At 45.2% G+C, this 55,680-nt stretch carries 71 protein-coding genes and 1 other annotated feature (2 of these 72 only partly in view); of the genes, 3 read left to right on the forward strand and 68 right to left on the reverse strand.

Annotated elements, in window-relative coordinates; genetic code table 11:
• Positions 1-64: the beginning of a stage II sporulation protein M gene (locus ACYCS5_RS11305; protein WP_039274920.1), read on the reverse strand. It extends 551 nt beyond the left edge of the window; 64 of the gene's 615 nt are visible here — the first part of the coding sequence; its start codon is at positions 62-64; its stop codon lies beyond the left edge, outside the window.
• A 98-nt stretch (positions 65-162) separates the two neighbouring features.
• On the opposite strand from ACYCS5_RS11305, the gene pdaB reads away from it, so the two are divergent.
• The gene (gene pdaB, locus ACYCS5_RS11310; RefSeq protein ID WP_459761071.1) at positions 163-942 is read left to right on the forward strand and encodes a polysaccharide deacetylase family sporulation protein PdaB; all 780 of its coding nucleotides are present in this window, start codon (positions 163-165) and stop codon (positions 940-942) included.
• Between the two features lie 106 nt (positions 943-1,048).
• Positions 1,049-1,795, forward strand: coding sequence for a spore germination lipoprotein GerD (gene gerD, locus ACYCS5_RS11315; protein ID WP_459761072.1), 747 nt, complete (start codon positions 1,049-1,051; stop codon positions 1,793-1,795).
• Between the two features lie 226 nt (positions 1,796-2,021).
• On the opposite strand, the gene ACYCS5_RS11320 is transcribed toward gerD, so the two are convergent.
• The 59 genes from ACYCS5_RS11320 to cysE all read right to left on the reverse strand — a co-directional run bounded on the left by ACYCS5_RS11320 (position 2,022) and on the right by cysE (position 46,876).
• Positions 2,022-3,128 carry an Mrp/NBP35 family ATP-binding protein gene (locus ACYCS5_RS11320; RefSeq protein ID WP_318628397.1) on the reverse strand — a complete coding sequence of 369 codons (1,107 nt, stop codon included), beginning with the start codon at positions 3,126-3,128 and terminating at the stop codon, positions 2,022-2,024.
• Positions 3,129-3,188: 60 nt separating this feature from the next.
• Entirely contained in the window at positions 3,189-3,965 is a 777-nt protein-coding gene (cwlD, locus tag ACYCS5_RS11325; protein WP_039274926.1) for an N-acetylmuramoyl-L-alanine amidase CwlD, read from the reverse strand.
• Positions 3,966-4,033: 68 nt separating this feature from the next.
• Positions 4,034-5,203 carry a sulfate adenylyltransferase gene (sat, locus tag ACYCS5_RS11330; protein ID WP_340887114.1) on the reverse strand — a complete coding sequence of 390 codons (1,170 nt, stop codon included), beginning with the start codon at positions 5,201-5,203 and terminating at the stop codon, positions 4,034-4,036.
• Positions 5,204-5,257: 54 nt separating this feature from the next.
• Positions 5,258-5,950: a phosphoadenylyl-sulfate reductase gene (locus ACYCS5_RS11335; RefSeq protein ID WP_029514483.1), complete on the reverse strand. Its 693-nt coding sequence runs from the start codon at positions 5,948-5,950 to the stop codon at positions 5,258-5,260.
• A 1,713-nt stretch (positions 5,951-7,663) separates the two neighbouring features.
• Complete coding sequence (gene rpsI, locus ACYCS5_RS11340; protein WP_013312140.1) at positions 7,664-8,056, reverse strand: 30S ribosomal protein S9; 393 nt, start codon at positions 8,054-8,056, stop codon at positions 7,664-7,666.
• A gap of 20 nt (positions 8,057-8,076) precedes the next feature.
• Positions 8,077-8,514 (reverse strand): 50S ribosomal protein L13, encoded by a 438-nt coding sequence (rplM, locus tag ACYCS5_RS11345; RefSeq protein ID WP_013312141.1) that lies wholly within the window; start codon positions 8,512-8,514, stop codon positions 8,077-8,079.
• A gap of 183 nt (positions 8,515-8,697) precedes the next feature.
• Positions 8,698-9,483: a tRNA pseudouridine(38-40) synthase TruA gene (gene truA, locus ACYCS5_RS11350; RefSeq protein ID WP_165150811.1), complete on the reverse strand. Its 786-nt coding sequence runs from the start codon at positions 9,481-9,483 to the stop codon at positions 8,698-8,700.
• A 151-nt stretch (positions 9,484-9,634) separates the two neighbouring features.
• Positions 9,635-10,000 (reverse strand): 50S ribosomal protein L17, encoded by a 366-nt coding sequence (rplQ, locus tag ACYCS5_RS11355; protein ID WP_013312143.1) that lies wholly within the window; start codon positions 9,998-10,000, stop codon positions 9,635-9,637.
• Positions 10,001-10,034: 34 nt separating this feature from the next.
• Positions 10,035-10,979 carry a DNA-directed RNA polymerase subunit alpha gene (locus ACYCS5_RS11360; protein ID WP_007432558.1) on the reverse strand — a complete coding sequence of 315 codons (945 nt, stop codon included), beginning with the start codon at positions 10,977-10,979 and terminating at the stop codon, positions 10,035-10,037.
• Positions 10,980-11,114: 135 nt separating this feature from the next.
• Complete coding sequence (gene rpsK, locus ACYCS5_RS11365) at positions 11,115-11,510, reverse strand: 30S ribosomal protein S11 (RefSeq protein WP_013312144.1); 396 nt, start codon at positions 11,508-11,510, stop codon at positions 11,115-11,117.
• Positions 11,511-11,529: 19 nt separating this feature from the next.
• The gene (gene rpsM / locus ACYCS5_RS11370; protein WP_007432560.1) at positions 11,530-11,898 is read right to left on the reverse strand and encodes a 30S ribosomal protein S13; all 369 of its coding nucleotides are present in this window, start codon (positions 11,896-11,898) and stop codon (positions 11,530-11,532) included.
• 21 nt (positions 11,899-11,919) lie between these two features.
• Complete coding sequence (gene rpmJ / locus ACYCS5_RS11375) at positions 11,920-12,033, reverse strand: 50S ribosomal protein L36 (protein ID WP_003333770.1); 114 nt, start codon at positions 12,031-12,033, stop codon at positions 11,920-11,922.
• Between the two features lie 118 nt (positions 12,034-12,151).
• Entirely contained in the window at positions 12,152-12,367 is a 216-nt protein-coding gene (infA, locus tag ACYCS5_RS11380) for a translation initiation factor IF-1 (protein ID WP_006212898.1), read from the reverse strand.
• 2 nt (positions 12,368-12,369) lie between these two features.
• On the reverse strand, positions 12,370-12,678 hold the full coding sequence (locus ACYCS5_RS11385; protein WP_459761073.1) for a hypothetical protein: 309 nt from the start codon (positions 12,676-12,678) through the stop codon (positions 12,370-12,372).
• A 9-nt stretch (positions 12,679-12,687) separates the two neighbouring features.
• On the reverse strand, positions 12,688-13,227 hold the full coding sequence (locus ACYCS5_RS11390) for a M24 family metallopeptidase (RefSeq protein ID WP_459761074.1): 540 nt from the start codon (positions 13,225-13,227) through the stop codon (positions 12,688-12,690).
• A 5-nt stretch (positions 13,228-13,232) separates the two neighbouring features.
• Entirely contained in the window at positions 13,233-13,877 is a 645-nt protein-coding gene (locus ACYCS5_RS11395; RefSeq protein ID WP_029514486.1) for an adenylate kinase, read from the reverse strand.
• A 90-nt stretch (positions 13,878-13,967) separates the two neighbouring features.
• Positions 13,968-15,266: a preprotein translocase subunit SecY gene (gene secY, locus ACYCS5_RS11400; protein WP_459761075.1), complete on the reverse strand. Its 1,299-nt coding sequence runs from the start codon at positions 15,264-15,266 to the stop codon at positions 13,968-13,970.
• A complete protein-coding gene (rplO, locus tag ACYCS5_RS11405) occupies positions 15,266-15,706 on the reverse strand; it encodes a 50S ribosomal protein L15 (RefSeq protein WP_013312149.1) in 441 nt (146 codons plus the stop codon). The genes secY and rplO overlap by 1 nt, the downstream gene beginning before the upstream one ends.
• A 43-nt stretch (positions 15,707-15,749) precedes the next feature.
• Positions 15,750-15,935, reverse strand: coding sequence for a 50S ribosomal protein L30 (rpmD, locus tag ACYCS5_RS11410; protein ID WP_013312150.1), 186 nt, complete (start codon positions 15,933-15,935; stop codon positions 15,750-15,752).
• 12 nt (positions 15,936-15,947) lie between these two features.
• Positions 15,948-16,445, reverse strand: a complete 498-nt coding sequence (gene rpsE, locus ACYCS5_RS11415; protein ID WP_013312151.1) for a 30S ribosomal protein S5 — start codon at positions 16,443-16,445, stop codon at positions 15,948-15,950.
• A 27-nt stretch (positions 16,446-16,472) separates the two neighbouring features.
• Positions 16,473-16,841 (reverse strand): 50S ribosomal protein L18, encoded by a 369-nt coding sequence (gene rplR, locus ACYCS5_RS11420; RefSeq protein WP_007432568.1) that lies wholly within the window; start codon positions 16,839-16,841, stop codon positions 16,473-16,475.
• 115 nt (positions 16,842-16,956) lie between these two features.
• A complete protein-coding gene (gene rplF / locus ACYCS5_RS11425) occupies positions 16,957-17,499 on the reverse strand; it encodes a 50S ribosomal protein L6 (RefSeq protein WP_029514488.1) in 543 nt (180 codons plus the stop codon).
• A gap of 33 nt (positions 17,500-17,532) precedes the next feature.
• Positions 17,533-17,931 carry a 30S ribosomal protein S8 gene (gene rpsH / locus ACYCS5_RS11430; protein ID WP_007432570.1) on the reverse strand — a complete coding sequence of 133 codons (399 nt, stop codon included), beginning with the start codon at positions 17,929-17,931 and terminating at the stop codon, positions 17,533-17,535.
• A 32-nt stretch (positions 17,932-17,963) separates the two neighbouring features.
• On the reverse strand, positions 17,964-18,149 hold the full coding sequence (locus ACYCS5_RS11435) for a type Z 30S ribosomal protein S14 (RefSeq protein WP_010348808.1): 186 nt from the start codon (positions 18,147-18,149) through the stop codon (positions 17,964-17,966).
• Positions 18,150-18,225: 76 nt separating this feature from the next.
• On the reverse strand, positions 18,226-18,771 hold the full coding sequence (gene rplE, locus ACYCS5_RS11440) for a 50S ribosomal protein L5 (RefSeq protein WP_007432571.1): 546 nt from the start codon (positions 18,769-18,771) through the stop codon (positions 18,226-18,228).
• Between the two features lie 31 nt (positions 18,772-18,802).
• The gene (rplX, locus tag ACYCS5_RS11445) at positions 18,803-19,156 is read right to left on the reverse strand and encodes a 50S ribosomal protein L24 (RefSeq protein ID WP_013312155.1); all 354 of its coding nucleotides are present in this window, start codon (positions 19,154-19,156) and stop codon (positions 18,803-18,805) included.
• 36 nt (positions 19,157-19,192) lie between these two features.
• Positions 19,193-19,561 (reverse strand): 50S ribosomal protein L14, encoded by a 369-nt coding sequence (gene rplN, locus ACYCS5_RS11450; protein WP_007432573.1) that lies wholly within the window; start codon positions 19,559-19,561, stop codon positions 19,193-19,195.
• A gap of 34 nt (positions 19,562-19,595) precedes the next feature.
• Positions 19,596-19,859, reverse strand: a complete 264-nt coding sequence (rpsQ, locus tag ACYCS5_RS11455) for a 30S ribosomal protein S17 (protein WP_007432574.1) — start codon at positions 19,857-19,859, stop codon at positions 19,596-19,598.
• Positions 19,860-19,909: 50 nt separating this feature from the next.
• Complete coding sequence (gene rpmC / locus ACYCS5_RS11460) at positions 19,910-20,107, reverse strand: 50S ribosomal protein L29 (protein WP_007432575.1); 198 nt, start codon at positions 20,105-20,107, stop codon at positions 19,910-19,912.
• On the reverse strand, positions 20,097-20,531 hold the full coding sequence (gene rplP, locus ACYCS5_RS11465; RefSeq protein ID WP_007432576.1) for a 50S ribosomal protein L16: 435 nt from the start codon (positions 20,529-20,531) through the stop codon (positions 20,097-20,099). Before rplP ends, rpmC begins: the two co-directional genes overlap by 11 nt.
• A gap of 2 nt (positions 20,532-20,533) precedes the next feature.
• Positions 20,534-21,199: a 30S ribosomal protein S3 gene (gene rpsC / locus ACYCS5_RS11470; RefSeq protein ID WP_013312156.1), complete on the reverse strand. Its 666-nt coding sequence runs from the start codon at positions 21,197-21,199 to the stop codon at positions 20,534-20,536.
• 13 nt (positions 21,200-21,212) lie between these two features.
• The gene (gene rplV, locus ACYCS5_RS11475; protein WP_013312157.1) at positions 21,213-21,545 is read right to left on the reverse strand and encodes a 50S ribosomal protein L22; all 333 of its coding nucleotides are present in this window, start codon (positions 21,543-21,545) and stop codon (positions 21,213-21,215) included.
• Between the two features lie 36 nt (positions 21,546-21,581).
• Positions 21,582-21,860, reverse strand: a complete 279-nt coding sequence (gene rpsS / locus ACYCS5_RS11480; protein ID WP_029514489.1) for a 30S ribosomal protein S19 — start codon at positions 21,858-21,860, stop codon at positions 21,582-21,584.
• A gap of 72 nt (positions 21,861-21,932) precedes the next feature.
• Positions 21,933-22,763, reverse strand: coding sequence for a 50S ribosomal protein L2 (gene rplB / locus ACYCS5_RS11485; protein WP_029514490.1), 831 nt, complete (start codon positions 22,761-22,763; stop codon positions 21,933-21,935).
• Positions 22,764-22,793: 30 nt separating this feature from the next.
• Positions 22,794-23,084: a 50S ribosomal protein L23 gene (gene rplW, locus ACYCS5_RS11490; RefSeq protein ID WP_013312159.1), complete on the reverse strand. Its 291-nt coding sequence runs from the start codon at positions 23,082-23,084 to the stop codon at positions 22,794-22,796.
• Positions 23,084-23,707, reverse strand: a complete 624-nt coding sequence (gene rplD, locus ACYCS5_RS11495) for a 50S ribosomal protein L4 (RefSeq protein WP_013312160.1) — start codon at positions 23,705-23,707, stop codon at positions 23,084-23,086. Before rplD ends, rplW begins: the two co-directional genes overlap by 1 nt.
• Before the next feature lie 26 nt (positions 23,708-23,733).
• Complete coding sequence (rplC, locus tag ACYCS5_RS11500; protein WP_165150809.1) at positions 23,734-24,357, reverse strand: 50S ribosomal protein L3; 624 nt, start codon at positions 24,355-24,357, stop codon at positions 23,734-23,736.
• Between the two features lie 32 nt (positions 24,358-24,389).
• The gene (rpsJ, locus tag ACYCS5_RS11505; RefSeq protein ID WP_005544556.1) at positions 24,390-24,698 is read right to left on the reverse strand and encodes a 30S ribosomal protein S10; all 309 of its coding nucleotides are present in this window, start codon (positions 24,696-24,698) and stop codon (positions 24,390-24,392) included.
• Positions 24,699-25,037: 339 nt separating this feature from the next.
• A complete protein-coding gene (tuf, locus tag ACYCS5_RS11510; RefSeq protein ID WP_023990558.1) occupies positions 25,038-26,228 on the reverse strand; it encodes an elongation factor Tu in 1,191 nt (396 codons plus the stop codon).
• Positions 26,229-26,322: 94 nt separating this feature from the next.
• Positions 26,323-28,401 (reverse strand): elongation factor G, encoded by a 2,079-nt coding sequence (gene fusA / locus ACYCS5_RS11515; RefSeq protein ID WP_029514491.1) that lies wholly within the window; start codon positions 28,399-28,401, stop codon positions 26,323-26,325.
• 47 nt (positions 28,402-28,448) lie between these two features.
• Positions 28,449-28,919: a 30S ribosomal protein S7 gene (gene rpsG / locus ACYCS5_RS11520; protein ID WP_007432586.1), complete on the reverse strand. Its 471-nt coding sequence runs from the start codon at positions 28,917-28,919 to the stop codon at positions 28,449-28,451.
• 50 nt (positions 28,920-28,969) lie between these two features.
• Positions 28,970-29,392 (reverse strand): 30S ribosomal protein S12, encoded by a 423-nt coding sequence (gene rpsL, locus ACYCS5_RS11525; RefSeq protein ID WP_007432587.1) that lies wholly within the window; start codon positions 29,390-29,392, stop codon positions 28,970-28,972.
• 144 nt (positions 29,393-29,536) lie between these two features.
• Positions 29,537-29,788: a ribosomal L7Ae/L30e/S12e/Gadd45 family protein gene (locus tag ACYCS5_RS11530; protein ID WP_007432588.1), complete on the reverse strand. Its 252-nt coding sequence runs from the start codon at positions 29,786-29,788 to the stop codon at positions 29,537-29,539.
• A 218-nt stretch (positions 29,789-30,006) separates the two neighbouring features.
• The gene (rpoC, locus tag ACYCS5_RS11535; protein ID WP_029514492.1) at positions 30,007-33,621 is read right to left on the reverse strand and encodes a DNA-directed RNA polymerase subunit beta'; all 3,615 of its coding nucleotides are present in this window, start codon (positions 33,619-33,621) and stop codon (positions 30,007-30,009) included.
• A 140-nt stretch (positions 33,622-33,761) separates the two neighbouring features.
• Positions 33,762-37,307 carry a DNA-directed RNA polymerase subunit beta gene (rpoB, locus tag ACYCS5_RS11540; protein ID WP_029514493.1) on the reverse strand — a complete coding sequence of 1,182 codons (3,546 nt, stop codon included), beginning with the start codon at positions 37,305-37,307 and terminating at the stop codon, positions 33,762-33,764.
• A 355-nt stretch (positions 37,308-37,662) separates the two neighbouring features.
• Positions 37,663-38,265, reverse strand: coding sequence for a class I SAM-dependent methyltransferase (locus ACYCS5_RS11545; protein WP_029514494.1), 603 nt, complete (start codon positions 38,263-38,265; stop codon positions 37,663-37,665).
• Between the two features lie 148 nt (positions 38,266-38,413).
• Complete coding sequence (gene rplL, locus ACYCS5_RS11550) at positions 38,414-38,779, reverse strand: 50S ribosomal protein L7/L12 (RefSeq protein ID WP_029514495.1); 366 nt, start codon at positions 38,777-38,779, stop codon at positions 38,414-38,416.
• Positions 38,780-38,847: 68 nt separating this feature from the next.
• Positions 38,848-39,351, reverse strand: coding sequence for a 50S ribosomal protein L10 (gene rplJ, locus ACYCS5_RS11555; RefSeq protein ID WP_013312168.1), 504 nt, complete (start codon positions 39,349-39,351; stop codon positions 38,848-38,850).
• A 74-nt stretch (positions 39,352-39,425) separates the two neighbouring features.
• Positions 39,426-39,577 (reverse strand) — a sequence feature (ribosomal protein L10 leader region).
• Positions 39,578-39,645: 68 nt separating this feature from the next.
• Positions 39,646-40,338, reverse strand: a complete 693-nt coding sequence (gene rplA / locus ACYCS5_RS11560; protein ID WP_013312169.1) for a 50S ribosomal protein L1 — start codon at positions 40,336-40,338, stop codon at positions 39,646-39,648.
• Positions 40,339-40,425: 87 nt separating this feature from the next.
• The gene (gene rplK, locus ACYCS5_RS11565) at positions 40,426-40,851 is read right to left on the reverse strand and encodes a 50S ribosomal protein L11 (RefSeq protein WP_007432595.1); all 426 of its coding nucleotides are present in this window, start codon (positions 40,849-40,851) and stop codon (positions 40,426-40,428) included.
• Between the two features lie 73 nt (positions 40,852-40,924).
• Positions 40,925-41,458, reverse strand: coding sequence for a transcription termination/antitermination protein NusG (gene nusG, locus ACYCS5_RS11570; RefSeq protein ID WP_007432596.1), 534 nt, complete (start codon positions 41,456-41,458; stop codon positions 40,925-40,927).
• 22 nt (positions 41,459-41,480) lie between these two features.
• Complete coding sequence (secE, locus tag ACYCS5_RS11575) at positions 41,481-41,672, reverse strand: preprotein translocase subunit SecE (protein ID WP_013312170.1); 192 nt, start codon at positions 41,670-41,672, stop codon at positions 41,481-41,483.
• 20 nt (positions 41,673-41,692) lie between these two features.
• Entirely contained in the window at positions 41,693-41,842 is a 150-nt protein-coding gene (rpmG, locus tag ACYCS5_RS11580; protein ID WP_023990562.1) for a 50S ribosomal protein L33, read from the reverse strand.
• 335 nt (positions 41,843-42,177) lie between these two features.
• Entirely contained in the window at positions 42,178-42,822 is a 645-nt protein-coding gene (gene sigH / locus ACYCS5_RS11585; protein WP_016324748.1) for an RNA polymerase sporulation sigma factor SigH, read from the reverse strand.
• A gap of 162 nt (positions 42,823-42,984) precedes the next feature.
• Entirely contained in the window at positions 42,985-43,506 is a 522-nt protein-coding gene (locus ACYCS5_RS11590; protein WP_007432599.1) for an NYN domain-containing protein, read from the reverse strand.
• A gap of 4 nt (positions 43,507-43,510) precedes the next feature.
• A complete protein-coding gene (gene rlmB, locus ACYCS5_RS11595; RefSeq protein WP_013312173.1) occupies positions 43,511-44,257 on the reverse strand; it encodes a 23S rRNA (guanosine(2251)-2'-O)-methyltransferase RlmB in 747 nt (248 codons plus the stop codon).
• 55 nt (positions 44,258-44,312) lie between these two features.
• A complete protein-coding gene (locus ACYCS5_RS11600; RefSeq protein WP_029514497.1) occupies positions 44,313-44,771 on the reverse strand; it encodes a Mini-ribonuclease 3 in 459 nt (152 codons plus the stop codon).
• Positions 44,768-46,171: a cysteine--tRNA ligase gene (gene cysS, locus ACYCS5_RS11605; protein ID WP_029514498.1), complete on the reverse strand. Its 1,404-nt coding sequence runs from the start codon at positions 46,169-46,171 to the stop codon at positions 44,768-44,770. The genes ACYCS5_RS11600 and cysS overlap by 4 nt, the downstream gene beginning before the upstream one ends.
• Positions 46,172-46,195: 24 nt before the next feature.
• On the reverse strand, positions 46,196-46,876 hold the full coding sequence (gene cysE, locus ACYCS5_RS11610) for a serine O-acetyltransferase (protein WP_340886518.1): 681 nt from the start codon (positions 46,874-46,876) through the stop codon (positions 46,196-46,198).
• 162 nt (positions 46,877-47,038) lie between these two features.
• Here cysE and ACYCS5_RS11615 point away from each other — a divergent pair, with 162 nt between their 5' ends.
• The gene (locus ACYCS5_RS11615) at positions 47,039-47,335 is read left to right on the forward strand and encodes a hypothetical protein (RefSeq protein ID WP_203055994.1); all 297 of its coding nucleotides are present in this window, start codon (positions 47,039-47,041) and stop codon (positions 47,333-47,335) included.
• A 28-nt stretch (positions 47,336-47,363) separates the two neighbouring features.
• On the opposite strand, the gene gltX is transcribed toward ACYCS5_RS11615, so the two are convergent.
• From gltX to clpC, 8 genes are all read right to left on the reverse strand, one after another.
• Positions 47,364-48,824: a glutamate--tRNA ligase gene (gene gltX / locus ACYCS5_RS11620; protein ID WP_029514500.1), complete on the reverse strand. Its 1,461-nt coding sequence runs from the start codon at positions 48,822-48,824 to the stop codon at positions 47,364-47,366.
• Positions 48,825-48,863: 39 nt separating this feature from the next.
• On the reverse strand, positions 48,864-49,340 hold the full coding sequence (gene ispF, locus ACYCS5_RS11625; protein ID WP_025723806.1) for a 2-C-methyl-D-erythritol 2,4-cyclodiphosphate synthase: 477 nt from the start codon (positions 49,338-49,340) through the stop codon (positions 48,864-48,866).
• Positions 49,337-50,035, reverse strand: coding sequence for a 2-C-methyl-D-erythritol 4-phosphate cytidylyltransferase (gene ispD, locus ACYCS5_RS11630; RefSeq protein WP_029514501.1), 699 nt, complete (start codon positions 50,033-50,035; stop codon positions 49,337-49,339). The genes ispF and ispD overlap by 4 nt, the downstream gene beginning before the upstream one ends.
• Positions 50,036-50,105: 70 nt before the next feature.
• The gene (locus tag ACYCS5_RS11635; protein WP_029514502.1) at positions 50,106-51,191 is read right to left on the reverse strand and encodes a PIN/TRAM domain-containing protein; all 1,086 of its coding nucleotides are present in this window, start codon (positions 51,189-51,191) and stop codon (positions 50,106-50,108) included.
• Positions 51,192-51,376: 185 nt separating this feature from the next.
• Positions 51,377-52,123 (reverse strand): CDP-diacylglycerol--serine O-phosphatidyltransferase, encoded by a 747-nt coding sequence (gene pssA / locus ACYCS5_RS11640; protein WP_069011498.1) that lies wholly within the window; start codon positions 52,121-52,123, stop codon positions 51,377-51,379.
• A 54-nt stretch (positions 52,124-52,177) separates the two neighbouring features.
• Entirely contained in the window at positions 52,178-53,254 is a 1,077-nt protein-coding gene (disA, locus tag ACYCS5_RS11645; protein WP_013312183.1) for a DNA integrity scanning diadenylate cyclase DisA, read from the reverse strand.
• A gap of 12 nt (positions 53,255-53,266) precedes the next feature.
• Positions 53,267-54,640 carry a DNA repair protein RadA gene (gene radA, locus ACYCS5_RS11650; protein ID WP_029514504.1) on the reverse strand — a complete coding sequence of 458 codons (1,374 nt, stop codon included), beginning with the start codon at positions 54,638-54,640 and terminating at the stop codon, positions 53,267-53,269.
• 240 nt (positions 54,641-54,880) lie between these two features.
• On the reverse strand, positions 54,881-55,680 hold the final stretch of the coding sequence (gene clpC / locus ACYCS5_RS11655; RefSeq protein ID WP_023990572.1) for an ATP-dependent protease ATP-binding subunit ClpC. It continues 1,645 nt past the right edge of the window; 800 of the gene's 2,445 nt are visible here — the last part of the coding sequence; its start codon lies beyond the right edge, outside the window; the stop codon is at positions 54,881-54,883.

The following is a 55,680-nucleotide window of genomic DNA, read 5'->3' on the forward strand; positions in this document are numbered from 1 at the left end:
GTGCAGAGATTAAAATTAACCGTCTTGTCGTGTGTAAATCGTGAAGAAATGCTTTTAGTCCCATTTGATAATTCCTCCTATTAGTCTAATGGAATAATTGACAACCCCTGGCATAGCTTTAAGTAAACAAGCACTTCTAGGATGAAAGGAGCGTTATTAACCATGAATTCTTTTTTCTATGTATTAAACGGTAAAAAAATCAAACGATTCTTAATCGTAATGGCTGCAGCCGTCTTTACCGTTGGAGTCATTTATGTAGAAACCGATAATGTTACGGTTTTTTCCGAGGAAGCACCAACCGCTATTTATAGTGTACCCACGGACAAAAAGTTGATCGCTCTCACCTTTGATATTAGTTGGGGAGATAAGCGTACTGCCCCCATCTTAAAAGTCCTTGAGGATAAAAAAGTGACCAAGTCCACCTTTTTCCTTTCTGCCCCTTGGAGTAAAACACATCCAGAGCTTGTGAATCAGATTAAAGAAAGTGGTTTTGAAATCGGCAGTCATGGCCATAAACATGAAAATTACAGTAGCTTAAGCGATGAAGATATTCGTAAGCAGATTTCAATTGCTCATACCACATTAACCGAACTGACGGGACATTCCCCGAAGTTGATCCGTATGCCTAATGGCGACTTTGATAAACGAGTCCTTCAGGTTGCCGGCACTTTAGGCTACAAAACCATTCAGTGGGATACAGATTCCCTGGATTGGAAAAACCCTGGTACTCAGGTCATAATCGACCGTGTTGTAAATAAAGCGCATCCTGGCGATATCGTCCTTCTGCATGCCAGTGATTCCTGTAAACAAACGCATGAAGCCTTGCCCGTCATTATCGACAAGTTGCGTGCACAGGGCTATGAATTCGTGACTGTATCTGAACTGCTTCAACAGGGTACAGTAAAAGGCAAAGAAGTACGCGATCAGGCACTGGGTCTTTAAGGAGTTATTTTACATCGTTCTCAGCTAAAAACCAAAAGCAAATCGACATATTTCTCCCCATTCATCCGCATACTATCCACATTCATGATGAAGGAGGAATACGGCCATGAATTGGACTCGTTTGCGATTTGTTAGCACGGTATGCGTACTGGGCGTTGCACTGAGTGGATGCGGCTCGGATCAGGGTTCTGCGCCCCCCCAGAACAGTTATAAAGAGATGAAAACGATGGTTGTCGATATCCTGAAAAGTGATGACGGAAAAAAAGCGGTAGAGGAAGCTTTAACTGGGGAAAACAGTTCATCCAAAGAAGGACAATCCGGTCAAAGCAGTGAAGAGGGTGGATCTGGTGGTGGGGCTGGTGGCAACATGGGAATGAAAATGCTTATGCCCATGCAATCGGCTGAGCAGATGAAGATCGCAGTCAAAGATACTTTGATATCACCTGAATATAAAAAAGAAATCGAAAAGATTATGACTGATCCGCGTTTTGCCGGAGAATTTGCCAAAGCCATCAACAGCCAAAGCAAACAGCTTCATATGCAACTTATAAAAGACCCTTCTTATCAAAAATCAATTGAAGCAATGCTCAAGTCGCCAGAATTAACCAAAATGTATATGGACTTAACTAAAACCCCTGAATATCGCAAACAATCTATGACAGTCATGCATGATGCCATGCAAAATCCGATTTTCCGACTTGAGGTTATGAATTTACTCAAAACCGTCGTACAAGAGGAGCTTCAACCCAAGGTTGAGAAAAAAAGTGGTGAGCAAGGCGGTGCAGGCGGCGATAAGCAAGGTGGGGGGGGCGGCGAAGGTGGGGGCGAAGGAGAACAAGGAGGAAGCCAATAATAAAAAGGCTGGTTTAAAAACCAGCCTTCAGAGTGTCGAGAAAGTCCAACGGACTTTCCGGCACTTTATTTTTTATTTGGGGAAACTCAACTTTTAAAACAAAAATCGATTTAAAACGATCTGAGGACCCATTTTTATTTGATCAAAGTGGCCATTTTAAACCTGATTAAAAAACAGGGGGTTTCTCGACAGCCTGAAGGCTGGTTTAAAAACCAGCCTTTTTTCTTTATTTAGATTTCGTGTGCAAGATCATAATTTGAGCAGCAATATCATTGTAAATGGCTCCTGTCGCCGACTCGGATTTATATACTGATGGAGAAAAGTCGGCTTCTGACGGATGATTATCTGGAATACCCAGCGGAATTTGAGCAAGAAGTTTTGTATGAAGAGTGTCTGCCAGCATAGCCCCTCCTCCTCGCCCAAAAACATAGTCCTTTTCTCCAGTGGAGGACACATAATAAGACATGTTCTCCACAACACCGATGACCTTATGATCCGTTTGAAGCGCCATTGCGCCTGCACGTGCAGCTACAAAAGCCGCCGTCGCATGTGGAGTAGTAACAATGATTTCTTCACTCTGCGGAATCATTTGATGTACGTCAAGCGCTACATCGCCAGTGCCTGGTGGTAAATCGAGAATCATATAGTCCAGCTTTCCCCATTCGACATCACTAAAAAACTGTCTGAGCATTCTCCCTAGCATGGGACCTCTCCAGATCACCGGGTTATTCTCTCTGACAAAGAAGCCCATAGACATGATTTTGATACCAAATCGCTCCACTGGCTGAATGATACCCTCTTCGACAGAAGGTACATCCTCTACTCCAATCATATCTGGCACACTGAATCCATAGATATCCGCATCAATTAAACCCACACGCTTCCCCTGTCTAGCTAAAGCTGCAGCCAAATTTACAGCTACTGTCGATTTTCCGACACCACCTTTTCCGCTTGCAATAGCAATAAACCGGACGCCGGATGCTGGGTTAAGCAGCTCATGTTCTTCCATACCGACAGCATGTCCTTTGGTCAAAACCGGGTCAGCGGCGTCCTCGGTATTCTCCCCAGCTTGAATTGCGGACTTTTCATGCTCAGATGCCTCACGAATACGAATATGGACGTGGCTTAATCCCGCCTCTTCTAAAGTCTGCCGGATTTCCCGCTCCAGTTCTGCAAGCGTCTCTTCCTGGTTATTCAGACTAATAGCGGTCAAGGATACACGATCCTCTTTAACAACCACATCCCGAATAAAATGGAGATCGACTAGACGGCGTCCTGTATAAGGCTCCCGTACTTGTTGAAGTAACTCTATAACTTGCTCTCTTGATTGCATGATTTATCAGCACCTCTGCTTTGATGAATTTACGGAGTGGTAAACACTTACAGTATACCACTATCTGGCCTCAGGTGCTGGTGAGATCCCCTTTTCCCCGGCACAGTAACGCAAAATCCCCTTATATATGGACGCCGCCACCTGTCTTTGATAGTTCACGTCACTTAGTCGTCTGGCCTCCTCTGGATGGGACAAAAATCCGACTTCAACAAGGGCTGATGGCATTTTGAGAGCTTTCAATAAATAAACTGTGTTCACGGTCTTAGCCACTCTGTCCGTATTTTCCAAGTTGCGTTTGATCTCTTCCTGAATTAAAGACGCCAAATTCTCGTTATCTGCATGGTTAGGTACGTAAAAGGTCTGGGCTCCACTCCAACGGCTCGACGGGATACTGTTCATATGAATACTTAGAAAGAGGTCTGCTTTCTGCTCCTCAATTATACGCACACGCTGCTTCAAATCCTCCGTTTTTCTTCTGGAATAACCTTTCGTTTCTTGCTGCGCCAGGTCGCGGTCATCCTCACGTGTCATGACAACAACAGCACCTGCTTGCTGTAAATAATCCCGCAAATAAAAAGCGATTGCCAGATTAATATCCTTTTCAATAATCCCTTCTTTGCTAACCGCCCCTCCATCAGGCCCTCCGTGTCCAGCATCTATGGCAATTACTTTACCTGTAAGGGGTAAACTCCAATGGGTCCAAGCTCTCGAAGCAGGTATCTCATACAATGCCAGTGTAATAAATAGAACGGCGAGACAACAGCCCAACAGCATTTTTTGCAACGTCCGATAGCGAATCCACAGTGTAACCTCGTTTTTACGATTATTTTTTTGCATAACAAAACGCCTCCGTCCTATACAGATACTAATAATCTATATGGGACGAGGCGTGTAGATAGTACAACTCAGGCATGAACAAATTCCTTCATACCTTCAATCAGCACTTGAGCGACTTCCGGTCGTGTAAATTCAGGTGGCGGGCAAACCCCAGAGCGCAACAATTCCCGTACCTTGGTGCCCGAGAGCGTTAAATGATGCTCCTTGGGATGTGGGCATGTTTTACTTGAAGCCATGTTTCCACATCGGGTGCAATAAAAGCTGTGTTCAAAGAACAATGGAGTAATCCCCAGCTCTTCAGGTGTAAAGTGGCTGAAAATTTCCTGTGCCTCGTAGGTACCATAATAGTCTCCTACACCAGCATGATCCCTTCCAACAATAAAATGGGTGCAGCCATAGTTCTTTCGCACAATAGCATGAAAAATGGCCTCTCTAGGGCCCGCGTATCGCATGGCAGCAGGAAATACCCCCAGAAAAGTCCGATCAGCCGGATAATAATTGTCCAGCAGCACCAAATAGCTCTTCATACGCACATCTGCCGGAACGTCATCTGACTTGGTTTCACCAACGAGTGGGTTTAGAAACAATGCATCCACAATCTCCATCGCGCTTTTTTGGATGTACTCATGTGCTCGGTGTACCGGATTTCGTGTTTGAAAACCGACCACTGTTTTCCAACCTTTTTCTGCAAAATAGTCGCGTGTCTGTGATGGTGTATAGTAAAACTCACTAAATTGTGTGGGCTCCGGCCGATTCAGCACTTGCACAGATCCACCAACATACGTAGCAGGTCGATCTAACAGTTTGTTTACGCCAGGATGAGCCGGGTCATCCGTCTTGAATACTCTTCTGGCTTCCTCAGCCTGATCTACCTGATAAATACTTTCAATATTAAGTACAGCATAAATGGTACCGTCTGTTTCCCCCACTAAAGCCACCTGCTGACCTAATTTCAATTCACTGGCTATACTTTCTGCAACTGCAAGAGTAATGGGAATACTCCAGACTGTACCATCGGCAAGACGCATATCTGTTACCACTGACCTATAGTCAGATTCATTCATAAACCCCGTCAAAGGAGAGAAAGCCCCCACTCCAATTAAATCCAGATCAGAAATGGTCCATGAGTTTACACGGATAGGAAACAATTCCCTCGCAGTCTGCAAAAGCGCTTTTTGTTCCGGGCCTGTAATGATTTTATCAACAAGTGTTCCGCCATGCGGAAGAATTGCAGTCATAATGCACTTCCCTTCTTCTTCATAAATATGACTCATAGCTACCTGAATATCATTTTATTGATGGAGCCCGCATTCCGTTTTCTCATTGCCAGACCAACGACCTGCACGAGGATCTTCACCTGGTAGGACCTCACGGGTACATTGCTCACAACCGATACTTGGATAATTGCGGTCATGCAATGGATTATACAGCACTTCATGAGTGCGGATATAGTTCCATACATCCTCGGATGTCCAGCTTGCCAAGGGGTTAAATTTAACGAGTCCAAACTTTTCATCATACTCTATCTTTTTTGAATTCGCACGAGTAGGGGCCTGATCGCGGCGAATACCGGTAATCCATGCATCGTATTGCGACAAAATGCGTGTCAGCGGCTCAACTTTGCGTATACCACAACATGTGTTAGGATCTGTTTTCCACAGTTCCTCTCCATGTTTAGCCGCTTGCTCTTCGGGAGTAATTAAGGGAGAGACTCTAACAAAATCCAAGTTGTACCTGGCCTTCATCTGATCTCGCGTATCGTAAGTTTCTTGAAAATGAAAGTCGGTGTCCAAGTAAAAAATGTCGGTGGAAGGGCTAATTTTTTGAAGCATGTCTACTAGTACTACATCTTCTGCTCCGAAGCTACAAGCAAAGGTAAGATTGGGAAATGTAAGAACAGCATACTGGATAATTTCCTCTGGCGTAGCATCTTCCAGTTCAATTGCCTTGACTCTAATCAACGCTTCTTTCTCCAATAAATTCATTATCAATGCGCCTCCATATGAAGATTCATAAATAGTGTCACTCCAATACCGACTAAACTAATAAGATTAAATACAGTATAAAACTTTCTTAATCATTGTCAATCCAAGGCAAAATGTCCTCATGCAAGCATTTATCCACCCAAACTTGTAGGAATGTTGTTCTGTCAGCATTCTTTAATGCTTTCTTGCGTATCCAACCAAGTTCATTGACTTTATATAAAATATTCTTATACCAAACATTTGAGAATGGTACATAAGCTCTTTGGTTACTAAAGGTAACTATTGTAGCTGAAAGTATGCTTGAATTAGGGATTTTTTCCGTCAAGAAAGATGGCTTGTTCTCCACCCTGTCGAAGACAAAGATGTACTAACAGTACGCTTTTAAAAAAAGGCCTTTCTTATACAACAACATATGGAAGTAGTTTGGTCCTTGAAGGAATATTCCCTATGGTGACTTTGGAAGAGCAAACCGAACGTACGGATAAGCATTTTTTTGACAACCTATCATGCTACGTAAAATCACTTGGTTGAATGATTTGATAGCCAAAATGTTTTTTTGTACTTAACGTCTGCTTGCGGATTTTCTGAGTAAAATGCTTTAGAGTCAACTAGGAGCAGCGTATCCTAATCCTGTGCCCAGTGCGAGGCAGCCATCGGTAATACTGAACAACTTTGGGTTACTTGATCATGCAAAACTATCTATAGAAGATAACAAGCATCATTTCTGAATCTAAGATTATCGAAGGACGCCAACTGAGGGATTTGAAAATACCTTTAGCTTCAGAATTCTTATTCTGCATTCAAAAGATGAAGTCCGTATGTGGATAAGTTCAGAAGAGGGTAAAAGCGAAATAGCATTTACCCGAATTTTTAGCCAGATGAAACCACTATACTATTCTGGAGCTCTGGCGTCAGCGATACCTTCATTGTGGAAATTATAAAAGAAATGACTCCGCACTGAATTCTTATTATGCCTCTATCCAATCCTATAGCGCTTGTAGAGGCAATTACCGAACAATTGATCCACTGGACACAAACAAGGCTCTTATCGCTCTGGAAGTCTTTTTAAAGCCTGTCATCAATGAGGAGCGATTTTATGAGAGTAAACAGTCGGACAATACAATAGTGCTCCTGGTTATAGTTTAGGGCGATTGCTGTGTAGACTATTTCCATTACCAGTAACATGTACATCGCCGTTACAATTGTAGCAGCTTAGGCAGCGGACATTGCTAGGCTAAGGATCGTCCTGCTGCCCAGTGCGCACAAATAAAAAGAGGTATTCCTTGCCCTATCCCTAGCTGCGCCCAAAACAGCTCTACAAGAGGCATAGACAACCCCTCCAGAACATATCAAGGAGATCTTTACATAAACAGGTGATACCAAAGTATCCTCACAAAACAGCACTTAGCAAAGAATATTAAGACCAGGCTAAACTAAATAGCCGGACAATATATTTAGTCACATGTTATAAACATTACAGAATAAACTACGTTGAAATAGCAAACTGTATTTGTATATAACAATATCATCTTCAATTCCTTCGTGGATAACTTCTCGTTTTCCGTGCATTTCCATGCGGTTATTTATGTATTCGCTGAAACATGCTGAAACTCATAGCTTTAGACTAGGTCTACTTATCCACATGTGGATAATGATTAGGAAATTAAAAAAGAACCCTTTCCATAAGGAAAAGGTTCTTCTGTATTCGAAATATTAACGTTTCGAGAACTGTGGTGCACGACGAGCGGCTTTGAGTCCGTACTTTTTACGTTCTTTCATACGTGGGTCACGAGTCAAGAATCCTGCTTTTTTCAAAGCTGGACGGAATTCCGGATCTGCTTTCAACAGAGCACGGGAAATACCGTGGCGAATTGCGCCGGCTTGACCAGAGATACCACCACCATGAGCGATAACGAGTACGTCATAGCTACCAACTGTTTCTGTCAGGTTCAGTGGTTGTTTTACGATCAGTTTGAGAGTTTCCAAACCGAAATATTCATTAATATCACGCTTATTGATGACAATGCGTCCTTCACCCGGTACGAGACGAACACGAGCTACCGAATGTTTACGACGACCTGTCCCATAGTATTGTACTTGTGCCATGAAACTGTCCTCCCTTTTAATTATCCGCGAAGTTCGTAAACTTCAGGTTTTTGTGCTGCATGTGGATGCTCAGTGCCTCTGTAAGCTTTAAGTCTCAGCTTCATTTTCTCGCCTTGACGAGTTTTAGGAAGCATACCGTGAACAGCCAATTCCAACATGCGCTCAGGCTTGTTCTTAACCATTTCTTGTGCAACCGTTACTTTCAGACCACCCGGATGCAGGGAGTGACGGTAGTATTTCTTGTTCTCCATTTTTTTACCGGTCAATACGATTTTTTCCGCATTGATTACAACAACAAAATCACCTGTGTCCACATGTGGTGTAAATTGTGGCTTGTGTTTGCCGCGAATCAACGCAGCCGCTTCGCTTGCCAGACGACCGAGCGTTTTGCCTTCGGCATCAATGATGTGCCAGTTGCGCTCAACTTCATTTGGCTTCGCCATATACGTAGTACGCATGAAAAGTATCCTCCTTAAGTTCGTTAACAGAAATCATCATTTATCTTCGTTCGTTAAGTTGCTGCATTATTGATGGATTAGATGTTACTTTAAAGTGATTATCTTAATTGGGGCTGTGGGAAAGCCATTAAGAAAACACAACTTTTATATTACAGGATAACCATCAATTCCGCAAGGGTAAAATCAATGTTTTTTGATGTTTTCGTCGTACTCTACATTCCAGAGCGTTAAAGCGTGTCCAACAGCCGTAGGTCCAGCCTTTGAACGACTTTTCGCCTCCAAAATGGAAGGAATATCATCCGACGATTTTTTGCCTTCTCCCACTTCCAGCAAAGTCCCCATAATAATCCGAACCATGTGCTGCAAAAATCCGCTACCTGTAATATAAGTATGGATAATTCCCTGATCATCCGAGCCCGGACGTGAAAAGGAATGGTCTACTGTCATATAGGCTTCGTAAATAGTGCGAACATGATTCGTCTTTTGGGAACGTCGAGATGCGAACGAAGTATAGTCAAAGGTGCCAACTAAATGAGCCAACCCTTCCTCCATCGCTCTTACATCCAGACTCGTTGGATGATGGGCCTGTGTACGACGGTGAAAGATGTCCGGAAACCGGTTCGCATTAATACTGTACCGATATGTCTTCCGCTTCGCCATGCGGCGTGCATGAAAGGACATTGGCACCTCTCTCGCATCCGTAACGATGATATCACGAGGCAACCAGGCATTAAGTGCCAGACACCAGCGCTGTATTGGAATCGGCGATTCAGTGTGAAAATTGAATACCTGCCCGTATGCATGTACACCTGCATCTGTACGGCCTGAGCCTGTAATTTTAAGACGCTCGCCCGTCAATGAGTAGATAGCATGTTCAAGGCAGTCCTGAATGGTGTTACCGTTAGGCTGCGTCTGAAAGCCATCATAGTGGGTTCCGTCATAGTTCACCTTCATGCACAAGTTCCGCATGCTTCTCACACCTTTATAGGGGTAGTCTCTGGCCTTACAAGGAATAACCGAACATAACAAAGGAGAAGCCCCTCAAGGACTCCTCCAAGAGAAAAAAAGGGTTGTTCAGAATCAAGCCGATTCTGTCCACCCTTCCCTCATCTTCGCCTGTTTACGCGCGGTCAACCAATTCCAGATATACCATTGGAGCGGCGTCGCCACGACGAGGTCCCAATTTCAAGATACGAGTGTATCCACCTGGACGCTCAGTGTAACGTGTAGCCAATTCGCTAAACAGCTTTTGGATTGCATCCTGCTCACCATCCAAAGTTTCACGGCGAACGAACGCAGCCACTTGGCGACGTGCGTGCAGATCTCCTTTTTTCGCTTTGGTGATCAGTTTTTCAGCAATAGAACGAACTTCTTTTGCTTTAGCCTCAGTAGTTTGGATACGCTCATACAAGAACAGATCGGTTACCAAATCACGAAACAAAGCTTTACGGGCACTGGAGTTACGGCCCAATTTTTGGTATGCCATGTAATTTCCCCTCCTTCACAAAAACGTTGCTGTACTATTCTTCCGTACGAAGTCCTAAACCAAGTTCCTCGAGCTTCTCTTGTACTTCTTCCAAAGATTTGCGACCCAAGTTACGGACCTTCATCATATCTTCTTCAGATTTAGTCGTGAGTTCTTGTACCGTATTGATACCAGCGCGCTTAAGGCAGTTATAGGAACGGACGGAGAGATCCAGCTCTTCGATCGTCATTTCAAGAACTTTTTCTTTCTTGTCTTCTTCTTTTTCAACCATAATTTCAGCATCTTTAGCCTCGTCCGTGAGACCCACGAACAACATCACATGCTCGGTCAAAATTTTGGCTCCAAGGCTCACTGCTTCCTCGGGACGAATACTTCCGTCAGTCCAAACCTCAAGTGTCAGCTTGTCATAATTCGTAACCTGGCCGACACGCGTATTTTCTACGCCGTAGTTCACGCGTGCAATCGGAGTGTAGATGGAGTCGACGGGAATGACGCCGATCGGCTGGTCATCACGTTTGTTCCGATCCTGCTTAACGTAACCGCGACCGCGATTGGCAAAAATACGCATGTGAAGTCTCGAACCCGGTCCGAGCGTAGCAATGTGAAGATCCGGATTAAGAATTTCCACATCACTATCCGCACGGATATCTCCTGCCGTTACAACTCCTTCGCCTTCCGCATCGATTTCGAGTACTTTCTCTTCATCCGAGTGGATTTTAAGCGATAAAGCTTTCAAGTTCAGAATGATCTCCGTTACGTCTTCCTTCACACCGGGAACCGTTGCAAACTCGTGCAGAACCCCATCGATTTGAACCGATGTGACTGCTGCCCCCGGTAACGAGGATAACAGAATACGGCGAAGCGAGTTTCCAAGCGTCGTACCGTATCCGCGTTCCAGCGGTTCTACTACGAATTTTCCATAGGTGCCATCATCATTGACGTCAACCGTCTCAATTTTCGGCTTTTCGATTTCTATCACTGCAATATCCCTCCTTCAAAACGTCGCTCCTATATGAAACATTCACCTTATCCATAGTCTATCATGCAGTATACCTAAACATCCATTCTTGGCAGTTTGTGCCGGATCTATACTACACGCAGAGGAGAAATCTCATTAGACGCGACGACGTTTTGGAGGACGGCATCCGTTATGAGGTACCGGAGTTACGTCTTTGATCAGGTTAACTTCCAAACCAGCAGCTTGCAAAGAGCGGATTGCTGCTTCGCGACCTGCACCAGGTCCTTTAACCATGACTTCGACAGTTTTCATGCCGTGTTCCATAGCAGCTTTAGCAGCAGTTTCTGCGGCCATTTGCGCTGCGAATGGAGTAGATTTACGGGAACCACGGAATCCCATGCCGCCTGAGCTGGCCCAAGAGATTGCGTTACCGTGTGGATCTGTGATCGTAACGATCGTGTTGTTGAACGTGGAACGGATGTGTGCCACGCCAGTCTCGATATTTTTACGGTCACGGCGTTTTGTACGTACAACTTTTTTCGGTTTAGCCATTGAATGTTATCCTCCCTTCTTATTTCTTTTTGTTCGCTACAGTCCGACGAGGACCTTTACGCGTACGAGCATTAGTTTTAGTACGTTGTCCGCGAACAGGCAACCCACGACGGTGACGAACACCACGGTAGCAGCCAATCTCAGTCAGACGTTTAATATTCAAGGAAATTTCACGACGCAGATCGCCTTCTACTTTAACTTCTTTGTCGATCGTTTCACGTAATTTGCTCACTTCATCTTCAGTCAAATCACGAACACGCGTGTTTGCACTGATGCCTGTTTCCTTCAAGATTTTCTGAGAAGTCGTTTTACCGATTCCGAAAATGTAAGTCAAGGCGATCTCAACGCGTTTGTCACGTGGCAAATCCACACCAGCTATACGAGCCATTTTACGCTACACCCCCTTCTATTAACCTTGTTTTTGTTTGTGTTTCGGATTTTCGCAAATAACCATTACATTCCCTTTGCGGCGAATGACTTTGCATTTTTCGCAAATAGGTTTTACAGAAGGTCTTACCTTCATGTTGATTACCTCCTCCAAGCTTTACCCTGGTAAAACTCGCTTCGTGAACATTCACATCGTTTTGCCGAGCAAAACAAGTTTTTTTAAATGATATACGTTTAATAAAAACCTGCATGAATTACTTGCGGTACGTTATACGGCCTTTGGTTAAATCGTAAGGCGATAACTGTACAACCACCTTGTCGCCTGTCAAAATACGGATAAAGTGCATCCGCAGCTTTCCGGAAACATGAGCAAGAATTTGATGACCGTTCTCCAGCTCTACCTTGAACGTAGCGTTCGGCAGTGGCTCGATTACCGTACCTTCAACCTCAATGACATCTTCTTTGGCCAAAGTCAGTCTCCTTTCTCTTCAGCTTGGTATTCGGACGAATCCAGGAAAGTTTTCACTGCATGGCGCAGCTTTCCATTCGTCACCCGACCGCTTTCGTTTAAACTGTTTACAATCTCGCTACTAATCTTTGGCTGAGGCACCAAATGAAGAACATTTTTCTTCTTCGCTTGATCAAACTTTCGTTTATCCCCATCCGCAATATATACAAACCTGCTATCTGCTACTAAAACGACAACCGCAATCTGTCCGGCACCTCTGCCTTTCAGAATCTTCACCAGCTGACCGATTTGCAGGTTTCCTTGCTGAATCATTCCAATCACCTACGCACTCAGTTTCGTGAAAATGTCCATGCCGCCCGTTTCGCACGTCACCGCTTGCTCGTTATGAGCACATGAGGTTACGTTGATCGTAACGACCGTCCAGTTGTCTTCCAGCGTCCCTACATGGTGAGAACCTATTTGAATCATAGATTCAATAGCCAGCACAATGCCGGTTTTCAGCCTCGGCCCCTGCTCAGGAATACCACGGTTTGGATTCTCAATATATTGCCGAATGGCATGCGACATTGTAAACTGGCGAGTTTTCGCGATGATATCGCCTTTGTTTAACTTGCTTTTGCCGGGAAATCCGTGCACCAGTTGTTCGTTGACTGAAGCGCAAATGCTAGCAGGAAAACCGTTATAACCTTTAAAAGACGGCACAGCTCCCTGACTGCGAATATACCGATCAGCTAAATGATCAAGTTCACCGGTCGTAATACCGGGCTCGATGTGTCCTGCCAAGAAATGATCCGTTTCCGTAACTATTCTCTCAGCTTTCCTCATAAAGCTTGATTCCGCCCCCGACTTGCAAATGATCATTACAGCTAACCCCGCAACAAGGACACGATATTTTGGGAAACCACATCAATATCCTGTTCTCCGTCGATATGACGCAGAAGATTCTGGTTCTCATAAAACGTGAGGAGTGGTGCTGTTTTATTACTATATTCGTCAAGTCGTGTTCTTACGCTATCTTCATTATCGTCAGGACGCTGATAGAGTTCCCCACCGTCTTTGTCGCAAATGCCTTCAACCTTAGGAGGATTAAAGACAATATGATAGCTAGTTCCGCAGGTTTTACAAACCCGCCGTCCTGTGATTCGTGCCAACAAGTTGTCACTATCCACTTTCAAGTTAATAACGTCATCTAGCTTCGTATTCAAACGACCCAAAATTTGATCCAAGGCTTCAGCCTGAGCCAAAGTTCTTGGAAAACCGTCCAGCAAGAACCCTTTCTTGCAATCTGGCTGTTGCAGCCGTTCTTCAACGATGCCGATTGTTACGTCATCCGGAACAAGTTCACCCTTGTCGATATATTCTTTAGCTTTAATGCCAATAGGTGTTCCCTGTTTCATCGCTAGGCGAAAAGCATCACCTGTCGAGATATGAGGAATGCCGAATTCCTTCACAATGACATCTGCTTGTGTACCTTTACCAGCCCCCGGAGGGCCCATGATCAAAATATTCACAATCTGTCACTCCTCAAGACGACCCCTACACAAGAAACAGCACAAAAGGTGCCGGTAAGCATGCGAACATCCTAAGCCGGTACCTATTGCCTATTTGTTGATGAAGCCTTTGTAATGGCGTTTGATCAGTTGGCTTTCGATTTGCTTCATTGTATCCAATGCTACACCAATGATGATGAGCAATGAAGTACCGCCAATTTGCACGGAACGAGGCAAGCCCGAAAGCGAACCGAAGAATACCGGCAAAACGGATATGACTGCCAGAAACAAAGCTCCTGTCATTGTCAAACGTGACATTACTCGTGTCAAGTATTTCTCCGTGGCTTTACCCGGACGAATTCCCGGAATATAACCGCCGTTTTTCTTCATATTGTCGGCCATTTGCTGCGGATTCATCTGTACAAAGGTATAGAAGAATGTGAAACCGATAATCATTACGACATACAAAACCATGCCCAGCGGCTTGTCATAATACAAGTAAGTGGTAACCCACTTAGCCCAAACATGATCTGCCCAGAAACTCGCAATAATTGTCGGGAATTGCAGCAATGATACCGCAAAGATTACCGGAATAACGCCTGCCGCATTAATTTTCAACGGAATATGCGTATTCTGGCCACCGTACATTTTGTTGCCAACTACACGTTTCGCGTATTGTACCGGGATTTTCCGAATACCTTGCTGGATGTAGATAACACCAACAATAATCAGAACAATCACCAGAGCAATTATAATTGCCTTCAGAATATTCATAAACAGCTGATCCGCCTGAATAAACTGAGATTCTACAACCGTCCGAATATGTCTTGGAATACCCGCCGCAATCCCTGCGAAGATAACAATAGAGATACCATTGCCGATTCCCTTTTCGGTAATTTGCTCACCGAGCCACATAAGGAACGTAGTTCCTGCTGTAAGCACAATGGCAATGACCAGATAATCTGCAAAAGTGGCTCCTGGAATCATCGCTGCACCGTACAGTCGATTAAAGCCAATCGACGTTCCGAATGCTTGAATCAGGCCAAGTATCACCGTACCATAACGCGTAATTTGAGCCAACTTCTTTTTACCATGCTCTCCTTGTTTAGCCCATTCCGCAAGTTTCGGAATCACGTCCATTGACAGCAACTGTACAATGATGGACGCTGTAATATATGGCATAATCCCGAGGGCAAAGATCGAAAACTGATACAATGCGCCCCCTGAGAAGGTGTTAAGGAGTCCAAACAACTCGCTTCCTGCTTGATCCTGAGAAGTAAAGACTTGCTTGTTCACGCCGGGAACCGGCACGAAGGAGCCAATACGATATACAAAGAGTATAAACAGGGTGAACAGGATTCGGGTTCTAAGATCCTCAACCCGCCATATATTTTTCAGGGTCTTGAACATTAGATCACCTCGGTTTTACCGCCGGCAGCTTCAATTTTCTCTACCGCAGATTGAGAGAACTTGTTCGCTTTAACTGTCAATTTCACAGTGATTTCACCGTTACCCAGAATTTTAATTCCGGATTTGGCGTTTTTCACAATGCCATTGTTCAGCAAAAACTCAGGGCTTACTTCTGTACCCGCTGCAAAACTGTTCAAATCTTCGATATTCAAAACCGCATACTCTTTACGAGTAGGATTTACGAAACCGCGTTTAGGCAAGCGACGATACAGTGGGTTTTGACCACCCTCGAAGCCCGGACGTACACCACCGCCGGAACGAGCGTTTTGACCTTTATGACCACGACCAGAAGTTTTACCCGTACCACTACTAGGACCACGACCCAAACGTTTACGTTCTTTGCGGGAGCCTGGAGCTGGGGAAAGCTCATGTAACTTCATCGTTCGTTGCACCTCCTTGATTATTGTTAAAATACTTTATTTCTTAAGCCTCAATTTCTTTAACAGAAACCAAATGGCTAACTTGATTAATCATCCCGCGAATAGCTGCATTGTCGGGTTGAACTACTTTATGGTTGATTTTACGCAAGCCGAGCGTTTTAACAGTCGTTCTCTGATTACCAGGACGGCCGATCAACGAACGAACGAGGGTAATTTCTAATTTCGCCATGATATTCCCTCCTTAGCCCAGCAGCTCTTCGATGGATTTGCCGCGCAATTTTGCAACTTCTTCAGCGCGTTTCAAACGGGACAAACCTTCCAAAGTCGCATTGACCATATTCATGGAATTCGAAGAACCCAAAGATTTTGTCAAGATATCACCTACACCAGCAAGTTCCAGTACAGCACGAACCGGACCGCCAGCGATAACTCCAGTACCTTCCGATGCCGGTTTCAACAGAACCCGGCCAGCACCGAACTTACCTGTAACAAGGTGAGGAATTGTTGTTCCTACGAGTGGAACGTGAACCAGGTTTTTCTTAGCATCTTCAATACCTTTGCGAATTGCATCAGGTACTTCGCCAGCTTTACCGATTCCAGCGCCTACCCAGCCGTTGCCGTCGCCCACTACTACCAGAGCACTGAAGCTGAAACGGCGTCCGCCTTTGACAACTTTAGCTACACGATTAATATTTACTACTCTTTCAGTCAGTTCCAAAGTATTCGGATCTACACGCAAGTCGTTAACCTCCTTTTGAGAAATGTCTTAGAATTCAAGGCCTGCTTCGCGAGCTGCATCAGCCAAAGCTTGAATCCGTCCATGATACAAGTATCCACCACGGTCAAATACGATGTTAGCATGACCTTTTTCTTTCGCACGTTTAGCAACGAGTTCGCCAACCTTACGAGCTGCTTCTACACTACCGCCGTTTTTGATTTCGCTGCTCAGTTCTTTATCCATAGTGGATGCAGATACCAATGTTACACCAGCTACATCATCAATCAGTTGTGCGTAGATATGCTTGGAAGAGCGGAATACGTTCAAACGAGGACGTACAGCCGTACCTTCGATTTTCTTACGTACACGCAGATGTCTTCTGACACGTGCTTTATTTTTATCTTGTTTTGTAATCATCTCAAGTTTTCACTCCCTTCAGTTTGCCTTTTAAATCTTTATACTAAGACGCACTGGGTAAAAAAGAAGTACGAAGTCTTTCCAGCAGAAAGACCGCACAAAGTCGGTAAGAAACTTATTTCTTCTTACCGGCTTTACCTTCTTTACGGATGATGCGCTCGCCTTCGTATTTAATCCCTTTACCTTTGTACGGTTCAGGTTCACGAACGGAACGAATTTTAGCAGCGTAAGCACCTACACGCTCTTTATCAATTCCGCGAACGATGATTTTAGTGTTCGAAGGAACTTCGAATTCGATGCCCGCTTCCGGTGTGATTTCAACCGGATGAGAATATCCAACGTTCAGAACGATTTTATCTCCGGATTTGCTTGCACGATATCCGACCCCAACCAGCTCCAGAGATTTTGAAAATCCTTCAGTTACACCACTTACCATGTTGCTGACAACGCTGCGGGTTGTTCCATGCAAAGAGCGGTGAAGTTTGTTGTCCGAAGGACGAACTACATTAATTTCATTGTTTTCCACAGTAACGGACATGTCTTTATGAAGCTCACGAGTCAATGTTCCTTTAGGACCTTTAACTGTGATCGCTGTGTTGTTCAAAGTCACGTCAACACCACTTGGTACTGTGATTGGTTTACGACCAATACGGGACATATCTGTTGCACCTCCTATCTTTTAAACGTTATCTTACCAAACGTAGCAAACAACTTCTCCGCCGGCTTTAGACTGACGTGCTTCTTTGTCGGTCATGATACCTTTGGATGTTGAAATGATTGCGATCCCGAGTCCACCCAGTACGCGTGGAATCTCATTGCTCTTCGTGTAAACGCGAAGACCTGGTTTACTGATTCTTTTCAAACCTGTGATAACACGCTCGTTGTTCGCACCGTATTTCAAGAAAATACGGATGATCCCTTGTTTGCTATCTTCAACAAATTCCGCATCACGAATGAATCCTTCACGTTTCAGGATGTCGGCGATTTGTTTTTTCATTGTAGATGCAGGCATTTCTACTGTTTCGTGACGAACTGTGTTCGCGTTACGAATACGAGTAAGCATATCTGCAATTGGATCAGACATAGTCATTGTGTATAAACCTCCTTCCCAAACAGGACTTTTTACCAGCTTGCTTTTTTCACGCCAGGAATCTGGCCTTTATAAGCTAATTCACGGAAGCAAATTCTGCAGATCTTAAACTTTTGCAGTACCGAATGTGGACGACCACAACGCTCGCAACGAGTGTAAGCACGAACTTTAAACTTTGGTGCGCGTTGTTGTTTGACTTTCATCGAAGTTTTTGCCACTTAGCCTGACACCTCCTAAATAGTTTCGGAGAACAGGGTGTCTTTAAAATCAGACGCCCGAAACGTTATGCCAACATTATTTTGCGAAAGGCATGCCCAGCTGAGTCAGAAGCTCACGGGACTCTTCGTCAGTTTTGGCAGTCGTTACGATAACGATGTCCATACCACGAACTTTATCAACTTGATCATACTCGATTTCCGGGAAGATCAACTGTTCTTTCAGACCAAGCGTGTAGTTACCACGTCCGTCGAAAGCTTTTGTTGATACACCATGGAAGTCACGTACGCGAGGAAGAGTAATGTTGAACAATTTGTCCAAGAAATAATACATACGCTCGCCACGAAGTGTTACCTTTACACCGATTGGCATGTTTTCACGCAATTTAAAACCTGCGATAGATTTTTTCGCGCGAGTGATTACTGGCTTTTGACCAGCGATCAGCTGCATGTCGTTGAGAGCTGAATCAAGCACTTTGGAGTTTTGGACTGCGTCGCCAACACCCATGTTGATTACAACTTTCTCGATTTTAGGCACTTGCATCACTGTTGTATAGTTGAACTTCTGCATCAAAGCAGGAGTGATTTCTTTCAAGAAACGTTCTTTCATTCTTGTTGTAGCCATGAATCATATACCTCCTTTCTTTAAAAAATAATTAGTCGATCACTTCGCCAGAACGTTTTGCAATGCGCACTTTTTTTCCGTTGTCCAAAACTTTGTAACCAACACGGGTTACTTTTCCGCTCTTCGGATCAATGTGCATAACGTTGGAAACGTGAATCGGAGCTTCTTTCTCGATGATGCCGCCTTGTGGATTCAGCTGATTAGGCTTTTGGTGTTTTTTAATCATGTTAACACCTTCCACAAGCACACGGTTTTGACGAGGGTAGGCAGCGATAACGCGACCTTTTTTACCTTTATCTTTACCTGTAATCACCAGAACAGTGTCGTCTTTTTTGACGTGCAGCTTGTTGTTATGGGATTCCAGAACTTTTTTCACTTTTGGCATTTCGTACACCTCCTACGGGCACATTTTAAGGTGAGTTTAGATCACTTCCGGAGCCAAGGAAACGATTTTCATGAAGTCCTTGTCACGAAGTTCGCGAGCAACTGGTCCGAAAATACGAGTACCACGTGGGCTCTTGTCTTCTTTAACGACCACTGCTGCGTTCTCGTCAAATCCGATGTAGGAACCGTCTTTACGGCGGATAGAACGTTTAGTACGAACAACAACCGCTCTTACTACATCACCCTTTTTGACAACGCCGCCTGGTGTTGCTTGTTTTACGGAACAAACGATCAGGTCACCAATTTGAGCTGTACGACGTCCCGTACCACCGAGCACACGGATACACATCAGTTCCTTCGCGCCGGAATTGTCAGCTACAGTCAAACGTGTAAATGGTTGAATCATTTATTTATCCTCCTTTCGGAAAAACTACACTACATTAGATTATAACAGCTTTTTCAACGATTTCGACCAGTCTCCAGTTTTTGTCTTTGGACAAAGGGCGAGTTTCCATGATTTTAACAGTATCACCGATTTGTGCAGTGTTGTTTTCATCATGAGCTTTGAATTTCTTAGTTACTTTAATGCGTTTATGGTAGAGATCATGTTTTTTGTAAGTTTCTACAGCAATCACAATCGTTTTATCCATTTTGTCGCTGACTACTTTACCGACTAATACTTTACGGGCATTACGTTCGCTCATTGTTGGCCTCCTTCCTAATTACAGGCGGATTTTCCACCCGGTCTGATATCTTAGCTAATCCCAAGTTCTCTTTCACGGATCACAGTTTTAGCACGAGCAATTTCCTTACGCACAGCGCCGATCCGAGTCGGGTTATCAAGCTGACCGGTAGCGAGTTGAAAACGAAGGTTAAAAAGTTCTTCTTTAAAACCGGAGATCTTTTGTTCGATTTCAGCAGTGGTTAGGTTGCGGAATTCACTAGCCTTCATTTGCTTCACCACCCAATTCTTCACGTTTCACAAACTTAGTTTTGATTGGCAGTTTGTGAGCGGCAAGACGCATTGCTTCACGAGCAATCTCTTCCGGAACACCAGCAAGTTCAAACATAATCTTGCCTGGTTTCACTACTGCAACCCATTTTTCTACGTTACCTTTACCACTACCCATACGAACCTCAAGAGGCTTCTGAGTAATTGGTTTATCAGGGAAAATTTTAATCCAAACCTTACCACCACGTTTGATGTAACGAGTCATCGCAATACGAGCAGCTTCGATTTGACGGTTAGTAATCCATGCAGGTTCAGTAGCTTGCAAACCGTACTCACCAAAGTTCAGTGTAGTACCGCCTTTTGCACGCCCCTTCATATGACCACGTTGTTGTTTACGATGTTTTACGCGTTTTGGTACCAACATGATTAGTTGCCTCCTTCCTGAGGAGCTTGTTTCTTAGCTGGAGGAAGAACCTCTCCACGATAGATCCATACTTTTACGCCAAGACGGCCGTAAGTAGTATGAGCTTCCGCTGTACCATAGTCAATGTCGGCACGAAGCGTATGCAGTGGAACAGTTCCTTCGCTGTACCCTTCGGAACGAGCGATTTCGGCACCGCCAAGACGTCCGCCTACTTGAGTTTTAATTCCTTTTGCTCCGGAACGCATAGTTCTTTGAATCGCTTGTTTCAAAGCACGACGGAAAGAAACACGACGTTCCAATTGTTGTGCAATGCTTTCAGCAACCAAGATTGCGTCCAGTTCAGGATTTTTAATTTCAGAAATATTGATGTGCACCTTTTTACCGCCTGCGATTTTAGTAATTTCATTACGCAGATTTTCAACTTCGGAACCACCCTTACCGATAACCATACCTGGTTTCGCAGTGTGAATCGTTACATTGACACGGTTAGCTGCTCTCTCGATTTCAACACGGGATACAGCGGAGTCTTTCAATCTTTTTTTCAGATGTTCACGAATTCTAACGTCTTCCAGCAAAAGATCACCGAAATCTTTGCCTGCATACCATTTGGATTCCCAATCACGGATAATACCGATTCGGAGTCCGACGGGATTTACCTTTTGGCCCACACGTTTTCCCTCCTTATTTTTCAGATACCACCAGAGTAATATGACTGGTGCGTTTGTTAATACGGCTTGCACGACCCATTGCACGCGGGCGGAATCGTTTCATTGTAGGACCTTGGTTTACAAAAACCTGAGATACTACCAATTTATTTACGTCCAAAGAGTAGTTGTGATCTGCATTTGCAATCGCAGAATTCAACAATTTCTCAACGACTGGAGAAGCGGACTTTGGAGTGTGACGAAGAATTGCAATCGCCTCACCAACCTGCTTACCGCGAATCAAATCGATAACAAGTTTCACTTTGCGAGCAGAAATCCGTACGGATTTAGCATGTGCTTTTGCTTCCATTGAGTTTACCTCCTCTCAAACACTACGCTGTGTTGATTATCTTCTTGTTTTCTTATCGTCATCCGTATGGCCTTTGTACGTACGTGTTGGAGCAAATTCGCCCAATTTGTGTCCGACCATATCTTCCGTTACGTATACTGGCACGTGTTTACGGCCATCGTATACACCAAACGTATGTCCGATAAATTGCGGGAAAATCGTAGAGCGACGGGACCAAGTTTTGATTACCACTTTTTTCTCCGACTCGTTCAAAACCTCTACTTTTTTCAACAGGTAACCATCAATGAATGGTCCTTTTTTGAGACTGCGACCCATTTATGAATCCTCCCTTCGTTAAAACGTAGTCGTTCCTTAATATGTTAACGTGCGACTTAAGCGCACGTTTTATTACTTAGTACGACGACGAACGATGTACTTATCAGATGCTTTACCTTTTTTACGTGTCTTGTAACCAAGGGTTGGTTTACCCCATGGAGACATTGGAGATTTACGTCCGATTGGAGCGCGACCTTCACCACCACCGTGTGGGTGATCGTTAGGGTTCATTACAACACCGCGAACTTCAGGACGTTGTCCCAACCAGCGACTACGACCAGCTTTACCGATTTTCACCAGTTCATGGTCTTCGTTACCTACAGAACCGATTGTCGCGCGGCAAACTTTCAGAATGCGGCGAACTTCACCAGAAGTCAAACGAATTGTAACATACTTTTCTTCTTTACCAAGAAGTTGGGCTTCCGTACCAGCGGCACGAACGAGTTGGCCACCTTTACCCGGTTTCAATTCGATGTTGTGGATAACCGTACCTACTGGAATGTTTTCCAATGGCAAAGAGTTACCGATTTTAATATCGGAACCTGCACCGGATACCACTTCGTCTCCTACTTTCAGACCTTTAGGAGCGATGATGTAACGTTTTTCACCATCCACATAGTGGATAAGTGCGATGTTGGACGTACGGTTTGGATCATATTCGATCGTAGCAACGCGGCCCGGTATTCCATCTTTGTTACGTTTGAAGTCAATAATACGGTACTTACGTTTGTGTCCGCCGCCATGATGACGAACCGTAATTTTACCTTGGTTATTGCGTCCAGCTTGCTTGCTCAGAGGTGCCAGCAACGATTTCTCGGGCTGATTAGTTGTAATCTCCTCGAAAGTAGATACAGACATAGCACGTCTGGCCGGGGACGTTGGTTTATACTTTTTAATTGGCACTGAGTTTCCCTCCTTACTTTACAGTTTCAATTATACCGTTTCAAAAAACTCAAGCGGCTTACTGTCTTTGCTCAGCGTTACGAACGCTTTCTTCCACTCGCTCGTATAGCCGGAATGACGTCCGTAGCGTTTTGGTTTTGCAGGAACACGAAGCGTATTTACGTTACTTACTTTCACGTTAAAAATGGCTTCGATTGCTTTTTTAACTTCGACTTTGTTAGAACGAATGTCAACCTCGAAAACGTATTTCAAGTCATTCATCATACCAGCCGTACGTTCGGTGATAACCGGACGTTTGATAATATCACGAGGATCCTTCATTACGCGAGCACCTCCTCTACCTTCTGAACTGCTTCCTTCGTAATGATCAGTTTGTCGTGTCCGAGCACATCAAGAACATTAATGCCATCTGCGGCTACAAACTTCACACCAGGAATATTACGAGCGGACAGTGCTACATTATCATCATAGCTAGGAGCTACGATCAATGCTTTACGATCAGCTTTAAGGTTATTCAAAATGGCTGCGAATTCTTTCGTTTTAGGTCCGTTCAGTGTAAGAGCGTCCAATACGATAATTTCATTCTCAATCACTTTGGATGACAACGCCGATTTGATCGCCAGACGACGAACTTTCTTAGGCAATTTGTATGCATAGCTGCGTGGAGTCGGACCAAATACAGTACCGCCACCAACCCATTGCGGTGCACGGATCGAACCTTGACGAGCGCGGCCAGTACCTTTTTGTTTCCAAGGTTTACGTCCGCCACCACGTACTTCAGAACGTCCTTTTACTTTGTGAGTACCTTGACGCAGGGAAGCCAATTGCATAACAACAGCGTCATGAAGAACGTGCTTATTCGGCTCGATACCGAACACTGCATCGTTCAATTCAATTTCACCAACTTGGCTGCCGCTAATATTAAATAGTGCTACTTTTGGCATTTCGTGTTCCTCCTTTCTTCAGTTGTTTATTTTTTCACCGTTTCTAATACTTTAACGAAGCTATTTTTAGGTCCTGGAATGGAACCTTTCACGAGCAACACATTACGTTCTGTATCGATCTTAACAACTTCAAGACGTTGGATAGTTACCGTTTCATGCCCCATGTGTCCTGGCAGGTGTTTACCTTTAGGAACGCGGTTAGCTTGAATGGAACCCATAGAACCTGGACCTCTGTGGTAACGCGAGCCGTGTGCCATTGGTCCGCGGCTTTGTCCCCAACGTTTGATAACGCCGGCAAAACCTTTACCTTTAGAAATACCTGTTACGTCAACGAACTCGCCTTCTGAGAAGACATCAGCCTTCAGTTCTTGGCCAACCTCGTACGCAGCAAGGTCGATGCCACGAAGTTCACGAACGTAGCGCTTAGGTGCAGTATTTGCTTTTTTCGCATGTCCTGCTTCAGGTTTGTTGGATCTTTTTTCTTTTTTATCAGAGAAACCGAGTTGGATAGCTTCGTATCCATCGTTTTCCAGATCTTTCTTTTGCAGAACAACACAAGGACCTGCTTCGATAACCGTAACAGCAAGTACGTTACCTTCAGGGGTAAACACTTGAGTCATTCCGAGTTTTTTTCCTAAGATACCTTTCATGTTGACACCTCATTTCTTTTCCTAATTACATATTACAATTTAATTTCGATATCTACACCGGACGGCAGGTCCAAGCGCATCAAGGCATCCACAGTTTGTGGAGTCGGGTTAACAATGTCGATCAAACGCTTGTGTGTGCGCATTTCGAACTGCTCCCGGGAATCCTTGTACTTGTGTACCGCACGGAGAATAGTAATGATTTGTTTTTCAGTTGGCAGCGGAATTGGCCCGGATACACCTGCGCCCGAACGTTTTGCTGTTTCAACAATTTTCTCAGCGGATTGATCAAGAATTCTATGATCGTAAGCTTTCAAACGGATACGAATTTTTTGCTTTGCCATTTTAGTCCCTCCTTCTATCGCCCAATTTGGTATCGGACATACTCCGTGAAAATTTTCCGACAGCCCTCCCATGGCAAAGGGGCCGGGTGTGTCAGTAACCTCTCACATCATCGCACAGTCACAAACAACATTAGTTATTATATCGAATAGTTCTGCCTATTGCAAGCAAAAACGAAAAAACAATGCATCTTATTTTCAAAAGATACAATTGTGCTCGCAGCTCGCGATTTTTTTCAAGAGAAAAGCCCCCGCACCAGGGCAGGGGCTCGTTAAGCTTCGTTCCAATACAACGTTACTCGTTCCAGTACACTGTTGCTCTATTTAAAGGCAAAAACCTTCTTATTTGGAGATTGTTGCTACGGCACCAGCGCCAACTGTACGTCCGCCTTCACGAATAGAGAACTTAGTTCCTTCTTCGATAGCGATCGGGTTGATCAGTTGAACAGTAACCGTGATGTTATCACCAGGCATTACCATTTCGGAACCTTCTGGCAAAGTAATGATTCCAGTTACGTCAGTTGTACGGAAGTAGAACTGTGGACGGTAACCAGTGAAGAAAGGTTTGTGACGTCCGCCTTCTTCTTTAGTCAAAACGTAGATTTGAGCAGAAAATTCTGTATGTGGGTTAACAGAACCTGGTTTAGCCAATACTTGGCCGCGCTCGATTTGTGCACGATCTACACCGCGAAGCAGTGCGCCGATGTTGTCACCAGCTTGAGCGGAATCAAGCAATTTACGGAACATTTCTACGCCTGTTACTACGGATTTACGGGATTCTTCTTGAATACCGATGATTTCGATTTCGTCGCCCACTTTAACTGTACCACGCTCTACACGGCCTGTAGCAACTGTACCACGACCAGTGATGGAGAATACGTCCTCGACAGGCATAAGGAAAGGCTTGTCAGTGTCGCGTTCTGGAGTTGGGATATAAGTGTCGATTGTTTCGAACATTTCAACGATTTTCTTAGCCCAGTCGCCATCTGGGTTTTGCAGTGCTTCACGAGCGGAACCACGAGTGATTGGAGTGTCGTCGCCTGGGAAGTCATACTCGCTCAGCAAGTCGCGAACTTCCATTTCAACCAATTCCAGCAACTCTTCGTCTTCAACCATGTCGCATTTGTTCAAGAATACAACGATGTAAGGAACACCAACTTGGCGGGACAACAGGATGTGCTCGCGAGTTTGCGGCATTGGGCCGTCAGCTGCGGATACAACCAGAATCGCTCCGTCCATTTGTGCAGCGCCAGTGATCATGTTTTTAACATAGTCGGCGTGACCTGGGCAGTCAACGTGTGCATAGTGACGGTTAGGTGTTTCATACTCCACGTGTGCAGTGGAGATTGTGATACCGCGTTCGCGCTCTTCTGGAGCTTTATCGATTTGATCGAATGCTACAGCAGCACCACCGTAAGTTTTGGACAATACAGTTGTGATTGCAGCAGTCAAAGTAGTTTTACCATGATCGACGTGACCAATAGTACCGATATTAACGTGCGGTTTGTTACGCTCAAACTTAGCCTTTGCCATTTGAACAATTCCTCCTCAATAACTTGTTTTATTTTAGGCTGCCGGATGCCCTTTTGGTAAAACCCAGAGCATACCGGTCAGCTGATACATTGTATTACTCGCCGCCTTTGGTTTTGGCAACGATCTCTTCAGCAATACTCTTCGGAACTTCTTCATAATGAGAAAGTTCCATGGAGAACACACCGCGTCCTTGTGTACCGGAGCGAAGTGTAGTCGAGTATCCGAACATTTCGGACAAAGGCACCTTCGCACGAATGATTTGAGCTCCACTGCGGGAATCCATACCTTCAATCCGACCACGACGGGAGTTCAACATACCCATTACGTCACCCATATATTCCTCAGGAACCGTTACTTCAACTTTCATAATCGGCTCGAGCAATACTGGTTTACATTTGTCTTTCGCTGCTTTCAGCGCCATTGATCCGGCAATTTTAAATGCCATTTCATTGGAATCGACATCATGGTATGATCCGTCCACGATTGTAGCTTTAACGTCCACAAGCGGGAAGCCTGCGATAACGCCGTTTTTCATTTGTTCCTCAATACCAGCAAGAGCAGGAGCGATGTACTCTCTAGGAACAGAGCCGCCGACTACCTTACTTTCGAATTGACTACCAGTACCTGGCTCAAGCGGTTCGAACTCAACCCATACGTGACCATATTGACCACGACCACCGGACTGACGAACGAATTTACCTTCGACACGTGCTGGAGCACGGAACGTTTCACGGTAAGCAACCTGTGGTTTACCCACATTTGTTTCTACCTTGAACTCACGACGCATACGGTCAATGATGATGTCCAAGTGAAGCTCACCCATACCCGCCAAGATGGTTTGACCTGTTTCTTCGTTAGTATGAGCGCGAAGAGTTGGATCCTCTTCAGTCAACTTACCGAGAGCTACAGACATTTTATCTTGGTCAGCTTTGGTTTTAGGCTCAACCGCGATTTCGATAACCGGATCAGGGAAGTTCATGGACTCGAGAATAACAGGACTCTTCTCATCACACAGTGTATCACCTGTACCTGTATCTTTCAAACCTACGGCAGCCGCAATATCACCAGAGTAAACTACAGTGATTTCTTGACGACTGTTCGCATGCATTTGAAGAATACGTCCGATACGTTCGCGTTTACCTTTTGTTGCATTCAATACGTAAGAACCGGATTGAAGAACACCGGAGTATACGCGGAAGAATGTCAACTTACCAACGTAAGGATCCGTCATGATTTTGAATGCCAATGCGGAGAATGGCTCTTCATCGGAAGAGTGACGTTCAACTTCCGTACCGTCTTCCAAATGCCCTTGAATACTTGGCACATCAATAGGAGCCGGCAAATAGTCGAGAACAGCATCCAACATCAGCTGAACACCTTTATTGCGGTAAGAAGATCCACAGATAACTGGGAAGATTTTAACTTCTACAACACCTTTACGGAGAGCGGCTTTAATTTCGGCAACCGAAATTTCTTCGCCTTCCAGGTATTTCATTGTCAATTCTTCGTCCAGTTCAGCAACCTTCTCGATCAATTCATTACGAAGTTCTTCAACTTGATCTTTGAATTCCGCAGGAACTTCTACTTCTTCGATATCTTGACCAAGATCATCTTTGTACATATGAGCTTTTTGTTCAACGATATCGATAATACCAGTAAAATCATTTTCTGCGCCGATTGGCAATTGAATCGCAACTGCGTTCGCTTGAAGGCGATCACGCATGTCAGAGACAACATTCAGGAAGTCGGCACCAATGATATCCATTTTGTTTACATATGCGATCCGTGGAACGCCGTAGCGATCAGCCTGTCTCCATACGGTTTCGGACTGAGGCTCAACGCCTTCTTTCGCACTGAAAACACCAACTGCTCCGTCCAATACACGAAGGGAACGTTCAACTTCAACAGTGAAGTCAACGTGCCCCGGGGTGTCGATGATATTGACGCGGTGACCTTTCCAGGCAGCGGTCGTCGCAGCGGAAGTAATCGTGATTCCGCGCTCTTGTTCTTGTTCCATCCAGTCCATTGTCGCAGCGCCTTCGTGAACTTCACCGATTTTGTGCGTACGGCCTGTGTAGAACAAGATCCGCTCTGTTGTTGTGGTTTTACCCGCGTCAATATGAGCCATGATCCCGATATTACGTGTATTTTTCAAGGAGAACTCTCTTGCCATGAAATGGGTCTCCCTTCAAAATTGAAGTTATTTTTTTGAGCTGAATCCTACCAACGATAGTGAGCAAACGCTTTGTTCGCTTCAGCCATTTTGTGCGTGTCTTCACGTTTTTTCACGGAAGCACCTGTGTTGTTGGAAGCATCGATAATTTCAGCCGCCAAACGCTCTTCCATGGTTTTCTCACCGCGGTTGCGGGAGTAGTTTACGAGCCAACGTAATCCCAGGGACGTACGTCTTTCTGGTTTTACCTCGATTGGTACTTGGTAGTTGGCACCGCCGACACGGCGTGCTTTAACTTCCAGGACTGGCATGATATTCTTGATAGCTGCTTCAAAAACTTCCATCGGGTCATTCCCCGTACGTTCTTGGATAAGCTTGAACGCATTGTACAGAATGCTTTGAGCAACGCCTCGTTTTCCGTCGAGCATGATGCGATTGATCAAGCGGGTAACCAACTTGCTGTTGTATACCGGATCTGGCAACACGTCTCTTTTGGTAACTGGACCTTTGCGTGGCATGGATATCCCCCTTTCTTACATGTTAAACCGACATACGCGGTTTATATTCATTAGGATTTTTTAGCTTTAGGGCGTTTTGCGCCGTATTTGGAACGAGCTTGCATGCGGTTGTTTACGCCTGCAGTATCCAAAGCACCGCGAACGATATGGTAACGCACACCCGGAAGGTCTTTTACACGACCGCCGCGAATCAGCACTACGCTGTGTTCTTGAAGGTTATGTCCAATACCTGGAATGTAAGCAGTCACCTCTACACGGTTCGTCAAGCGAACACGAGCATATTTACGAAGTGCGGAGTTTGGTTTTTTCGGAGTCATAGTACCTACACGAGTGCACACTCCGCGTTTTTGCGGGGCACTGATGTCGGTAGCTTCACGTTTCAAGGCATTAAAACCTTTTTGCAAAGCCGGTGATTTCGATTTCTCGATTTTGGCTTGACGTCCTTTACGAACCAGTTGGTTAATAGTTGGCATGTTGGTTGCCACCCCCTTCCTCAATTTTTGCTGTTACTTTACAAACCTTATCTAAGCCCACAGACCCAGGCGGTTCATAAAAGAACAAATGAAAAGTCTTTGCCGCCAAGAATAACGATTCCTTAGACAAAAACGTTCCTTACCCTATTGTTTTACGATAGCAGCCATTGCGGCTCCCACTTCAATCCCACATGCAGCTCCGAGATTTTTCATTGTGTCTACGAGAGTCACTTTGACTCCTTGCTTGTTGCACAAAGCAATGATGTTGGAAGTGAGACGCTGATCTGCGTCTTCTGCCACATATACTTCTGAGGCAAAGCCCAATTCTACCATACGAATGGTTTGTTTGGTACCGATTTTGACATGAGCATCTTGCAGTCCTTGTTCTTTAGACATATCTCATTCCTCCGAAAAGACCCAATAGCATATAGGCTGCTCACGCACCTTTGCTATATTAGCATTGACTATAAGTAATGTCAAGACAATTATAAACTATAATTCATTTAAACAGAATAGTACGATTCTTTTTTGAAAAAAGCACCGGAGCACCGTCTGCTGTAGCTTTTATGCAAAGCTTATGTCTACGGTGTTCCGGCAATCATACTATTTTTATATTACTCGGCCGAAATTGGTTCGAGCTCCTCAGATGGAGACTGCCCCTCTTCCGGTTGGGCAAATTTCACGCTACGGTAACGGTTCATACCTGTTCCCGCAGGAATCAATTTACCAATAATTACGTTCTCTTTCAGTCCAAGCAACTGATCGACCTTGCCTTTAATAGCTGCATCAGTCAGGACACGAGTAGTTTCCTGGAAGGATGCTGCTGACAAGAAGGAGTCAGTTTCCAGAGATGCCTTGGTAATACCGAGCAGTACCGGCTTGGCTACCGCTGGTTCTTGGCCGCTGAGAATCGCTATCTTGTTTGCATTTTCATACTCATGGACATCAACAAAGGAGCCTGGAAGTAAGATCGTGTCGCCCGCATCAATGATACGGATTTTACGCAACATTTGACGAATCATAACTTCTACGTGCTTGTCGTTGATTTCTACGCCCTGGTTCCGGTATACGCGTTGAACTTCCTGAAGGATATAGTTCTGTACCCCGCGAATACCTTTAATACGCAGCATTTCTTTAGGATCAATCGAACCATCCGTCAGTTCGTCCCCAGCTTCAACAGTCATACCTTCGCTTACGCGCAGGCGGGAACCATACGTTACTGAGTATGTTTTCGTTTCGGCTTCACCCTGAATGTCGATCTCACGGCGGTCTTTACCTTCACGAACTTCTTTAACTGTACCGTCAATTTCACTAATCGTTGCCTGACCTTTAGGATTACGTGCTTCAAAAAGCTCCTGGATACGAGGCAAACCTTGTGTAATATCGTCTCCGGCTACGCCGCCTGTGTGGAACGTACGCATAGTAAGCTGTGTTCCTGGCTCACCGATGGATTGTGCAGCGATGATACCAACTGCTTCACCAATCTCAACGTGTTTACCAGTAGCCAGATTGCGACCGTAACATTTCTTGCAGACGCCATGTTTAGCCCGGCAACTTAATACAGAACGTATTTGAACTTTGTGTACGCCAGCTTTAACAATCGCTTCAGCTTTGTCGGAGTCAATCAATTCGTTACGTCTAGCCAAAATCTCGCCAGTCTCAGGATGACGTACCGTTTCAAAGCAATAGCGACCTTCCAGACGGTCATAGAGATCCTCAATTACTTCTTTACCGTCCTGGATACGACTTACTGTGAAGCCTTTATCCGTTCCGCAGTCTTCTTCGCGCACGATAACATCCTGTGCCACATCTACGAGACGACGAGTCAGGTAACCGGAGTCAGCCGTACGAAGAGCTGTATCCGCCAAACCTTTACGCGCTCCGTGAGTGGAGATGAAGTACTCGAGTACTGTCAGGCCTTCACGGAAGTTTGATTTGATTGGGAGTTCGATAATACGTCCGGATGGATTGGCCATCAGACCACGCATACCGCCGAGCTGAGTAATCTGTGATTTGTTACCCCGCGCTTTGGAGTCCACCATCATCATGATGGAGTTGTAGCGATCCATGGACTTCATCAATACTTCGGTAATATCATCTTTCGCTTTAGACCAAATATCGATAATCCGGTCATAGCGTTCTTCATTCGTAATCAGACCACGACGGTACTGATTCGTTACAACTTGCGCTTTGTCTTCGGATCCCTTAAGAATCTCTTGTTTTTCCACCGGCACGATTACGTCCGATACAGCAACGGTTACCCCTGCACGAGTGGAATACGTAAAGCCAAGTTGCTTAATTTTATCCAGAATTACAGCTGTTTCTGTTGTATGGTAAGTCTCAAAACAACGGGCAATGATATTACCAAGGTAATCCTTGCCTACCCCGCTAGCTTGCGGAGCGTTTTGAATGGCTTCTGTAAGATTTACACCCTTCTCGTAAACAAAGAACTCCTCCGCAGTACCATAAAGCAGGTTCGCACGGGTAGCATCATTGATGTACGGGAAGCTTGCCGGGAAAATTTCATTAAAGATAATTTTACCAACCGTTGTGATCAACATCGCTTCCTGTTGTTTTTCCGTAAAGCTCGTTTTATTCAAAGCTTTAACCGGAATAGCTACACGAGCATGAAGTCCAGCTGTACCACGTTGGTAAGCCGATATAGCCTCATTCATGTTGCGAAGGATCATATTACTTCCTTCTTCTTCTTTGTTATCCATAGTCAGATAGAAAGAACCAAGAACCATATCCTGGGAAGGTGTAACAACTGGCTTGCCGTCTTTCGGATTCAAAATGTTGCCGGATGCTAGCATAAGCAAACGAGCTTCAGCTTGGGCTTCCGCAGACAACGGAACGTGAACAGCCATTTGGTCACCGTCAAAGTCGGCATTATATGCAGTACATACGAGCGGATGCAGACGAATCGCACGACCTTCAACCAAAATCGGTTCGAACGCCTGGATACCGAGTCTATGCAACGTAGGGGCACGGTTCAGAAGAACCGGATGCTCCTTGATTACTTCTTCCAGCACATCCCATACTTCTGCACTCACACGCTCTACTTTACGCTTCGCGCTCTTGATATTGTGCGCCAAACCTTTGTTCACCAGTTCTTTCATAACAAAAGGTTTGAACAGTTCCAGTGCCATTTCTTTTGGCAAACCGCATTGATACATTTTCAAGTACGGACCTACAACGATAACGGAACGACCAGAGTAGTCAACACGTTTTCCAAGCAAGTTTTGACGGAAACGTCCTTGTTTACCTTTCAGCATGTGGCTGAGGGATTTCAAAGGACGGTTACCTGGACCTGTAACAGGACGACCACGACGACCATTATCAATCAAGGCGTCAACAGCTTCCTGCAACATCCGTTTTTCATTTTGTACAATAATATCTGGCGCACCTAGATCTAACAGACGTTTCAGACGGTTATTACGGTTAATAACACGACGATACAAGTCGTTAAGGTCAGAGGTAGCGAAACGACCACCATCCAACTGTACCATTGGACGAAGCTCAGGAGGAATAACAGGAAGTACGTCCATGATCATCCAATCCGGTTGGTTGCCTGAGTTACGGAAGGCCTCAATAACTTCAAGGCGTTTGATCGCACGGTTACGACGTTGTCCTTGAGCTGTACGCAACTCTTCTTTCAAAAATTCTAACTCTTTGTCTATATCCAAATCTTGAAGAAGCTTTTTAACCGCTTCAGCACCCATACCTGCCTGGAAGCCATAGCCGTATTTCTCACGGTAGCTACGGTATTCTTTTTCGGACAGGAGTTGTTTTTTCTCCAAAGGCGTATCTCCTGGATCGGTTACAACATAAGATGCGAAGTAAATGATCTCTTCCAGAGATCTTGGAGACATATCAAGAGCAAGACCCATACGACTTGGAATGCCTTTGAAGTACCAAATGTGCGATACAGGAGCAGCCAACTCAATATGGCCCATACGCTCACGGCGAACCTTAGCGCGAGTAACTTCTACTCCACAACGGTCACAGACAACACCTTTATAGCGTACACGTTTGTACTTACCGCAATGACATTCCCAGTCTTTCGTAGGTCCGAAAATTTTCTCGCAAAATAGTCCTTCTTTTTCCGGTTTAAGCGTACGATAGTTAATCGTCTCCGGTTTTTTGACTTCTCCGCGGGACCAAGAACGAATCTTTTCGGGGGAAGCAAGCCCGATTTTCATATATTCGAAATTGTTAACGTCCAACAAGGAGCAACCCTCCTTAACCAAATCCTGAGTTTTTAGGTTTGATACCGCCCAGCAGCACTGGGCGGTATCAAGAAACCTGATCCATCCTAGAATGGATCAAGGTATATAACAAAGCTGATATGAGTCAGTTAGCAGCCAAACTACTCTACGCCAACCTCAGAGCCTTCCAGATTCAAACTCAGCTTATCGCCGCTTGTGTCATCCTCATCATCAAGCTCTCTCATTTCGATCTCTTGTTCGTCTTCAGACAGAATCTTCACGTCCATACCCAAGCTTTGCAGCTCTTTGATCAAGACCTTAAATGATTCTGGAACACCCGGTTCAGGTACATTTTCACCTTTGACAATGGATTCGTAAGTTTTAACACGTCCAACCACATCATCGGATTTCACAGTCAAAATTTCCTGAAGCGTGTACGCCGCGCCGTAGGCTTCCAATGCCCATACTTCCATCTCCCCGAAGCGCTGTCCACCGAATTGAGCTTTACCACCCAATGGTTGCTGCGTAACGAGAGAGTAAGGACCTGTAGAACGAGCATGGATTTTATCATCGACCATGTGCGCCAGTTTAATCATGTGCATGACACCGACAGTAACTTCACGTTCAAAACGATCACCCGTACGTCCGTCATACAACACAGTCTTACCATTACGCTGCATGCCTGCCTCTTCCATTGTATCGAACACGTCATACTCCTTGGCACCATCGAATACTGGAGTTGCCACATGAATACCAAGACGCATTGCAGCCATACCCAGATGGACTTCAAGCACCTGTCCGATGTTCATCCGTGAAGGTACCCCCAGCGGGTTCAGAACGACCTGTACTGGTGTACCATCCGGCAGGAACGGCATATCTTCTTCAGGCAAAATACGGGCAACGACACCCTTGTTACCGTGACGTCCAGCCATTTTATCGCCTTCGGAGATTTTACGTTTTTGAGCAATATATACACGAACCAACTGATTTACACCTGGTGGCAGTTCATCACCATTTTCACGTGTAAACACCTTTACATCTACAACAATCCCATCTGTTCCGTGAGGAACTCTCAAAGAAGTATCGCGAACCTCGCGTGCCTTCTCACCAAAGATTGCGTGTAAGAGACGTTCTTCAGCTGTCAATTCAGTCACACCTTTAGGTGTAACTTTACCAACAAGAATGTCACCTGCACCGATTTCGGCACCAATACGAATGATTCCACGCTCATCCAAGTTGCGAAGCGCCTCTTCACCGACATTTGGAATGTCACGAGTGATTTCTTCAGGTCCAAGTTTCGTGTCACGAGCCTCGGATTCGTATTCCTCAATATGGATCGAGGTGTATACATCCTCCTTGACCAGTTTCTCACTCAGCAGGATCGCATCCTCGTAGTTGTAACCTTCCCAAGTCATGAAGGCAACGACAACGTTACGTCCCAACGCCAACTCACCCATCTCTGTAGATGGACCATCCGCAAGAATATCGCCAACTTTGACAATATCTCCTCTGTTCACAATCGGGCGTTGGTTGATGCAAGTTCCTTGGTTAGATCGCATAAATTTGTGTAATTTATACTTAACAATGTCGCCCTTCACTTCAGCACCATCTACAGTTTCGATACGACGCAACCAAATTTCGTTAGCCGAAGAGCGTTCGATAACTCCGTTGTATTTGGATACAATGCAAACACCAGAATCTTTTGCAGACTTGTGCTCCATTCCTGTTCCGACCAATGGAGACTTCGGAATCAATAGTGGGACAGCCTGACGTTGCATATTGGAACCCATCAATGCGCGGTTAGAGTCATCATTCTCCAGAAACGGAATCAGTGCTGTCGCAACTGATACGACCTGTTTAGGTGATACGTCCATGTAATCGACACGGCTACTAGCCATTGGAATAATGTTATCAGACTGTTTGTTATAACGGACAATGACGACCTCATCCTTAAAGGTGTTTTCCTCCGTCAATTCCGCGTTCGCCTGAGCTACGATGTAGTTATCTTCTTCATCAGCAGTCAGGTAATCAATCTGGTCTGTAACTTTTCCAGTTTTTGGATCTACCCAACGATAAGGAGCTTCGATAAATCCGTACTCGTTGATACGTGCAAATGTGGACAAAGAGTTGATCAAACCAATGTTTGGTCCCTCTGGTGTCTCGATAGGACACATACGGCCGTAGTGACTTGGATGGACGTCACGCACTTCCATGCCTGCGCGTTCACGCGTCAAACCGCCGGGTCCGAGTGCGGACAGACGACGTTTGTGCGTTAATTCAGCAAGCGGGTTTGTCTGATCCATAAACTGAGACAGCTGCGAGCTACCAAAGAACTCTTTAATCGAGGCAATTACCGGACGTATGTTGATCAACGCTTGTGGCGTAATTACATTAGCATCCTGAATCGACATTCTTTCACGCACCACGCGTTCCATACGGGACAAACCGATACGGAACTGGTTTTGGAGCAACTCACCTACAGAACGTAAACGACGATTACCCAAATGGTCAATATCGTCCGTACTTCCGATACCGTGAAGCAAGTTAATAAAATAACTGATGGAGGAAATAATATCGGCAGGCGTAATATTCTTAACCGATTTATCAATATTTCCGTTAGCAATCAGTTTCACTACTTTACCGTCCTCAATTGGCGAGAACACATCAATCGTTTGAAGTGGAATATCATTGCTTTCCAGCACGCCGCTAGCAACATGATACGTGCGGTGTCCTACTGATTCCTCCAGTTGGGCCAGAATCTCGTCCAACAGGCGACGATCCACCATTTGTCCTGCTTCAGCGATAATTTCACCAGTTGTTGTATCAATCAATGTCTCAGCAAGACGTTGATTGAACAGACGGTTTTTGATGTGAAGCTTTTTATTGATTTTGTAACGGCCTACGTTGGCCAGATCATAACGTTTTGGATCAAAGAAGCGTGCAACAAGCAAGCTCTTTGCGTTATCCAGTGTAGGTGGCTCACCCGGGCGAAGACGCTCATAAATTTCAATCAGCGCTTTCTCCGTGGAATCCGTATTGTCTTTATCAAGTGTGTTGCGGATATATTCGTCATTGCCGAGCAAATCCAGAATCTCAGCATCAGTGCCAAAGCCAAGTGCACGCAGCAACACCGTAACCGGAATTTTACGGGTACGGTCAATCCGGACATAGATAATATCCTTCGCATCCATCTCCAGTTCGAGCCAAGCCCCCCGGTTAGGAATTACCGTTGCGGTGTATGTTGTTTTCGCATTCTTGTCGACTTTTGTGCTGAAATAGACGCTGGGAGAGCGAACCAACTGGCTGACAATAACCCGTTCCGCACCGTTAATAATAAACGTACCCGTTTCAGTCATCAGCGGGAAGTCTCCCATGAATACTTCCTGCTCTTTCACTTCCCCGGTCTCTTTATTAATAAGCCGGACTTTTACCCGAAGCGGTGCTGCATACGTAACGTCGCGTTCCTTTGCGTCGTCAACGGTATATTTGGGTTCTCCGAGAGAATAGTCGATAAACTCCAAAATCAGATTTCCAGTGAAATCTTGAATTGGTGAAATATCCCGAAACATTTCCCGTAATCCTTCCTCCAAAAACCAATCATAGGATTTTTGTTGGATCTCAATCAGGTTCGGAACCTCGAGTACCTCATTAATACGTGCATAACTGCGCCGAGTGCGTCGACCATATTGAACAAGATGTCCTGCCAACTTAAACTCACCCCTCATGTCTACTCACTTTAAAAATACATTGCGAACCTCTGTTTGTGACCTTATAATAAGACACATACAGAAGATTCAATCTTACAAATACAGAAAAGCCCTTACTCGAATGCATTCGAAAAAAGAGCAACGTATCTGCAGAATCCTCTTACCGGAAGATCTTCATCACTTGTAGATTTGCCCAAAATGGTTGTATTATACGTAATAGCGATAAATACTATACCTACTACGCATAAATCTATTGACATTTCAACAAACTAAAGCCATGGAGGGCATCCTAATACTGACATTTTATAATGATATCACAGACCAGGATTCAAGTCAATGGTCCTATTGCATTTTCTTAAAAACTTTTTTTGGCCTTCAAAATTCGATAGCCTTTATCCTTTGTAACTTCCTCCACATGACCGAAAAGACTCTCTATCTTAGCACTCGCCGAAGGGGCCCCCTGCTTTTTCTGAATGACTACCCACAAAGTTCCACCCTCATTTAAATGCTCATAAGCAAGTTCAAAAATGGTATGCACTGTTTCTTTTCCTGCACGTATAGGAGGATTCGTCAAAATTACGTCAAAACGTTCATTCTTCACTTCCGCAAACAAATCGCTTTGCTTAACGGTGACATTCTTAACCCCATTACGTTCCGCATTCTCTATCGCTAGTTGAACGGCTCGCTCATTAATATCAACCATTGTGACGTGTCCTTCTGGGACAAGCGCGGCTGCCGCCAAACCAATCGGCCCGTAACCGCATCCTACATCTAATACCGAGGCTTGTGCAGGAAGCTGCATCGCTTCAATCAGCACGCGACTCCCATAATCAATGCCCTGCTTCGAAAAAACGCCTGAATCGCTGACAAAACGGTATGACCGCCCCCGCAGCACTGTTTCCAGGCTCCGTCTTTCATGCGCCGTCTCTGGCCGCTTGGAGTAGTAATGATCAGCCATTCATGCCCACCTCTTTCGGTTGTACTACCATCATAGCCTTTACAATTACCTTTCAGACATGCTGGCACTACCGTTTTACAGCAACAAACCCCTTGAAGATCACCTCAAGGGGTTTGTTTTAGTTCATTGTCTGCTAGAAAGCAGTCAATTATTTCACTTCTACAGAAGCGCCTGCTTCTTCCAATTTTGCTTTAATGGATTCAGCTTCTTCTTTAGCGATTTTTTCTTTCAGTGGTTTTGGAGCGTTGTCAACCAGTTCTTTTGCTTCTTTCAGGCCAAGACCTGTGATTTCGCGAACTGCTTTGATAACGTTGATTTTGGAACCGCCAGCGCTTGTCAAGATTACGTCGAACTCGGATTGCTCAGCTTCAGCTGCGCCACCTGCTGCGCCACCTGCTACAGCTACTGGAGCTGCTGCAGTTACGCCGAATTCTTCTTCGATTGCTTTCACGAGATCGTTCAGTTCCAATACGGACATACCTTTAATTGCTTCCAAGATTTGCTCTTTACTCATGGTTGAACCTCCATTTAAATTCGTATTTTTTTGTTCTCAACTGCTATACAGCAGGTTTAATCCCTAACTTATGCGCTTTGCTCTTCTTTTTCTGCAACAGCTTTAACTGCAAGCGCGAAGTTGCGCACAGGAGCTTGAAGCACGCTGAGGAGCATGGAAAGGAGACCTTCGCGGGATGGCAGTTCTGCCAGTGCTTTGATTTCCTCAACACCGATAACGCGACCTTCTACAACTGCACCTTTCAGTTCCAGTGCATTGTTCTTCTTAGCGAAATCGTTCAAGATTTTAGCTGCAGACACTGCATCATCTTTGCCGAACGCGATTGCAGTAGGACCTGTCAATACTGCGTCCAGTTCAGTCAATTCTGCTGCCGCAGTTGCACGGCGGAGCAGTGTGTTTTTCAGCACTTGAAATTCGATTCCGGCTTCGCGAAGCTGCTTACGCAGCTCAGTTACTTGGGCAACATTCAGACCGCGATAGTCTGCAACCACAGTCGTTACGCTCTCACGTAATTTTGCAGCTACAACTTCAACAGCTTCTTGTTTTGCTTGAATCACCTTTGCATTTGCCAAACTGTACACCTCCTGATCAATTTATCCGCTTTGTTCGAAGCACCCGATCTGGTGATCTCACAAAGCTTGCTTTCATAAGCATGAAAAAAGCCTCCGTAGAGTACGAAGGCTTGATAAATCTACATGGACGGGACAAGCCCGTCACATGAAACGTTCTATCATAACACCTCGGTAGGAAATTAAGCCCTAAGGCACCTACTGTCTACGGTAAGCATATTCAACTTTAATGGTCAGTCACAAGGACTCACAACTTTTATAGAATAACAATTTTGATTGAACATGTCAATCAAAATATTATCTGTAAACAGATGCGTTCACACGTGCACTTGGTCCCATAGTCGAAGAAATAGCGATGTTTTTCAGGTATACACCTTTAGCAGCCGCTGGCTTCGCACGGTTCAAGGCTTCAACCAAGGCTTTAAGGTTCTCGTTCAGCTGTTCAGCACTGAAGGAAGCTTTGCCGATTGGTGCATGAATTTGACCGGCTTTGTCGAGACGGTATTCGATTTTACCGGCTTTAATTTCTTGAACAGCCTTGGCAACGTCGAAAGTAACTGTGCCTGCTTTAGGGTTAGGCATCAAACCTTTACCACCGAGCAAACGACCCAGTTTACCAACCTCACTCATCATATCAGGTGTCGCAACGCAGACGTCGAATTCAAACCAGCCTTGTTGGATTTTGTTGATCATATCTTGATCGCCAACAAAATCAGCGCCAGCAGCTTCCGCTTCTTTCACTTTGTCACCTTTTGCAAATACCAGAACGCGTTGTGTTTTACCCGTACCATGCGGCAGGACAACAACACCACGAACAGCCTGGTCTTGTTTACGGGAATCTACGCCCAGACGAACTGCAGCTTCAACGGTTTCGTCGAATTTAGCAGTCGCAGCCTTTTTCACCAGTTCAACGGCTTCTAAAGGCTCGTAAGTTGCTTCGCTGTCAATCAGCTTAGCAGCTTCCAGGTACTTCTTACCATGTTTAGCCATAATGTTTTCCTCCTTATGTGGTATTAGCGGATATTCCTCCCACACTTGCCGGACAGTCAAACTGCCGGCACACGTAGATTAATAAAATTAATCTACGATGGTGATACCCATGCTGCGAGCAGTACCTTCAACCATACGCATTGCCGATTCTACGGAAGCTGCGTTAAGGTCAGGCATTTTTTGCTCTGCAATTTGACGAACAGCAGCGCGATTTACAGTTGCAACTTTCGTTTTATTCGGTTCACCGGAACCTTTTTCGATTTTAGCAGCAACTTTCAACAGAACAGCAGCCGGTGGAGTTTTGGTGATGAACGTAAAAGAACGATCCTCAAATACCGAAATTTCAACCGGAATAATCAGGCCTGCTTGATCAGCAGTACGAGCATTGAACTCTTTACAGAATGCCATGATGTTGACACCTGCTTGACCCAAAGCTGGACCTACTGGAGGCGCTGGATTAGCTTTCCCTGCAGGAATCTGCAGTTTTACCATTTTAATTACCTTTTTTGCCATGGATGACACCTCCTTGACTCAATAGTGGTAGACGGACCTATCGATCCTCCCACAAGAAACCTGTAAGAAAAATCTATATTTTCTCCACTTGAGTATAATCCAACTCAAGCGGGGTTTCCCGTCCAAACATGTTGACGTGAACTTTAAGCTTGCTCTTCTCAACCAAAATTTCTTCCACGGAGCCCACAAAATTCGCAAAAGGACCAACTTTAATTCGCACGGATTCCTTAACATCGAATTCAATCTTCGGTTTCGGCTCTACCATGCCCATATGCTTCAGAATCTGTTCAACTTCTTCTGGAAGCAATGGCGTCGGTTTGGAACCCGAGCCTGTTGACCCTACAAATCCCGTAACACCTGGTGTGTTGCGTACAACATACCAAGAGTCGTCGGTTTGGACCATTTCGACTAAGACATAACCAGGGTAGACTTTACGCATAACGGTTTTTTTCTTACCGTCCTTGGTTACCAGTTCTTCTTCCATAGGAACAAGAACACGGAATATCTTGTCTTCCATGCCCATGGACTCAACGCGTTTTTCCAAATTGGCTTTGACTTTGTTCTCATACCCTGAATAGGTATGAACGACGTACCATCTTTTTTCCATATCAAGCCACCTGGAACCCTTCCTAGATAATCGCTTCGATCACAGCGGAAATGCCGATGTCGAGAACCCAAAAATAAATCGTGACGAACGCAATTGTCCCTATGACAATCAGCGTATAGTTGGTCAGTTCTTTACGATTGGGCCAGCGAACCTTCTTGAGTTCAGCCCAGCTTTCAGAGAAAAAGGAAAACAGAGACTTGAAACTGCGTTTCACGCCGACTACACCTCCAAAAACTATCTGGTTTCCCGATGAGAAGTCTGTTCGTTACAGGACTTACAGAATTTCTTCATCTCCATGCGGTCGGGGTGATTACGCTTGTTTTTCGTCGTTGTGTAATTTCTTTGTTTGCATGTTGTACAAGCCAAAGTAATAATTACCCGCATGATGTGCACCTCCCGAAGACATCCAACACCGGAAGTCTCATAATTGATCCTAAAAAAAACCGCGAATTTAGGCCTACCTAAAACACTTTATCACACGGGGTTTTCCATGTCAACGAATGTTTGCATACAATTCGCAGTCCCGACTGTGGTGCATTTTAACATCTGTGCATCCTTTTAAACTGTTCTCTGAAAAGCCGCTTCAAAAATCAAGGCGATATCTATTATTCGTCTTTTTTAGTATAAATCATTTGTAACACTTATAAACCTGCATAGCCTACCTATAACGAATAAAAAAAGACTCGGACTCGAGCCTTTTTCCCTGTCAGCCTCTACTTTCAACTATCTCTTACTTCCAGATACTTTTCAAGTTTACGCTTGACCCGTTGCAGCGCGTTATCAATGGATTTCACATGGCGGTCAAGATCCTCTGCAATCTCCTGATACGAACGTCCGTCCAGATACAACATAAGTACCTTGCGTTCCAGTTCGCTCAGAATCTCGGACATCTTGTCCTCAAGGCCCACAAATTCTTCCTGATTGATGATCAGCTCTTCAGGGTCACTTACTTGTGTTCCGCAAATCACATCGAGCAACGTCCGGTCTGACTCTTCATCATAGATGGGCTTGTCCAGAGACACGTAAGAGTTCAGAGGAATGTGCTTTTGTCGTGTAGCCGTCTTAATTGCCGTAATAATCTGTCGTGTAATGCACAACTCGGCGAAAGCCTTGAACGAAGCAAGCTTGTCTCCCTTAAAATCACGAATGGATTTGTAGAGACCAATCATGCCCTCCTGAATAATATCCTCGCGATCAGCACCAATCAGGAAGTAGGATCTGGCCTTGGCCCGCACAAAGTTCCGGTATTTGTTGATCAGAAACTCCAGCGCTTCCCCATCACCTTCATGGACTGCTCCGACAATGTCTTCATCATTTTTGTAATCAAACTTTGACAACATGATATCCTTGAGGTCCACACTCACTAACAATCCCTCCGGCTGCAACGCAAGGTACCCGTTACTCTCTCAAATATACGACAAGTATACGCGATGTAACCTGATACCGTCAACCACAACAACCTAAAAAAGAAGAGCGCTAACAAAATTGTCAATGGTTTCAAAATGGAGTGGCGTCCAATTATTGGTTTATTCTCTTCTCCATCGTTCAAACAACTTTCGAAGCTCCGGGCTCAGTTTGGCATCTAGCGAGTTACGGGACAATTTAGCACTATCCTGCTGGATTCGCTTCTGCACTTCTCTTTCGGATTCCTCAATCTCGATCAGTAGTTCTCGCGCCGACACCCTAAGTGCACCTTGCCCAAATGCGACATGTTGCTCTACCTGATCGCTTGTCGCTACGTAAATACTTCTTCTTTTACTGCTCAGCTCCCGAACCAATCGCTCGATGCACTCATCAGCAGTTTCTTTTTCTCTGGTAAAATAAATCTGGACTTTGCTCTGAGCAAAAGTTTTACCTAATCCTGGCACCCTGTAAGCATCAAATACGACGATGACTCTTCTGCCGGAATACGCCTGATGATCCGCCAGTCGTTCAAGAAGTCTGTCCCTCGCTTCCTGCATACCAGATTGTACCAGTGCGGAAAGTTCGGGCCAGGCTCCAATCATGTTGTAACCGTCCACAAGCAGAACATCCCGCGTGTCAGCCATATCGTTAGCCCCGTGCCTGTCGTCCGCGCAATACTTCGTACATGACAACACCTGCAGCTACAGAAGCATTAAGGGAATTAATTTGCCCCGCCATTGGCAGCTTGACGAGTACATCGCATTTCTCACGAATCAAACGGCCCATACCTTTATTTTCGTTACCAATGACAATGGCTACTGGTCCCGTGAATACTCCATTCCCAAAGACAGGGTCTGTCGCTGTAACATCCGTGCCAACTACCCATACACCTTCTTCTTTAAGACGATCAATGGTTTGTCCCAGATTGTTTACACGCGCCACCGGAACGTACTCCACAGCACCTGCCGATGTTTTGGACACCGTTACAGTTACAGCTGCAGAACGCCTTTTCGGCACAATAACACCATGCGCTCCAGTACAGTCCGCTGTACGAAGGATGGAGCCCAAATTATGAGGGTCTTCAATCTCATCCAGCAAAATCAAAAACGGCTCTTCTCCCTTATCACGAGCAGTTGCGAGCAATTCTTCCACTTCAACATAGGCAAAAGGCGCAGCTTGCGCGACCACTCCCTGATGTTGAATGCCCGGAACCATTTGATCCAGCTTACGCTTGTCCACCTGCAAAACAATAATTCCTGCTTTTTTCGCCTCAGCTGTAATCGGCAGTGTCAAATGTTTTTGCGCATTATCCGCAATCCAAATTTTATTTATTGTTCTGCCTGAACGCAATGCCTCCGTTACCGAATGCTTACCGGCAATCCATTCTTCTTCCATCTCTAGCTTCCTCCCGGGAAACGGCTGATACTTGTTCCATCCAGTCCATTCCCATTTATGATTTTCCTGTATTTTCCATTTGTGCAATTCCGTACGTAATCAACTCTCTTAATCTGTCCAAATGTCCATCACAATAAAGAGATCCAATCAACCCCTCCAGTGCAGTGGCGTGCCGATACTCAAGCACATCAGCATTTTTGGGCAAACTTCCTGATTTAGCATTTCTTCCTTGTCGGACAATATCGCGTTCTTCTTCCGTCAGTACATTTTCCAATAGCCCTAACATGCGACTCTGCGCCTTGGCGGAGACTAGCCCTGTGGCTCGCCGATGCAGATGATTTGGACGCAGGTTAGGCTGTGCCAACAAATATTGCCGGACAGCTACCTCGTACACTGCATCACCAATGTAAGCTAGTGCAATGGGAGGCATCAAACGTGCTGGCTTGGACGCAGGGTACGGGAACCAGTTCCCCGTACCTTCCGATGCTCCTGAGTTCAGTGGCTTATCATTCATTTTCGCCGCCACCGCATCCCCTGCGCCGTATCTTCAAGCACAATGCCTTTTGCAGCCAACAGATCGCGAATTTCGTCAGCTCTACCCCAATTTCTGGTCTTACGAGCTTCGACACGTTCTGCAATTAACTGCTCAATTTCGTCATCCAGCAACTCTTCACTCGGCTCCGAATAAATGCGAAGCACGTTATTCATCGAATGAAAGGTATGCAATACAGCTTGTAATTCTGCCTGATGTACGACATCTCGTTGCAACAAATGGTTTGCTTCGCTAACCCAATCGAATACAGCAGTAATCGCATCAGGTGTGTTGAAATCATCATTCATTTTTTCGCCAAACTGCTGCAAAATTCCGTCGAGCTTCGTTTGCAGTTCCGTCGATACTCCCTCATTACCTTTCAGCGCATTAGCTAAACGATGCTTCACATTGGCAACTGCATTGGCGATCCGTTCGACACTGTTCTCCGCCTGACTCATAGTCTCTTGGTTGTAGTTTAACGGATTTCGGTAATGCGTCGACAACATAAAATAACGTATAGCCTCAGGCTTGTGATGAGCGCGCAAATCTTTAACTAAAATACCATTACCGAGTGATTTCGACATTTTTTCATTATCTATGCGAATATATCCGTTATGCATCCAGTAGCGGGATAATGGCTTACCTGTAATCACTTCGGATTGTGCGCATTCACATTCATGATGCGGAAATTGCAGATCCTGTCCGCCCCCATGAATATCCAGTGTATCCCCCAAATAATGGCGAGCCATAGCAGAGCATTCGATATGCCAGCCTGGTCGTCCATTTCCCCAAGGGCTCGACCAATGAATTTCGCCCGGCTTCGCTGCCTTCCAGAGTACAAAGTCCTCGGCATTTTCCTTGCGTTCATCCACATTGATACGAATTCCGAACTGAAGCTCTTCCAGATTTTGACCTGACAGTTGTCCGTAATCTTTGAACTTTTTGGTCCGATAGAACACGTCGCCATCATTCTCATAGGCATAGTCTTTGTCTACCAATTCCTTAATAAAATCAATAATCAGATCCATGCTCTCTGTTACACGAGGGTTCATACTGGCAGCAGGAACATTCAATCCTGTCAGATCCTCATGGTAGGCAGCAATAAATTTCTCAGCAACTGCCGAAACATTCATGTCAAGTTCCCGAGCTTTGCGGATTAGTTTATCATCGACATCCGTAAAATTCACCACATAGTTTACATCATAGCCCAAGTACTCCAGGTAGCTACGCACCACATCAAATACAATTACAGGTCGTGCATTGCCAATATGAATGTAATCATACACGGTAGGACCGCATACATACATTTTAACCTTTCCAGGCTCCAGTGGCACAAAAGGCTCCCGACTCCTCGTCATTGTATTATAAATTTGAAGCGGCATTGTTATGTTCCTCCCTCATGAAAATCATTTTTCTAATGTATTCTCTTGGGCCACCTGATGTTTCTGAGCGGATGCCCCATCCTTCAAATCAGACATTTCTGCACGCAAACGTTCTATTTCCCGTTGAAGCTCTCGCATAGAATCCACAACCGGATCAGGCAACTGATGACTAAGTCGGTCTGGACGCCTACCATCCTGTCTGACAACTCGCCCCGGGATGCCCACCACCGTACTGTTTGGTGGAACTTCTTTGAGCACAACCGAGTTAGAGCCAATGTTGGATTGTGCCCCAATCGTGAAAGAGCCTAATATCTTCGCACCAGAGCCGATAACAACATTATTCCCAATGGTCGGATGGCGCTTCCCTTTCTCTTTCCCAGTCCCGCCGAGTGTGACCCCCTGATACAATACGACATCGTCGCCAATCTCACAGGTTTCCCCGATGACAACTCCCATGCCATGGTCAATGAACAGCCGATCTCCGATATGAGCGCCAGGATGAATTTCAATGCCTGTCATAAACCTTGATACCTGGGATATAACACGGGCTAGAGTACACCAGTTTCGCAAATAAAACCAATGTGCGATTCGGTGTGCCCAAAGGGCATGAACACCGGAATACGTAAAAATGACCTCCAGCTTACTCCGGGCGGCCGGATCATTATCCAAAACAGTCTGAATGTCGGATTTGAAATGTCTGAACATGTCGCCCTCCTATTCCCTTCATATCCTTGCCGCATCATCACAACACTTCACGTTCCGCCAATTTTCGCATCCACCAGCACTCTTCGACATTTTTCTATCTATAACGAGTCTGAGTCTGATAAAAAAGAAAAAGCGCCTCCGCAGCCTAAGCTGCAGAGACGCATGAACGTGGTCCCACTCTGCTTTCGAACATATCTGCTGCATAAAAAGCAGATAATCCGTCTTTGGCGTCCTGTAACGGGAACGAATCGGCACGCCCTTGTCACATCAGCATTTGATGCTAATGAGGGTTCGGGCGCACGGCTCCCAGGCGCATTTCCTCCGCAGGTCAACTGGACGGCTCTCAGCCTGGGGTTTCCCCTCGACCGTCCTCTCTGGCAGATGCCCTTATGCAGTGTACTTCTCCTGTTCGCAGCCTTTACACGTAAATATCAATCCGTATCAATGGAGTCATTATAGCGAAAAGACAACAAATTGACAAGAAATATCAGCCTTTAATTTGTGCCTTGAGACGATCCAGTACCTTGTCACGTCCAAGCAAAAAGATAGTTTCATTCAGATCCCGTCCATGCGTTTGGCCTGTAAGAGCCACACGAATCGGCATGAATAATTGTTTCCCCTTAAAACCGGTTTCCTTTTGAACTTCTTTGATCAGCTTAGCCATTTGTGGAGCTGTAAATTCCTCACTCGTTTCAACTTTACCTGCAAAAGCTCTAAGTACCTCAGGAACCTGCTCTTCGGCCAATACAGCTGCTGCTTCAGCATCCAGTTCCAGATGTGAACGGAAAAACAACTCAGACAACGTTACAATATCGGACGCAGATGTCATCTGTTCCTGGTATAAGCGAACAAGGGCCTTAGCCCAATCCAGTTGTTCCGCAGACAGCTCAGTAGGCAACAGCCCCGCTGTCTGGAGATGTGGAATCGCCATGCTGGCAATTCGCTCAGGATCAGCCTTTTTAATATAGTGATTGTTCAAATAAGCAAGCTTATTTGTATCAAACACAGCTGGACTTTTGGACAAACGATTAGGATCGAAAATCGAAATCAGTTGTTCCCGATCATAGATCTCTTCTTCGCCTTCTGGGGACCAACCCAGCAGTGCGATGAAGTTGAATATAGCTTCTGGCAAATAGCCCAACTTGTCATACTGCTCCATAAACTGAATAATGGATTCGTTACGTTTACTGAGCTTTTTGTGATCCTCACCTACAATCAGCGTCATATGACCGAAGCGTGGCGGTTCCCACCCGAGAGCTTCAAAGATCATCAACTGCCGCGGTGTATTGGAAACATGGTCTTCGCCCCGTAGTACATGCGATATTTTCATCAAATAATCGTCAACTGCTACAGCGAAGTTATATGTCGGAATACCGTCTTTTTTGACGATAACAAAATCGCCGCTTTCCTTGGAATTGAACGTAATTTGTCCTTTAACGATATCGTCAAACGTATATTCACGATCTTCCGGTACACGGAAACGAATACTTGGTACACGGCCCTCTGCTTCAAATGCCTGGCACTGTTCTTCTGTTAGATCACGATGTTTTCCAGAATAGCGCGGTGTCTCCCCACGTGCCGTCTGCTCTTCACGCTCGCGCTCCAGCTCTTCTTCAGTGCAGTAACAGCGGTAAGCCAAACCACGATCCAGCAAATCCTGCCAGTATGTTTTATATATGTCCAAGCGTTCAGTCTGACGATAAGGTCCAAACTCTCCTCCCACGTCTACGCTCTCATCCCAGTCCATACCCAACCATTTCAAATATTTAAGTTGGCTTTCTTCTCCGCCCTCAATATTGCGCTTCACATCTGTGTCTTCGATACGAATAATAAATTTCCCACCTTGATTGCGGGCAAACAAATAATTAAATAATGCCGTTCTGGCATTTCCAATGTGCAGATGCCCTGTAGGGCTTGGTGCATAACGTACACGAACTTCCGTGCTCATATAATCTCCTCCAAATTGAATTACTCAAGATGATAGCATTTACTTGATAAGACAGACAACCGATTGAGCCGCGATTCCTTCACCCCGGCCGGGAAACCCGAGTTGCTCTGTCGTGGTCGCCTTGACGTTCACCTGGGATAGCTCCTCTGCTTCCAGCGCCCGAGCGATGACTTCATTCATCTGCGGAATATACGATGCCATTTTGGGCTTTTGTGCGATAATCGTAGAATCGATATTCCCCAGGCGATATCCTCGCTCTTTAGCTAGCCCCCACACATGCTCCAGTAGCTTAAGACTGTCAGCATCCTTAAATTCTGGGTCATTATCTGGAAAATGCTTCCCGATGTCTCCCAAGCCAAGCGCGCCCAGGATAGCATCGCTAATGGCATGCAACAGTACGTCTGCATCGGAATGGCCCAATAAACCTTTTTCATACGGAATATTCACACCTCCGATGATGCATGGCCTTCCTTCCACCAGCTGGTGGACGTCAAATCCTTGTCCCACTCTGATCATTTGATATCCTCTCCCTCTGTTTTCACCCATAGCGCCGCCATATCCAAATCCTCCGGTGTAGTAATTTTGATGTTCTTATAGCTGCCTTGAACGACAGTAACCGGAATGCCTAGCCGCTCTATCAGCATAGAATCATCTGTTCCCAAGAATCTCGACTGCTCCGCTTCCTCATAGGCTCGCAGCAGATCGGAAAGACGAAAAGTCTGTGGCGTTTGAATACTCCACAGACTTCGGCGATCCGGCGTTGCTGTAATGATACCATCCCCGTTCACTTGCTTGACCGTATCCTTTACAGGTACTGCCGCTACAGAAGCACCAGTACGCTGGGCTGCCTCAAGGCATGAACGTACAAGCTCAGGTTGAATGAGTGGACGCACACCATCATGCACCATCACCCAATCCGCTTGTAAGTGGCGCAGACCGCGATAGACCGAATGCTGGCGTTCACTGCCACCAGCCACCACCCGTACATTTTTACCGATTTTGTATTGATGAATCCAATCTCGGCAGCGTTCCACATCTGCTGTCCCAGTCACCATCACCATTTCATCCACTTCGGGCATAGCTGCGAATATTTCAAGTGTATGTATGAAGATGGGCTTGTCCCGCAAAAGCAGAAATTGCTTGCTCTCCTGCGTCCCCATACGGGAGCCGCGCCCTGCTGCCACAATGACAACTCCTACCCGATTGTTCATTCAAATAACTCCTGCCCTGATCGCACTTGGACGATCCGTATGATAACACATCTACTTCATCATACCGCGTTTATTGAGCTTTTTCCAATAATTTCGGTTTGGCAAAGATCATACGTCCGGCCGAGGTCTGAAGTACACTCGTGACCAGCACCTCCATAAGAGAGCCAATATAGTCACGTCCGCCTTCCACAACAATCATCGTACCATCATCCAGATAGGCTACACCCTGCCCATGCTCCTTGCCGTCTTTAATAATCTGCACCATAATTTCCTCACCGGGCAGTACGACAGGCTTCACTGCATTCGCCAAATCGTTAATATTCAGCACTGATACACCTTGCAGTTCGCATACTTTATTCAGGTTAAAATCGTTAGTTACAACTTTACCCTGTAACACCTTTGCCAGCTTGACCAACTTACTGTCAACCTCTGAAATTTCCTCAAAATCACCTTCGTAAATGAGCACATTCACATCCAGCTCTTTTTGGATTTTATTCAAAATATCCAGGCCCCGTCGTCCACGATTACGCTTAAGTAAATCTGATGAATCTGCAATATGCTGAAGCTCCTCTAACACAAATTCAGGAATCACAATCGTTCCTTCAATAAAACCTGTCTTGCAGATATCTGCAATACGCCCATCTATAATGACGCTGGTGTCCAAAATTTTATGTTCCTCCAGCTTGCGTTCTTCTGCACCCGTTCCCCGACCAAAAAAGCCAGAACTCCAAAAGGATGACAGCTCGTCCCGCTTTTCTAGTCCAACCATCAATCCCACATATCCACATATCACGGTAACAGCCGTCTGGATAAGTTGACCCGGGGCCCCCAACCATGAAAAAAGCGGATAGACTGCTAAGGAAAGTATCAATCCCACCGCTAAACCAATCACACCTGCCATCATCTCGTTCATCGGAATTCGTACCAAGCCTTCAATGCCCTGTTGCAACCGGTTCGCCACGGATGCTCCTGCGAATGAGCACCCGGCCATAAATAACACTGCTCCCGCCATCATCCAAACAACCATTCCCGGTAAAGACCCATCACTCAACCATTCTGGCATCCACGATACAATGCCCCCTACCCGCTGGTATAACGTATAGCCAAACCATGCTCCGCACAATCCTGTAAAAGTTAAAATAGCCTTTCTCCACATTGAATCTCTATACCTCCTTTATTTTCTTTTCATTAGTCTGCTATTTATTGGATACATAGCATTTCTCTTACCAGTATGATCCATTTCCCACATAACTAACCCTGTGTTTTCACTTTTTATGCATAAAAAAAGCATTTATCTCCTTGAAATAATTCAAGGAAATAAATGCTTATACTTGCTTGATACTACCGCTGTGAATGACGATATTGATCGTCCTGTTCTTCCTGACTGGAACGATCCCGATCACGCCCACGTCTGCGTGATAGTTTACGAATGTTCAGCTTCATACCATACAATGCATACAGCACCAGTGGCACAAAAATCAGCTTCGACAGCTGGTCAGGGAATTTAACAGCCAACACCACCGCTGCAATTACGACCCATGGAGCCACCCAAATTGCTTTTTTCGGGAGGCCAACCTTTTTAAAATTTGGATATTTCATGGAGCTGACCATCAAATAAGAGACCAGCAACATGGCAATCGACATGTATAACAAAGAAATATCGTTATGGAATAAGGACAAAGTGGCTAATACGCCACCTGCTGCCGGAATTGGTAGACCCGTAAAATAACCTGGTACACCAGGACGTACGTTAAATCGAGCCAAACGCAACGCTCCGCACATCGGGAAAATGGCAGTAACCGTCCAAGCGAGAGCCGAATTCGCATCATGAAAAGCAACCATGTACATAATAACTGCGGGAGCAACACCAAAAGATATCATATCTGATAAGGAGTCCAGTTCTTTACCGAATTCGCTTTGGGCATTCAGGACCCGGGCCATTCTTCCATCCAGTCCGTCCAACAACATGGCGACAATAACCATAATAGCGGCAAGACTGTATTTTCCGTCTACAGCCAATAAAATGGCGATCATTCCGAGAAACAAGTTACCTAAGGTACACAAGTTCGGAATTGATTTGGTAATCATCTCTTCACCTCAATGTATGAATTGTTCCATTATAATCCTTTCACTGTATTACATTTACATTTGCCTGTCAATGAAAACTTGTTCCTGCAAACGTTTAAGACCTTCTTTAATCGTACGCGCACGAACCTCTCCAATACCATCCACTTCATCCAGTTCTTCTATCGTTGCTGTGATGACATGTGGAAAACGTCCAAACCGCTCTACCAGATTATGAATAATCACATTCGGTAAACGCGGTATCTTGTTCAGTACCCGATAGCCGCGTGCAGCAATATACTCCTCTGATGTCGCAGCTGAAGAAGGGTAGCCTAGTAAACGTACAATATGATTCACATCCAACAATTCGTCGTCCGTAGAACGTTTGAGTCCCAATATAATTTCACGAATCTTTTCGTCGCTATCGTCTTTGGCATAATCCTTATACAACAACCATGCTTCTTCCTCAATATTGCTGACAAGCTCTTCCATCTGCATACTAATTAGACGGCCCTCATTTCCGAGCTCGTTAATAAATCGTTTGATCTCCATTTTGATGCGCAGCACCATTTCGATCCGTTGGATGACATTAACGACCTCCGGCATGGTAACCAGCTCTTCAAATTCAGATGCTGTCAAATTCGTAGAGGCTTGCCCCAACACAGATCTATATTTTTCTAACGTCTGAATAGCCTGATTGGCTTTCGTTAAAATAACCCCGATTTCCTTGAGCGCATACCGTAATGTCCCCTGATACAAGGTAATAATATTACGCCGCTGGGAAATAGACACAACTAATTTGCCAGTCTGCTTTGCAACTCGTTCTGCTGTCCGGTGCCGAATTCCTGTTTCAATTGAAGAAATGGAGGAGTCCGGAATCAGTTGCGTATTGGCATATAAAATTCGTTTTAAATCCTCGCTTAATATGATTGCGCCGTCCATTTTAGCCAACTCATATAAATAGTTCGGTGAAAAATCACAATTGATGGAGAAACCGCCATCCACGACTTCCATAACTTCTGGGCTATAGCCAACGACCAGAAGAGCACCCGTTTTGGCACGCAAAACGTTTTCCAACCCGTCGCGAAAGGGAGTTCCCGGTGCCACAAGCCGCAGCAAATCGTTCATTTTATCCAGTTGGCTCGCTTCTTTCATTCTCAATGCCCCCTAATCTAATGCGGCTGCTAGTGCATCTGCCACCGTTCCTACTCCTATAATTTGTATCCCTTTCGGATGTGTCCAACCCTTCAAGCTTTTCTCCGGCATGATCACCCGTTTGAAACCTAGTTTCTCCGCTTCTCGTACTCGCTGTTCTGCTCGGGATACCGCGCGCACCTCACCTGTCAGTCCCACCTCGCCAAAAATCACATCATACGGCTTTGTAGGAGCATCCCTAAAGCTGGAAGCAATGCTCACAGCTATAGCCAAATCCACCGCCGGTTCATCCAACTTCACGCCTCCGGCTACGTTGAGATAAGCGTCCTGGTTTTGCAAAAACATGCCCATCCGCTTTTCTAGCACGGCTATGATTAATCCCATTCGATGATGGTCGACTCCTGTGCCCATTCGGCGTGGAGATGGAAAATGTGTAGCTGCAATCAATGCTTGCAGTTCAACCAATACAGGTCGGGTTCCTTCCATACTGGCTACAACAGTAGAACCTGCCACCCCCAGTGGCCGTTCAGACAGGAATAGTTCAGAAGGATTCGAAACCTCACGCAAACCGCTTTCAGCCATTTCAAAAATACCAATTTCATTTGTAGAACCAAAACGATTTTTAACTGCACGCAAAAGCCGATACGTATGGTGACGCTCTCCTTCAAAATAAAGTACACAATCAACCATATGTTCCAACAAACGCGGACCTGCAATGGCCCCTTCCTTGGTCACATGTCCTACCAATACCGTAGCAATACCTAGCCCCTTGGCAATTCGCATAAAGCGTGAAGTACACTCTCGCACCTGAGCCACACTACCTGGTGCACTCGTCACCTCAGGCAAATATACAGTCTGTATCGAGTCGATGACCAAAAACTCCGGCTTCAAGCTGTCCACCGCTTCTTCAATCGTCTCCAAATTCGTCTCACATAATACGTATAGGCTGGGGGACAAGGCACCGAGTCGATCTGCACGTAGTTTCGTTTGACGGACAGATTCCTCACCAGACACGTACAGCACCTTTAAACCAGTTAAAGCCAGCTCATTAGATGTTTGCAGCATAAGCGTAGATTTACCGATTCCCGGATCACCGCCCACCAAAACGAGTGAACCCGGCACCACACCTCCACCGAGTACTCGATTCAATTCGCCAATTCCCGTCAAAATTCGTGCTTCTTTACCGCTCTCCACCTCTATAATAGGGAGTGGCTTGTCTTTTGTGCTATGAGTAAGAAGGGAAGACCCCATTCCTTGAGTTTTTACAACGCTTTCTGTTTCTTCGACCATGGAATTCCATGCCTGGCATCCAGGACATTTTCCGTACCATTTGGGCGATTCATAACCACATTCCGTACAGGAAAACTTAGTTTTCACTTTAGCCATACTTTGTTCCTTGGCTCCTTATTGACGACGATGATGTCAAATTTATGTTCATACAGCCCAGAAAGAGCTGTAACAATAAAAGTTTACCATTGAAGCTTGGCGGACGTAAAGCAATATCACAAACTTTCCCAAAGCATTTACCCAACCTTTTCACCGTGTTTTATACACAAAAAGGGTGCCTTCGCAATAGCTTTCCAGCCTGCGAGACACCCTTTTCTACTATTTATTTAGTAAACTGCCTTAGGACTTGGCAGATACATTATCCTTTTTCGTTACAGTCAATGCACCGTTCTCCTCATCAATGAAGAGAGAGTCACCTTTAGTGATGTTGCCAGTCAATAGTTCCTCGGACAGGCGATCTTCAATATGCTTCTGGATTGCACGACGCAATGGACGCGCACCATACGCTGGATCAAAGCCTTCCTTGGCAAGGAATTTTTTAGCATTGTCTGTCAACTCGAAGTCCACTTCATACTCATTCAGGCGCTTACGCAGCTCCTCAGACATGAGTGACACAATTTCAGCAATATGTTTTTCTTCGAGAGAATGGAAAACGATAATTTCATCAATCCGGTTCAAGAACTCAGGACGGAAGCTTTTCTTCAGCTCATCCATCACTTTGCCCTTCATATTATCGTAATCCGCTCCAGCGTCCACTACAGCTGTAAAGCCAAGCGTGGAGTTACGTTTAATCGCCTGTGCACCAACATTTGATGTTAGGATGATGAGTGTATTACGGAAATCAACGACACGACCTTTGGAATCTGTCAGACGACCGTCTTCCAGTACTTGCAGAAGAATATTGAATACTTCTGGGTGTGCTTTTTCAATTTCATCCAGCAATACAACAGAGTATGGCTTACGACGTACCTTCTCGGTCAGTTGACCGCCTTCCTCATATCCAACGTACCCTGGAGGCGCTCCTACCAGACGAGACGTGGAGTGTTTCTCCATATATTCGGACATATCAATACGGATGACCGCATTTTCATCTCCAAACATGGATTCAGCCAAGGCGCGTGCCAACTCTGTTTTACCCA

It is taken from the genome of Paenibacillus sp. SEL3 (assembly GCF_054602585.1).

Excerpts from the sequence above, each read along its gene's own strand:
- nusG (WP_007432596.1), bottom strand. The coding sequence starts at position 41,458 with ATGGAAAAAAGATGGTACGTCGTTCATACCTATTCAGGGTATGAGAAC.
- gltX (WP_029514500.1), bottom strand. The coding sequence starts at position 48,824 with ATGAGCACGGAAGTTCGTGTACGTTATGCACCAAGCCCTACAGGGCAT.
- pdaB (WP_459761071.1), top strand. The coding sequence starts at position 163 with ATGAATTCTTTTTTCTATGTATTAAACGGTAAAAAAATCAAACGATTC.
- truA (WP_165150811.1), bottom strand. The coding sequence starts at position 9,483 with ATGCGGAACTTGTGCATGAAGGTGAACTATGACGGAACCCACTATGAT.
- rpsK (WP_013312144.1), bottom strand. The coding sequence starts at position 11,510 with ATGGCTAAACCGAAAAAAGTTGTACGTACAAAACGCCGTGACCGTAAA.
- rpsM (WP_007432560.1), bottom strand. The coding sequence starts at position 11,898 with ATGGCTCGTATAGCTGGTGTGGATTTGCCACGTGACAAACGCGTTGAG.
- cwlD (WP_039274926.1), bottom strand. The coding sequence starts at position 3,965 with ATGCAAAAAAATAATCGTAAAAACGAGGTTACACTGTGGATTCGCTAT.
- rpmD (WP_013312150.1), bottom strand. The coding sequence starts at position 15,935 with ATGGCGAAATTAGAAATTACCCTCGTTCGTTCGTTGATCGGCCGTCCT.
- secY (WP_459761075.1), bottom strand. The coding sequence starts at position 15,266 with ATGTTCAAGACCCTGAAAAATATATGGCGGGTTGAGGATCTTAGAACC.
- rplF (WP_029514488.1), bottom strand. The coding sequence starts at position 17,499 with ATGTCCCGTATTGGTCGTAAACCAATCACAGTACCAAGTGGTGTTGAC.
- ACYCS5_RS11635 (WP_029514502.1), bottom strand. The coding sequence starts at position 51,191 with ATGTGGAGAAAGGCTATTTTAACTTTTACAGGATTGTGCGGAGCATGG.
- rlmB (WP_013312173.1), bottom strand. The coding sequence starts at position 44,257 with ATGGAAGAAGAATGGATTGCCGGTAAGCATTCGGTAACGGAGGCATTG.
- ACYCS5_RS11335 (WP_029514483.1), bottom strand. The coding sequence starts at position 5,950 with ATGAATTTATTGGAGAAAGAAGCGTTGATTAGAGTCAAGGCAATTGAA.
- rpmG (WP_023990562.1), bottom strand. The coding sequence starts at position 41,842 with ATGCGGGTAATTATTACTTTGGCTTGTACAACATGCAAACAAAGAAAT.
- ACYCS5_RS11320 (WP_318628397.1), bottom strand. The coding sequence starts at position 3,128 with ATGCAATCAAGAGAGCAAGTTATAGAGTTACTTCAACAAGTACGGGAG.
- rplW (WP_013312159.1), bottom strand. The coding sequence starts at position 23,084 with ATGAAGGATCCTCGTGATATTATCAAACGTCCGGTTATCACCGAACGT.
- radA (WP_029514504.1), bottom strand. The coding sequence starts at position 54,640 with ATGGCTAAAGTGAAAACTAAGTTTTCCTGTACGGAATGTGGTTATGAA.
- rplC (WP_165150809.1), bottom strand. The coding sequence starts at position 24,357 with ATGAAAGGTATCTTAGGAAAAAAACTCGGAATGACTCAAGTGTTTACC.
- tuf (WP_023990558.1), bottom strand. The coding sequence starts at position 26,228 with ATGGCAAAGGCTAAGTTTGAGCGTAACAAACCGCACGTTAATATCGGT.
- rplM (WP_013312141.1), bottom strand. The coding sequence starts at position 8,514 with ATGCGTACTACGTATATGGCGAAGCCAAATGAAGTTGAGCGCAACTGG.
- cysS (WP_029514498.1), bottom strand. The coding sequence starts at position 46,171 with ATGCCGCTTCAAATTTATAATACAATGACGAGGAGTCGGGAGCCTTTT.
- sat (WP_340887114.1), bottom strand. The coding sequence starts at position 5,203 with ATGACTGCAATTCTTCCGCATGGCGGAACACTTGTTGATAAAATCATT.
- rpsI (WP_013312140.1), bottom strand. The coding sequence starts at position 8,056 with ATGGCACAAGTACAATACTATGGGACAGGTCGTCGTAAACATTCGGTA.
- rplV (WP_013312157.1), bottom strand. The coding sequence starts at position 21,545 with ATGGAAGCAAAAGCACATGCTAAATCCGTACGGATTTCTGCTCGCAAA.
- rpsL (WP_007432587.1), bottom strand. The coding sequence starts at position 29,392 with ATGCCAACTATTAACCAACTGGTTCGTAAAGGACGTCAAGCCAAAATC.
- rplQ (WP_013312143.1), bottom strand. The coding sequence starts at position 10,000 with ATGGCATACCAAAAATTGGGCCGTAACTCCAGTGCCCGTAAAGCTTTG.
- rplO (WP_013312149.1), bottom strand. The coding sequence starts at position 15,706 with ATGAAGTTACATGAGCTTTCCCCAGCTCCAGGCTCCCGCAAAGAACGT.
- gerD (WP_459761072.1), top strand. The coding sequence starts at position 1,049 with ATGAATTGGACTCGTTTGCGATTTGTTAGCACGGTATGCGTACTGGGC.
- ispD (WP_029514501.1), bottom strand. The coding sequence starts at position 50,035 with ATGAACAATCGGGTAGGAGTTGTCATTGTGGCAGCAGGGCGCGGCTCC.
- rplP (WP_007432576.1), bottom strand. The coding sequence starts at position 20,531 with ATGTTGGTACCAAAACGCGTAAAACATCGTAAACAACAACGTGGTCAT.
- ACYCS5_RS11530 (WP_007432588.1), bottom strand. The coding sequence starts at position 29,788 with ATGTCTAAAGAACAAGGACTGCAAGATGCTCATGTCAAAATCGGTACC.
- ACYCS5_RS11390 (WP_459761074.1), bottom strand. The coding sequence starts at position 13,227 with ATGATCATTTGCAAGTCGGGGGCGGAATCAAGCTTTATGAGGAAAGCT.
- rpsG (WP_007432586.1), bottom strand. The coding sequence starts at position 28,919 with ATGCCACGCAAAGGTCCAGTTACCAAAAGAGACGTGTTGCCAGATCCG.
- fusA (WP_029514491.1), bottom strand. The coding sequence starts at position 28,401 with ATGGCAAGAGAGTTCTCCTTGAAAAATACACGTAATATCGGGATCATG.
- rplL (WP_029514495.1), bottom strand. The coding sequence starts at position 38,779 with ATGAGTAAAGAGCAAATCTTGGAAGCAATTAAAGGTATGTCCGTATTG.
- rplR (WP_007432568.1), bottom strand. The coding sequence starts at position 16,841 with ATGATTACAAAACAAGATAAAAATAAAGCACGTGTCAGAAGACATCTG.
- rplK (WP_007432595.1), bottom strand. The coding sequence starts at position 40,851 with ATGGCAAAAAAGGTAATTAAAATGGTAAAACTGCAGATTCCTGCAGGG.
- ACYCS5_RS11545 (WP_029514494.1), bottom strand. The coding sequence starts at position 38,265 with ATGGCTGATCATTACTACTCCAAGCGGCCAGAGACGGCGCATGAAAGA.
- rpsQ (WP_007432574.1), bottom strand. The coding sequence starts at position 19,859 with ATGAGCGAACGTAATGCCCGTAAAGTATTAGTCGGTAAAGTAGTCAGC.
- ACYCS5_RS11385 (WP_459761073.1), bottom strand. The coding sequence starts at position 12,678 with ATGATTCAGCAAGGAAACCTGCAAATCGGTCAGCTGGTGAAGATTCTG.
- rplD (WP_013312160.1), bottom strand. The coding sequence starts at position 23,707 with ATGCCAAAAGTAGCACTATTTAATATTAGCGGCAGCCAAGTTGGTGAA.
- rplA (WP_013312169.1), bottom strand. The coding sequence starts at position 40,338 with ATGGCTAAACATGGTAAGAAGTACCTGGAAGCTGCTAAGCTGATTGAC.
- rpsH (WP_007432570.1), bottom strand. The coding sequence starts at position 17,931 with ATGACTATGTCTGATCCAATTGCAGATATGCTTACTCGTATTCGTAAC.
- rpsS (WP_029514489.1), bottom strand. The coding sequence starts at position 21,860 with ATGGGTCGCAGTCTCAAAAAAGGACCATTCATTGATGGTTACCTGTTG.
- ACYCS5_RS11600 (WP_029514497.1), bottom strand. The coding sequence starts at position 44,771 with ATGAATGATAAGCCACTGAACTCAGGAGCATCGGAAGGTACGGGGAAC.
- rpsJ (WP_005544556.1), bottom strand. The coding sequence starts at position 24,698 with ATGGCAAAGCAAAAAATTCGTATCCGTTTGAAAGCTTACGATCATAGA.
- rpmC (WP_007432575.1), bottom strand. The coding sequence starts at position 20,107 with ATGAAGGCTAGTGAATTCCGCAACCTAACCACTGCTGAAATCGAACAA.
- disA (WP_013312183.1), bottom strand. The coding sequence starts at position 53,254 with ATGAAAGAAGCGAGCCAACTGGATAAAATGAACGATTTGCTGCGGCTT.
- rplX (WP_013312155.1), bottom strand. The coding sequence starts at position 19,156 with ATGCCAAAAGTGAAAAAAGTTCTGGAATCCCATAACAACAAGCTGCAC.
- rpmJ (WP_003333770.1), bottom strand. The coding sequence starts at position 12,033 with ATGAAGGTAAGACCTTCTGTAAAACCTATTTGCGAAAAATGCAAAGTC.
- rplN (WP_007432573.1), bottom strand. The coding sequence starts at position 19,561 with ATGATTCAACCATTTACACGTTTGACTGTAGCTGACAATTCCGGCGCG.
- ispF (WP_025723806.1), bottom strand. The coding sequence starts at position 49,340 with ATGATCAGAGTGGGACAAGGATTTGACGTCCACCAGCTGGTGGAAGGA.
- ACYCS5_RS11615 (WP_203055994.1), top strand. The coding sequence starts at position 47,039 with ATGAACGTGGTCCCACTCTGCTTTCGAACATATCTGCTGCATAAAAAG.
- ACYCS5_RS11590 (WP_007432599.1), bottom strand. The coding sequence starts at position 43,506 with ATGGCTGACACGCGGGATGTTCTGCTTGTGGACGGTTACAACATGATT.
- cysE (WP_340886518.1), bottom strand. The coding sequence starts at position 46,876 with ATGTTCAGACATTTCAAATCCGACATTCAGACTGTTTTGGATAATGAT.
- rplE (WP_007432571.1), bottom strand. The coding sequence starts at position 18,771 with ATGGCTACAACAAGAATGAAAGAACGTTTCTTGAAAGAAATCACTCCT.
- pssA (WP_069011498.1), bottom strand. The coding sequence starts at position 52,123 with ATGATTACCAAATCAATTCCGAACTTGTGTACCTTAGGTAACTTGTTT.